At 63.4% G+C, this 57,487-nt stretch carries 49 protein-coding genes and 1 other annotated feature (2 of these 50 only partly in view); of the genes, 32 read left to right on the forward strand and 17 right to left on the reverse strand.

Annotated elements, in window-relative coordinates:
• The 3 genes in view from ABVK50_RS02180 to ABVK50_RS02190 are tightly spaced (at most 7 nt apart) and all read left to right on the forward strand, a layout consistent with a single transcriptional unit that may run on beyond the window.
• Positions 1 to 184 carry the final stretch of an efflux RND transporter periplasmic adaptor subunit gene (locus ABVK50_RS02180; RefSeq protein ID WP_353643001.1) on the forward strand. 821 nt of this gene lie to the left of the window's left edge, so the window shows 184 of its 1,005 coding nt (coding positions 822-1,005); the start codon falls outside the window, past its left edge; the stop codon is at positions 182 to 184.
• 7 nt (positions 185 to 191) lie between these two features.
• Complete coding sequence (locus tag ABVK50_RS02185; protein ID WP_353643000.1) at positions 192 to 1,433, forward strand: ABC transporter permease; 1,242 nt, start codon at positions 192 to 194, stop codon at positions 1,431 to 1,433.
• On the forward strand, positions 1,430 to 2,131 hold the full coding sequence (locus ABVK50_RS02190) for an ABC transporter ATP-binding protein (RefSeq protein WP_353642999.1): 702 nt from the start codon (positions 1,430 to 1,432) through the stop codon (positions 2,129 to 2,131). The genes ABVK50_RS02185 and ABVK50_RS02190 overlap by 4 nt, the downstream gene beginning before the upstream one ends.
• A gap of 98 nt (positions 2,132 to 2,229) precedes the next feature.
• Here the strand turns inward: ABVK50_RS02190 and ABVK50_RS02195 are convergent, their stop codons facing one another.
• On the reverse strand, positions 2,230 to 4,149 hold the full coding sequence (locus tag ABVK50_RS02195) for a tetratricopeptide repeat protein (protein WP_353642998.1): 1,920 nt from the start codon (positions 4,147 to 4,149) through the stop codon (positions 2,230 to 2,232).
• Positions 4,150 to 4,431: 282 nt separating this feature from the next.
• Here ABVK50_RS02195 and ABVK50_RS02200 point away from each other — a divergent pair, with 282 nt between their 5' ends.
• From ABVK50_RS02200 to ABVK50_RS02225, 6 genes are all read left to right on the forward strand, one after another.
• Entirely contained in the window at positions 4,432 to 5,826 is a 1,395-nt protein-coding gene (locus ABVK50_RS02200) for a cytochrome c (protein WP_353642997.1), read from the forward strand.
• Positions 5,827 to 5,828: 2 nt separating this feature from the next.
• Complete coding sequence (locus ABVK50_RS02205; protein ID WP_353642996.1) at positions 5,829 to 6,329, forward strand: (2Fe-2S)-binding protein; 501 nt, start codon at positions 5,829 to 5,831, stop codon at positions 6,327 to 6,329.
• Positions 6,326 to 8,569, forward strand: a complete 2,244-nt coding sequence (locus ABVK50_RS02210) for a molybdopterin cofactor-binding domain-containing protein (protein WP_353642995.1) — start codon at positions 6,326 to 6,328, stop codon at positions 8,567 to 8,569. The genes ABVK50_RS02205 and ABVK50_RS02210 overlap by 4 nt, the downstream gene beginning before the upstream one ends.
• 132 nt (positions 8,570 to 8,701) lie before the next feature.
• Positions 8,702 to 8,962, forward strand: coding sequence for a hypothetical protein (locus tag ABVK50_RS02215; RefSeq protein ID WP_353642994.1), 261 nt, complete (start codon positions 8,702 to 8,704; stop codon positions 8,960 to 8,962).
• 13 nt (positions 8,963 to 8,975) lie between these two features.
• Entirely contained in the window at positions 8,976 to 10,469 is a 1,494-nt protein-coding gene (locus ABVK50_RS02220; protein ID WP_353642993.1) for an efflux RND transporter periplasmic adaptor subunit, read from the forward strand.
• Positions 10,466 to 13,657, forward strand: coding sequence for an efflux RND transporter permease subunit (locus ABVK50_RS02225; RefSeq protein WP_353642992.1), 3,192 nt, complete (start codon positions 10,466 to 10,468; stop codon positions 13,655 to 13,657). The genes ABVK50_RS02220 and ABVK50_RS02225 overlap by 4 nt, the downstream gene beginning before the upstream one ends.
• Before the next feature lie 125 nt (positions 13,658 to 13,782).
• Here the strand turns inward: ABVK50_RS02225 and ABVK50_RS02230 are convergent, their stop codons facing one another.
• Together ABVK50_RS02230 and ABVK50_RS02235 are read right to left on the reverse strand one after the other, a co-directional pair.
• Positions 13,783 to 14,637 carry a universal stress protein gene (locus ABVK50_RS02230; protein WP_353642991.1) on the reverse strand — a complete coding sequence of 285 codons (855 nt, stop codon included), beginning with the start codon at positions 14,635 to 14,637 and terminating at the stop codon, positions 13,783 to 13,785.
• 10 nt (positions 14,638 to 14,647) lie between these two features.
• Entirely contained in the window at positions 14,648 to 16,132 is a 1,485-nt protein-coding gene (locus ABVK50_RS02235; RefSeq protein WP_353642990.1) for a SulP family inorganic anion transporter, read from the reverse strand.
• 69 nt (positions 16,133 to 16,201) lie between these two features.
• Positions 16,202 to 16,257: a sequence feature (sul1 is cis-regulatory element that is thought to sense ions involved in sulfur or methionine metabolism; They are found in Alphaproteobacteria), on the reverse strand.
• Positions 16,258 to 16,431: 174 nt separating this feature from the next.
• Here ABVK50_RS02235 and ABVK50_RS02240 point away from each other — a divergent pair.
• The 14 genes from ABVK50_RS02240 (at position 16,432) to ABVK50_RS02305 (ending at position 31,628) form a co-directional block, all read left to right on the forward strand.
• A complete protein-coding gene (locus ABVK50_RS02240; protein ID WP_353642989.1) occupies positions 16,432 to 17,679 on the forward strand; it encodes a Gfo/Idh/MocA family oxidoreductase in 1,248 nt (415 codons plus the stop codon).
• Between the two features lie 183 nt (positions 17,680 to 17,862).
• Complete coding sequence (locus ABVK50_RS02245) at positions 17,863 to 19,152, forward strand: ABC transporter substrate-binding protein (RefSeq protein ID WP_353642988.1); 1,290 nt, start codon at positions 17,863 to 17,865, stop codon at positions 19,150 to 19,152.
• A 68-nt stretch (positions 19,153 to 19,220) separates the two neighbouring features.
• Positions 19,221 to 20,126 carry a sugar ABC transporter permease gene (locus tag ABVK50_RS02250; RefSeq protein WP_353646046.1) on the forward strand — a complete coding sequence of 302 codons (906 nt, stop codon included), beginning with the start codon at positions 19,221 to 19,223 and terminating at the stop codon, positions 20,124 to 20,126.
• The gene (locus ABVK50_RS02255) at positions 20,127 to 20,978 is read left to right on the forward strand and encodes a carbohydrate ABC transporter permease (protein ID WP_353642987.1); all 852 of its coding nucleotides are present in this window, start codon (positions 20,127 to 20,129) and stop codon (positions 20,976 to 20,978) included. It abuts the gene before it with no gap.
• Positions 20,979 to 21,006: 28 nt separating this feature from the next.
• Entirely contained in the window at positions 21,007 to 22,047 is a 1,041-nt protein-coding gene (locus ABVK50_RS02260) for a Gfo/Idh/MocA family oxidoreductase (RefSeq protein WP_353646045.1), read from the forward strand.
• Positions 22,044 to 23,126, forward strand: a complete 1,083-nt coding sequence (locus ABVK50_RS02265; protein ID WP_353642986.1) for a Gfo/Idh/MocA family oxidoreductase — start codon at positions 22,044 to 22,046, stop codon at positions 23,124 to 23,126. The genes ABVK50_RS02260 and ABVK50_RS02265 overlap by 4 nt, the downstream gene beginning before the upstream one ends.
• On the forward strand, positions 23,126 to 24,277 hold the full coding sequence (gene ugpC, locus ABVK50_RS02270; RefSeq protein ID WP_353642985.1) for a sn-glycerol-3-phosphate ABC transporter ATP-binding protein UgpC: 1,152 nt from the start codon (positions 23,126 to 23,128) through the stop codon (positions 24,275 to 24,277). The genes ABVK50_RS02265 and ugpC (ABVK50_RS02270) overlap by 1 nt, the downstream gene beginning before the upstream one ends.
• Positions 24,278 to 24,406: 129 nt before the next feature.
• A complete protein-coding gene (locus ABVK50_RS02275) occupies positions 24,407 to 25,078 on the forward strand; it encodes a TetR/AcrR family transcriptional regulator (RefSeq protein WP_353646044.1) in 672 nt (223 codons plus the stop codon).
• Positions 25,079 to 25,213: 135 nt separating this feature from the next.
• Positions 25,214 to 26,365 (forward strand): Gfo/Idh/MocA family oxidoreductase, encoded by a 1,152-nt coding sequence (locus tag ABVK50_RS02280; protein ID WP_353642984.1) that lies wholly within the window; start codon positions 25,214 to 25,216, stop codon positions 26,363 to 26,365.
• Positions 26,365 to 27,531, forward strand: coding sequence for a dihydrodipicolinate synthase family protein (locus ABVK50_RS02285; RefSeq protein WP_353642983.1), 1,167 nt, complete (start codon positions 26,365 to 26,367; stop codon positions 27,529 to 27,531). The genes ABVK50_RS02280 and ABVK50_RS02285 overlap by 1 nt, the downstream gene beginning before the upstream one ends.
• 72 nt (positions 27,532 to 27,603) lie before the next feature.
• The gene (locus ABVK50_RS02290) at positions 27,604 to 28,680 is read left to right on the forward strand and encodes a tripartite tricarboxylate transporter substrate binding protein (RefSeq protein WP_353646996.1); all 1,077 of its coding nucleotides are present in this window, start codon (positions 27,604 to 27,606) and stop codon (positions 28,678 to 28,680) included.
• Entirely contained in the window at positions 28,680 to 29,198 is a 519-nt protein-coding gene (locus ABVK50_RS02295) for a tripartite tricarboxylate transporter TctB family protein (RefSeq protein ID WP_353642981.1), read from the forward strand. Before ABVK50_RS02290 ends, ABVK50_RS02295 begins: the two co-directional genes overlap by 1 nt.
• 18 nt (positions 29,199 to 29,216) lie before the next feature.
• Positions 29,217 to 30,728, forward strand: coding sequence for a tripartite tricarboxylate transporter permease (locus ABVK50_RS02300; protein ID WP_353642980.1), 1,512 nt, complete (start codon positions 29,217 to 29,219; stop codon positions 30,726 to 30,728).
• A 54-nt stretch (positions 30,729 to 30,782) separates the two neighbouring features.
• Positions 30,783 to 31,628, forward strand: coding sequence for a sugar phosphate isomerase/epimerase family protein (locus tag ABVK50_RS02305; RefSeq protein WP_353642979.1), 846 nt, complete (start codon positions 30,783 to 30,785; stop codon positions 31,626 to 31,628).
• A gap of 75 nt (positions 31,629 to 31,703) precedes the next feature.
• Here ABVK50_RS02305 and ABVK50_RS02310 read toward each other — a convergent pair whose 3' ends face one another.
• On the reverse strand, positions 31,704 to 32,735 hold the full coding sequence (locus ABVK50_RS02310) for a LacI family DNA-binding transcriptional regulator (protein WP_353642978.1): 1,032 nt from the start codon (positions 32,733 to 32,735) through the stop codon (positions 31,704 to 31,706).
• A gap of 157 nt (positions 32,736 to 32,892) precedes the next feature.
• On the opposite strand from ABVK50_RS02310, the gene ABVK50_RS02315 reads away from it, so the two are divergent.
• From ABVK50_RS02315 to ugpC (ABVK50_RS02340), 6 genes are all read left to right on the forward strand, one after another.
• A complete protein-coding gene (locus ABVK50_RS02315; protein WP_353642977.1) occupies positions 32,893 to 33,927 on the forward strand; it encodes a Gfo/Idh/MocA family oxidoreductase in 1,035 nt (344 codons plus the stop codon).
• 9 nt (positions 33,928 to 33,936) lie between these two features.
• Positions 33,937 to 34,839, forward strand: a complete 903-nt coding sequence (locus ABVK50_RS02320) for a sugar phosphate isomerase/epimerase (RefSeq protein WP_353642976.1) — start codon at positions 33,937 to 33,939, stop codon at positions 34,837 to 34,839.
• A 63-nt stretch (positions 34,840 to 34,902) separates the two neighbouring features.
• Positions 34,903 to 36,135, forward strand: coding sequence for a sugar ABC transporter substrate-binding protein (locus tag ABVK50_RS02325; protein ID WP_353642975.1), 1,233 nt, complete (start codon positions 34,903 to 34,905; stop codon positions 36,133 to 36,135).
• 111 nt (positions 36,136 to 36,246) lie between these two features.
• A complete protein-coding gene (locus ABVK50_RS02330; protein ID WP_353642974.1) occupies positions 36,247 to 37,149 on the forward strand; it encodes a sugar ABC transporter permease in 903 nt (300 codons plus the stop codon).
• A complete protein-coding gene (locus ABVK50_RS02335) occupies positions 37,146 to 37,973 on the forward strand; it encodes a carbohydrate ABC transporter permease (protein ID WP_353642973.1) in 828 nt (275 codons plus the stop codon). Before ABVK50_RS02330 ends, ABVK50_RS02335 begins: the two co-directional genes overlap by 4 nt.
• Positions 37,970 to 39,040 carry a sn-glycerol-3-phosphate ABC transporter ATP-binding protein UgpC gene (gene ugpC, locus ABVK50_RS02340; RefSeq protein ID WP_353642972.1) on the forward strand — a complete coding sequence of 357 codons (1,071 nt, stop codon included), beginning with the start codon at positions 37,970 to 37,972 and terminating at the stop codon, positions 39,038 to 39,040. The genes ABVK50_RS02335 and ugpC (ABVK50_RS02340) overlap by 4 nt, the downstream gene beginning before the upstream one ends.
• A gap of 42 nt (positions 39,041 to 39,082) precedes the next feature.
• On the opposite strand, the gene ABVK50_RS02345 is transcribed toward ugpC (ABVK50_RS02340), so the two are convergent.
• The 13 genes from ABVK50_RS02345 to ABVK50_RS02405 form a co-directional block, all read right to left on the reverse strand.
• A complete protein-coding gene (locus ABVK50_RS02345) occupies positions 39,083 to 39,952 on the reverse strand; it encodes an ATP-binding cassette domain-containing protein (protein ID WP_353642971.1) in 870 nt (289 codons plus the stop codon).
• Positions 39,949 to 41,013 (reverse strand): ABC transporter ATP-binding protein, encoded by a 1,065-nt coding sequence (locus ABVK50_RS02350; RefSeq protein WP_353642970.1) that lies wholly within the window; start codon positions 41,011 to 41,013, stop codon positions 39,949 to 39,951. Before ABVK50_RS02350 ends, ABVK50_RS02345 begins: the two co-directional genes overlap by 4 nt.
• Positions 41,010 to 41,873, reverse strand: a complete 864-nt coding sequence (locus ABVK50_RS02355) for an ABC transporter permease (RefSeq protein ID WP_353642969.1) — start codon at positions 41,871 to 41,873, stop codon at positions 41,010 to 41,012. The genes ABVK50_RS02350 and ABVK50_RS02355 overlap by 4 nt, the downstream gene beginning before the upstream one ends.
• A gap of 4 nt (positions 41,874 to 41,877) precedes the next feature.
• Complete coding sequence (locus tag ABVK50_RS02360; RefSeq protein ID WP_353642968.1) at positions 41,878 to 42,879, reverse strand: ABC transporter permease; 1,002 nt, start codon at positions 42,877 to 42,879, stop codon at positions 41,878 to 41,880.
• Positions 42,880 to 42,968: 89 nt separating this feature from the next.
• Positions 42,969 to 44,858 (reverse strand): ABC transporter substrate-binding protein, encoded by a 1,890-nt coding sequence (locus ABVK50_RS02365; RefSeq protein ID WP_353642967.1) that lies wholly within the window; start codon positions 44,856 to 44,858, stop codon positions 42,969 to 42,971.
• 202 nt (positions 44,859 to 45,060) lie between these two features.
• Positions 45,061 to 46,569: an alpha-N-arabinofuranosidase gene (locus ABVK50_RS02370; protein WP_353642966.1), complete on the reverse strand. Its 1,509-nt coding sequence runs from the start codon at positions 46,567 to 46,569 to the stop codon at positions 45,061 to 45,063.
• Between the two features lie 130 nt (positions 46,570 to 46,699).
• Entirely contained in the window at positions 46,700 to 47,677 is a 978-nt protein-coding gene (locus ABVK50_RS02375; RefSeq protein WP_353642965.1) for a helix-turn-helix domain-containing protein, read from the reverse strand.
• Between the two features lie 76 nt (positions 47,678 to 47,753).
• A complete protein-coding gene (locus tag ABVK50_RS02380) occupies positions 47,754 to 48,257 on the reverse strand; it encodes a sarcosine oxidase subunit gamma family protein (protein ID WP_353642964.1) in 504 nt (167 codons plus the stop codon).
• Positions 48,250 to 51,204 carry a sarcosine oxidase subunit alpha family protein gene (locus tag ABVK50_RS02385; RefSeq protein WP_353642963.1) on the reverse strand — a complete coding sequence of 985 codons (2,955 nt, stop codon included), beginning with the start codon at positions 51,202 to 51,204 and terminating at the stop codon, positions 48,250 to 48,252. Before ABVK50_RS02385 ends, ABVK50_RS02380 begins: the two co-directional genes overlap by 8 nt.
• Positions 51,201 to 51,467: a sarcosine oxidase subunit delta gene (locus ABVK50_RS02390; RefSeq protein WP_353642962.1), complete on the reverse strand. Its 267-nt coding sequence runs from the start codon at positions 51,465 to 51,467 to the stop codon at positions 51,201 to 51,203. The genes ABVK50_RS02385 and ABVK50_RS02390 overlap by 4 nt, the downstream gene beginning before the upstream one ends.
• A gap of 9 nt (positions 51,468 to 51,476) precedes the next feature.
• Positions 51,477 to 52,733, reverse strand: coding sequence for a sarcosine oxidase subunit beta family protein (locus tag ABVK50_RS02395; protein ID WP_353642961.1), 1,257 nt, complete (start codon positions 52,731 to 52,733; stop codon positions 51,477 to 51,479).
• Between the two features lie 8 nt (positions 52,734 to 52,741).
• On the reverse strand, positions 52,742 to 53,890 hold the full coding sequence (locus ABVK50_RS02400; RefSeq protein ID WP_353642960.1) for a Xaa-Pro peptidase family protein: 1,149 nt from the start codon (positions 53,888 to 53,890) through the stop codon (positions 52,742 to 52,744).
• A 69-nt stretch (positions 53,891 to 53,959) separates the two neighbouring features.
• Positions 53,960 to 55,141, reverse strand: coding sequence for a M24 family metallopeptidase (locus ABVK50_RS02405; protein ID WP_353642959.1), 1,182 nt, complete (start codon positions 55,139 to 55,141; stop codon positions 53,960 to 53,962).
• 221 nt (positions 55,142 to 55,362) lie between these two features.
• Here ABVK50_RS02405 and ehuB point away from each other — a divergent pair, with 221 nt between their 5' ends.
• The 3 genes in view from ehuB to ehuD are tightly spaced (at most 53 nt apart) and all read left to right on the forward strand, a layout consistent with a single transcriptional unit that may run on beyond the window.
• Positions 55,363 to 56,229, forward strand: coding sequence for an ectoine/hydroxyectoine ABC transporter substrate-binding protein EhuB (gene ehuB / locus ABVK50_RS02410; protein WP_353642958.1), 867 nt, complete (start codon positions 55,363 to 55,365; stop codon positions 56,227 to 56,229).
• Between the two features lie 53 nt (positions 56,230 to 56,282).
• A complete protein-coding gene (gene ehuC / locus ABVK50_RS02415) occupies positions 56,283 to 57,011 on the forward strand; it encodes an ectoine/hydroxyectoine ABC transporter permease subunit EhuC (protein WP_353642957.1) in 729 nt (242 codons plus the stop codon).
• Positions 57,008 to 57,487, forward strand: partial view of an ectoine/hydroxyectoine ABC transporter permease subunit EhuD gene (ehuD, locus tag ABVK50_RS02420; protein WP_353642956.1) — the 5' portion only. Its footprint extends 180 nt past the window's final position; the window shows 480 of its 660 coding nt (coding positions 1-480); it begins with the start codon at positions 57,008 to 57,010; its stop codon lies beyond the right edge, outside the window. Before ehuC ends, ehuD begins: the two co-directional genes overlap by 4 nt.

The raw sequence follows: 57,487 nt of genomic DNA on the forward strand, positions 1-57,487 counted from the left end.
CGAGGGAAACCGGGTGTTCGTTGTCGAAGGCGACAGGGCGCGGCTTCGCGAGATCGAGACCGGCATCCGCGGCATCCGCGGCGTTGAAGTGCTCTCGGGGCTTGACGAAAAGACGCGCATCATCTCGCCCTATCCGGAGGCGCTCGAGAACGGCGCGCGGGTTGCCGTCGAGGGCGGGGAGTGAGGCCGCCATGCGCCTCATCATAGATATCGCCATGACCCACATAGCCGGGCGAGGGCGGCAGACGCTGGTCGCGGTGATCGGGGTCGCCGTCGGCGTTGGCTTCTCCATCGCCATGGCGGCGCTGATGCAGGGCGGCCAGGACGATTTCGTCGAGCAGCTGGTCAACACCATGCCGCATGTGCAGGTGACCGACGAGCAGAGGACGGCGCGCCGCCAACCGGCCGAGGACGCATTCGACGCGGTGGCAATTTCGGGGCTGAGGCCGCGCGACGACCGGCGCGGCATCATAAATCCCACTGAAGCGCTCTCCTGGCTTGAAGGCTGGATACCCGGGCGGTTCGCGCCGAGCCTCAGAACGCAGGGCGTCATCCGCTACTCGAGCCGCGAGGTCGGCGCCGCGATCATCGGGGTCGATCCCGAAGCCGAGCCGGCCGTCTCGCCCATCGTGGGAGAGTTCGTGCAGGGCAGCTTCCCAGGGCTGACGGCTGGCGGCAACAACATCGTGGTAGGCGACACCATGGCGGAACGCCTGGGCGCGGGACTGGGCGACACCGTCACGGCGGTATCGTCGGAAGGGCTGAGCCGGAGCTTCAGGATCGTCGGGCTGTTCCACACCGGCACCACGGCGCGCGACGAGGGCGAGGCCTACGTGCTGCTGAAGAACGCGCAAATTCTCTCCGCCCGCCCGAACGCGATCAACGAGATCCGCATCAAGCTCAACGACCCGAATGCGGCGCCGGCGGTCGCGCGGCGCGTGGAAGCGGAAATCGGCTACAAGGCGGTGGCGTGGCAGGAGGCGAACGAATCGATTCTCGAAGCGCTCGTCGTGCGCAATGTCATCATGTACACGGTGGTTGCGGCGATCATGCTGGTCGCCGGCTTTGGCATCTACAACATCATCTCGACCATCACCCACGAGAAGGCGCGCGACATAGCCATCATGAAGTCGCTCGGCTTCGGCGAGGCCGACATGCGCCGGCTGTTCCTGCTCGAAGGCGTCGCGATAGGCGCCGGCGGTTCGATGCTCGGCTGGCTGCTCGGCTTTTCGCTGGTTTACGCGCTGTCGCTGGTACGCTTCGAGCTCGCCGCGACTGGCCAGGAGATGACGCGCCTGCCGATCGCCTGGAGCGTTCTCCATTATATCATCGCGTCCTCCTTCGCGCTGGGCTCGGCGGCGGTTGCCGGCTATCTGCCAGCGCGCCGCGCCGCCCGCCTCAATCCGGTCGACATCATCAGGGGAGCGACGTGACCACGCTCATCGAAGCCGAGAAGCTGACCCGTATCCTCGCCGAAGCCGTGCCGGTCACGCTGGTCGAGGACGTGTCGCTGACGATCGGCGAGAAGGAGTTCGTCGCCGTTACCGGCCCGTCCGGTTCCGGCAAGTCGTCGCTGCTCTATCTGCTCGGCCTGCTTGATCGACCGACCTCGGGCACGCTGAGGATCGGCGGCCGCGATGCCGGGCCGATGAGCGAGGCGCAGCGCGCCCGGACGCGGCTTGCGATGCTGGGCTTCGTTTTCCAGTTCCATTTCCTGTTGCCGGAGTTCTCGGCGCGCGAGAATGTCGAGATCCCGATGCGCAAGCTCGCTCGGCTGAGCAGGGCCGAGATGCGGGACAGGGCAGGCGAACTGCTGGAATCGCTGGGCCTCGCCGACCATGCGGACAAGCGACCCGATCAGCTCTCCGGCGGCCAGCGCCAACGCGTGGCCGTGGCTCGCGCGCTTGCCAACGACCCGCCCCTGGTGCTGGCCGACGAACCGACGGGCAGCCTGGACAGCAAGAGCTCCGAGCAGGTTTTCTCGATTCTCGAGGCGCTCGTGCGCGAGGGCGGCAAAACCGTCGTCGCGGTTACCCATGATCTCGACTTGGCGGCCCGCATGGACCGTCGCATTCATTTGGTCGATGGGATGATCGAGAATGGGGAGCAGCGGTCGGCTGCGGTTACTTAGCAGCTCGCGGGTAGATGTTCGAAACAAGCTCTACCGGGACGCTGTCACGTCACCGAGATCTTTCTCAAGCGACCCGCGCCGACGCCGATTGTGCGAGGCTACGCGGCCCGTTTCATTTCGCGATTCAGCCGCTCTGCTGTCTCTGGCGCTTCAGCCTGCGCCAACTCGGAAAGAAAGCGCTCCATGAGCGGCGAGTTGCCGAACCTGCGATAGTCCCGTTCGGCCGCAAGCGAAAACTTCGGATTGGCCGCGAGCAATCGCGCCATTGTTGTCTGCGCCTCGCCCAGTTCGCCTTGGTTGGCCTGGGCGGCGGCAAGGATCAGCAGACAGTTCGCGTCTGTCGGTGCGCGCAGGAGGCATTCTGCGAGGACCGTTTCGGCCTCGGTCACGCGCCCGGCTGCGTAAAGCGCTTGGCCATGGACGTACACATAATATTCAGGCGCCATCGGATGCAGACGTCGGGCGCGTTCCGCGTTGGCAACGGCATCGTCATAGTCGCCAAAACGCACCTGGGCCTTGGCCAATGCCATGAGGCTGTCCGGATCGTTTGGATTCAGTTCGACTGATTGCCGGGCTGCCCGCATGCTTTCTTCGTAGTCTCCTTTGGCAGACAGTCCGAAGCTGAGCACCTGGTATCCGATGGGCAGGTTCGGGCTGAGCCGTATCGATTGCCGCGCCTCGCTGAGCCCGATCTCGATGTCGGCCTCTGTCGCCCGGCCGCTTACGCCTTGGACGAAGTCCACGATATAAGTCATCCCCAGATAGGCGCGAGCGGCGGCATAGCCGGGATCGAGCTCAAGTGCCCGCTGATAGAGGGCGCGTGACGCCAGAAGATCGGCATCGTTAGATGACCCATGCTTGTACCGGTTGCGCGCTTGGAGAACCAGATCGTAGGCTTGCAGGTTTTCGGTCGGTCGATTCGCAGCCTCGGCCACTTCGGATTCGCGAACGTAGGAAACAAGGTGCGCCACAATCTCGGAAGTCAGGTCGGTCTGCACCGCAAAAACGTCCTCGACGCGCCGATCATAACTGCGTGACCAGAGATGAGCGCCGTTTCGGGTGTCGATAAGCTGCGCAACCACGCGGAGTTGATCGCCTTCTCGGCGCGCGCTCCCTTCGACAACATATGCGACGCCGAGTCTGGCGCCGACTTCGCGGATGTCGACGGCCTGTCCTCGAAAAGCAAATGACGAATTGCGAGCGATCACCTGAAGTTCGGCGTTTCGCGCAAGCTCCGTGATGATGTCTTCCGTGAGGCCGTCGGCGAAGTAGTTCTGACCGTCGTCGCCGCTCATATTGTCGAAGGGAAGCACCGCGACTGAAGGACGAGCGTCGGCTGTTTGAACGCCGGATATCCAAGCCAGGGACGGCCGAACGTAGCCTGTAATATCCGATAGCCACGCGTTTTCAGCCGTCGTCGCTGCAATGACCGCAACGGCGGCCAAACCGCCAGCACAAGCCAATATCGCTCGGCGCCCGGTTGGCACGATGCGCTGCACCCAGCCCACGGTTGCTCCCAGGCCCCGTTGCTTCGATCTGACGACATAGACGTCGATTGCGTCGGGAATGTTCTTCGCTTTCCGAAGACCTATCCGTTGGAAATATTGATCGCGATTCCTGTCGGCGCTACGCACGACTGCGGCGCTGACATAGATGCTGCCCGGCTCCGCCATGGCCTCGAGCCTTGCCGCGACATTGACCCCGTCGCCGAAAACGTCCCCGTCTTCTACTATGACATCGCCGAGATTGAGTCCGATCCGAAGCTTGAGGGGAAGTTTGGCAAAGCCGTCTTGAATGTCGACCGCGGCATCGAGCGCCTCGTTGACGCTGGGAAATGCCGCCAAAAAACCGTCGCCGGTATTTTTGAATATACGGCCTTTGTGCCGCTCGAAAACCGGTCGGATCACTTCGTCGAAGGCGCTGCGCAAACCCGCATAGGTTGCCGTCTCATCCTCGGCCATGAGGCGGCTGTATCCGACGATGTCACCGGCGACAATGGCAGCAAGCTTACGTTCCATGTCGTTACCTCGAACCCACCGCGCCAATGAGATAGCACGCGTAAACTGGTCTAGCCATTCACGTCAGTGTGTCCGAGGCGGGTTTGGCCAAACGGCCCACTCAACCCTAGAATGCCGTTGGGCGTGAAAACTGAATCAGCCAACCCTTGGGATAGCCGTGTCTTTCAGGCTCGGGAAACTCAACGGTGTAAGCGGCTGAGTGATCGGTACGCCTTCGGAACAAAATGACGGAGCGCCGCGTTCAATTCGACTCATGGACTGAATCGGGAGGAGGACGGCGACATGCGAGCCGTGCGGATACTCGCTGCAGTCGCGGTCGTGGCAGGTCTGGTGCTTCTCGGTTTGGCGGCATTTGCCTGGCGTTCGGAAATTCCAGCAGAAGAAATCTCCGAAAGCACCCAGTTCGATCCGGCCCTGATAGAAAAAGGCGCGCAACTGGCGGCGGTGGGTAATTGCATCGCCTGTCACACCGTCCCGGGAAGCAAGGCTTTTGCCGGCGGACTGGCCGTTCCGACGCCGTTCGGCACCATCTACTCGACCAACATAACGCCCGATCCGGAAACCGGGATCGGCCGCTGGAGCGAGGCGGCGTTTCAGCGCGCCATGCGCGAAGGCGTCGATCGTGAAGGCAGCCACCTCTATCCCGCCTTCCCCTATGACCACTTCACCCGCGTCACCGACGGGGACAACAGAGCACTCTATGCCTATCTGATGAGCAGAGAGCCGATCAGCGCCGTCGCGCCGCCGAACGAACTGTCGTTTCCGCTGAATATCCGGCCTTTACTCGCCGGGTGGAAGTTTCTCTATCTCGACGAAGGCCCATTCGCGGCGAACACACAGCAAAGCGAGGCGTGGAACCGTGGCGCCTATCTCGCGGAAGGGCTCGGGCATTGCGGCGCGTGCCATACGCCGCGCAACGATCTTGGCGCCGAAGACAGGGACCGGCATTTCGCCGGAGGCGAGGCCGAAGGCTGGCAGGCCTACGCCATCGACCAGTCTTCCCCGGCGCCGATCCCCTGGGACCGGGAGAGTCTGGCCTTCTACCTCAGAAACGGCTGGCACGAACTGCACGGGGTATCACGCGGCCCGATGGCGGAAGTGACGGGCAATCTCGGATTGCTGCCCGACAGCGACATCGATGCCATTGCCACCTATGTGAGCTCCGTCATGGGCGTACCGACGCCGGAGCGCCGCCGGCAGGCCGACGAGTTGCGTGAGGAGATCGTCGGCAGGTCGCCCGGCCTCGTCGTGGCGGCCGATAGCCAGGATAATCCGAGCGTCGGCGACGCCGCGGCCGATCCGGGCGCGGCCATCTACGCCGCCGCCTGCGCGTCCTGCCATGAGGGCAACCGTCCGCAGCCGTTCGGCGGCCTGAACTTCGCTCTCTCCACGGCGGTGAACGCGCCAAATCCGCAAAACATCGTGAATGTCACGCTGTTCGGACTGCCGCCGGCCGACGGCGAGGCAAGTTCGGTGATGCCGGCGTTTGCCGGCGTGCTCGGGGACGAAGAGGTAGCGCAACTGCTCGCTTACATGCGCGAACGCTTCTCTGATGAACCGGCCTGGGCAGGCCTCGCGGAACAGGTGCGCCGGACGCGGACGGGCGAGTACGAGGTCTCGATCAGACCGGCCGACGGAATTGAAAGAGCGCCGATCAATGTGGGCGCGGAGGACTGACGATGGCGATTTCACTCAAAGTCAATGGCGCCACACATCAGATCGATGCGGATCCGGCAACACCGCTTCTCTACGTGCTGCGCAACGATCTCGCGCTGAACGGCGCCAAGTTCGGTTGCGGCTTGGGGCAATGCGGCTCCTGCATGGTGATGGTCGAAGGCGAGGCTGTGCTTTCCTGCGTCACGCCCATCATGCTGCTGGAAGGCCGCGAGATCACGACGGTGGAAGGGCTGGGCACAATCGAGGAGCCAGGTCCGCTCCAGGCGGCCTTCATCGAGATGCAGGCGGCGCAATGCGGCTATTGCATTCCCGGCATGATGATGAGTGCGCAGGCGCTGCTGCAGAAAAATCCGGCGCCGAGCGACGAGGATATCCGCGACGCGCTAAGCACCAATCTCTGCCGTTGCGGCACGCATATGCGCATTCTCGCTGCAATACGTCGGGCCGGTGAGGTGATGCAGTCGGCCGGCATGAAAACGACGACGAACGGGAGGACGGGATGACCGATATCCTGGAAAAAGGCGGGGTCACCCGCCGCGGCGTTCTCACTGGCGCCGGAGCGCTTGTGGTCAGTTTCTCGCTGCTGTCGCGCTCGCTGGCGCAGGAGGCCGCACAGCCTACGGCGCCGGAATCGCCTGAACTGCCGGGGAGCCTCGACGAAAACCGCTTCCTCGATGCATGGATACGCATAGACGCCGATGGCGCGATCACCGTCTTCACCGGCAAGGTGGAACTTGGACAAGGCATCCGGACGGCGCTGCTTCAGGTAGCGGCAGAGGAACTGGACGTCGAGCCCGGAGATATCGAGCTGATCACGGCCGATACCGGCAGGACGCCGGACGAAGGCTTCACCGCCGGCAGCCAATCCATGCAGAACAGTGGGACGGCGATCCGTCATGCGGCGGCGCAGGTGCGCGAGATGCTGTTCACCGAAGCTGCCCAGCGTTTCGCAGTCGCCCCCGGCGAACTGAGGGCTGAAGGCAAGGCCGTCATCTCATCGGACGGCCGCTCTGTCGGTTACGGCGAGCTCGTGTCGGCGCAACTGCTGCATATCGAGGCGCGGCCGCAATCCAGTTTCAAACAGCCTGGAACATTCCGCGTGATGGGAAAGCCGATGCCGCGCGTGGACATCCCCGCCAAGGTGACCGGCGGCGTCGCCTATGTCCACGACCTGCGGCTGGAAGGCATGCTGCACGCCCGCGTCGTGCGCCCGCCAAGCCCTGGCGCACGCGTTGCGAACGTCGACGCAAGCGACGTCGAAAATATGCCTGGCGTGGTGTCCGTCATCCGCGACGGCGGCTTCCTGGCGGTGGTGGCGGAAGGAGAGTGGCAGGCAGTCGCCGCCATGCGGGCGCTTGCCGCCGCAGCCCGGTGGGAGGAGACAGCCACGCTGCCCGACCAGACCGACCTGCCGGCGGTCCTGGAAGGCCTTGAACGCGAGGTCGGCCTCGTGTCCGAAAGCGGCTCGCCCTCAATCGGCACGGGAAAGACATTCGAGGCGGTCTTCACCCGGCCCTATCAAATCCACGGGGCGATTGGACCGTCCTGCGCCGTGGCGCAGATGGAGGGAGAGAGGCTGACCGTCTGGTCGCATACCCAGGGGGTCTATCCCGATCGCGAGGCGATCGCCGAGATGCTCGGCATGCCGCTGGAGCAGGTTCGCGTCATCCATATGGAAGGCTCCGGCTGCTATGGCCACAACGGCGCGGACGATGCCGCCGCAGACGCCGCGCTGATCGCGCAGAAACTGCCGGGCCGGCCGGTCCGCGTTCAATGGATGCGTGAGCAGGAGCATGCCTGGGAGCCTTACGGCCCAGCAATGCTGATCAAGGTGCGCGCCTCGCTCGGCGGTGACGGGCGCATCTCCGGCTGGAACTACGACCTCTGGAGCAACACCCACTCCACCCGTCCGGGAGGCGCCGGGGCGCTGCTTGCAGCCCGTCACAAAGAGCAGCCGTTCACGCCGGAGACGCCAGAACTCAGGATCAGCCCTTCCGGCAATGGCGACCGCAACGCCAATCCGCCCTATATCCTCCCGAACAAGCGTGTGCTCTGGCATTTCCTGCCCGATATGCCGCTGCGCGTCTCGGCGCTGCGCGCGCTGGGCGCCTATGCCAATGTCTTTGCCGTTGAAAGCACCATGGACGAACTGGCGCTTGCCGCCGACGCCGAACCCGTGGAATTCCGGCTCCGACACCTCGACGATCCGCGTGCGCGTGCCGTGGTCGAGCTGGCGGCGGAGCGCTTCGGATGGTCGAACGCTGCTTTGCCGAGCGGTCACGGACGAGGCTTCGGCTTTGCGCGCTACAAGACCCTTGCCGCCTACCTCGCGGTCGCTGTCGAGGTTGAAGTGGCGAGGGAAACAGGTCGCGTTCGAGTCGTCCGCGCCGTTTCGGCGATCGATAGCGGCGAAGTGGTCAATCCCGACGGCATCCGCAACCAGACCGAGGGCGGGATCCTGCAATCGATCAGCTGGACGCTCTACGAAGCGGTAACCTTCGACGATACGAGGATCACCAGCGTCGACTGGTCGAGCTATCCCATTCTTCGCTTCGCGAGCGTGCCGGACAGCGTAGAGGTACATATCATCGATCGGCCAGGCGAACCGTTTCTGGGAACCGGTGAAGCGGCCCAGGGCCCTGTGGCGGCGGCGGTCGCCAATGCGATCCGGAATGCCACTGGCCAGCGTCTCTATAACCTGCCGTTCACGCGCGATCGCGTGAGAAACGCGATAGGCGCCTGACGGTCACGGCGGCGCTAAAGTACTGAAGCAGGGTTTGCTCCCGTTGCCAGCGCCGCTGTTGAATTCGGAAGCGTCGCGAGATCGAAACGTTGCCACTGAAATTCGCGGGGCGGAAACTTACACAATTCTTGCTTGCGGGGAACACTCGGCGGCGGTGAGGCGCCGGCGCTCGGAACATCCTCGTGGGCCGACGAGTTAGTGCAAGGTCACGGGACACTCGGCGGCGCCTGGATCACGGCATCGCCGCTCATGCTCGACCGCATGATGTATGCCGAAACGTCAGCCTACGTGGCGGCCAGCCTGCTCCTGATCGGACTGAGCCCGCAACCGGCAAGTGCAGAGATGAATGGCAACGGCTTGGATCGGCTGATCATTGAGGGTGGACACGGATAGAGGATTTCCGGCATTGAAAACCTCCTCATGGATAGCCATCGGCCTCTTCGCCGCGACTGCGGCGTGGCTCGCCAGCGGGTACATCATCGACCGCGGGGACGAGGACGAGGAGGAAAGGGCGGCAACGGCGCAGCCGACGCTGGTCGAAGTGCGATCGTCACAGGCAAGAACGGTTCCGCAGTACATCTTCGCGCAAGGCGGCGCGCAGCCGTTCCGCACGGCCGACGTCGTCGCGCAGGCGGCCGGCACCATCGATGCGGTCCTCGTCCAGGAAGGCGATCAGGTGCGCGCTGACACCGTCGTCGCACGCATCCGGCTCGACGCCAGATCAAGCCGCCGCGAGAGCGCGCAGGCGCAGGTCGAGACGCTCGAGGCGGACCTGGAAGGCATGCGCCAGCTTGCAAGGGAAGGCTTCGCGGCGGAGAGCCGGGTCCGCGAACTCGAAGCCCAGTTGGAGAGCGCCCGCGCCGAACTCGCCGGCGTTCGGGAGGAAGTCGAGGATACCGAGGTCAAGGCCCCGATACCCGGCATAGTGAGTGACGTTTTCCTGAACGCCGGCCAGTTCGCCCCGGCGGGCGGGCAGATCATCAGGATCGTAGACAACTCGCCGCTGCGCGTCACGCTGCACGTTTCTCAGCGTGACGTCGGGAAGGTCGACCACGGCAGCGTGGCGCTGGTGAGTTTCGCTACCGGCGGATTGGCCAAGGGCAGGGTCTGCTTCATCGCTCCGGCGGCGGATCCGGAGACCCGAACGTTTCGGGTGGAGGTCCGCGTACCCAACGAGAACCGGCGCATTCCCTCCCGGGTCAGCGCGGAACTGCGGATGACGACCGGCGAGGTGAGGGCCCATTTCATTTCGCCAGCGATTCTTGCTCTCAACGAAGCGGGGGAACTCGGCGTCAAATCCGTGGACGAGAGCCGGAAGGCCGCCTTCCACCCCGTCGAGATATTGCAAGCCGAGACCGACGGAGTCTGGATAGGCGGGCTGCCGGACCGGCTACGACTGATTTCCACGGGCCAGGGATTCGTCCGGCAGGGAGAAAGCGTTCGCGTAGCGAACGAGGAAGACGCCAGGCGGACAGCCGCCAGCGAAGCCCAGGGTCCGCAAGGCGCTCCGCTGCCGACCTCCACGGTACGTTCCGATCCGTTTGACGCGGCGGAAGAGCTTGCCGACCCCCCGCCGGCGGAAGAGCTCTGCGAAAGGAGCGGCGCCGACGCCGTCTCGGCCGGAGTTGCACCCTCTGCCGGACAGGCGGTAGGCGGCGCAGGCGGCCAAGCAGGCGCGCAGCCGGGCGTGACCGACGACGCGGGCGGTGTCCCGCCGGTTCAATCCGTATCGCCGCCTTCCACCGGTGTGACGCCGCCCACCATACCGTCTCCCCCGGTCGCCCAGCCACAAGCCCCCGCACCGGCTGCGCCGCAGGGCGGGGCAGCCGCGCCGGTGGGTCCTGATGCGTTCGGTGGCGAAGCCTCGGGCGGCGCGGCGCAGGGCGGCGCACCGCAATGAAGCGGCTGATCGAAAGCGCCTTTGGCCGCAACCGCCTGGTGACGATCCTGTTCGTGCTGATCCTGATCACTGGCGCATTCGCATATTCCCGCATTGCAAAGGAATCGGCGCCGGACGTGCCTATTCCGATCATCTACGTTTCGGTCGTCTACGAGGGTATTTCGCCGGAGGACGCGGAGCGGCTCCTGGTACGTCCGCTCGAACGAGAGTTGCAGTCGATCGAAGGCGTGGACGAGATGCGCGCCGTGGCCGCGCAAGGATTCGCGTCGGTGACGCTCGAATTCACGGCGGGATTCGATCCAGATCAGGCCGAGCTGGATGTGCGGCAGGCGGTCGAGACCGCCCAGGCGGAATTGCCGCTCGCGGCCGAGGAGCCGGTCGTTCAGGAGGTGAATGTCGCGCTTTTTCCGGTGCTCACCGTCATCCTGTCGGGACCGGTCGCCGAGCGCGCGCTCATCGATCTCGCCGAGGAGTTCAAGGACCGCATCGAGACGCTTCCGACCGTGCTGGAGGTCGATATAGGCGGCGCGCGTGAGCAGGCTCTCGAGGTTCTCGTCGACCCCAGCACGCTCGAAAGCTACGGCATTCCGTTCGAAGAATTGCTGGCGCGCGTCCAGCGCAACAACCAGCTCGTCGCCGCCGGTTCGATCGATACCGGCGCGGGCAAGCTCGCGCTCAAGGTTCCGGGCGTGATCGAGGATCCAGAGGACGTGCGTTCGATCCCGGTCAAGGTCGTGGGAGACACCGTCGTCAGGCTGGGGGACGTCGCCGCAGTACGGCGCGGCTTCAAGGACCCCAACGGGTTCGCCCGCATTGACGGACAGCCGGCCGTGGCGCTGGAGGTCAAGAAGCGGATCGGCGCCAACATCATCGAGACCGTCGAGGCCGTGAAGGCCCTGCTGGAACAGAGCGGGCCGCTGCTCCCGGACAGCGTCTCCGTGACGTTCCTGCAGGACCAGTCGCAGGAGGTGCGCGAGACGCTCGGCGACCTGCAGAACAATGTCATCGCCGCGGTCCTGCTCGTCATGATCGTGACGGTCGCCATGCTCGGCTGGCGCAATGCGCTGCTTGTGGGGTTGTCGATCCCGGCATCTTTTTTCGCCGGCATCATCGTCATTTGGTGGATGGGCTACACACTCAACATCATCGTGCTGTTCAGCCTCATCCTGGTGCTCGGGATGCTCGTGGATTCGGCGGTGGTGACGACGGAACTCGCCGACCGCTGGATGGCTGGCGGAAAGCCGCCGGCCCAGGCCTATAAGGACGCCGCCAAGCGCATGTCGGCGCCGATCCTCGCCTCGACGGCAATCATACTTTGCGTGTTCATTCCGCTGCTGTTCTGGGAAGGCGTCGTCGGCGAATTCATGAAGTTCCTGCCGATTACGGTCATCATCATCATGACCGCATCGCTCTCCATGGGCCTGATCTTCATTCCGGTTCTGGGCAGCCTGATCGGACGCCGAAATCCACGGGCGCAGAAGGAGGAGACCGCGCTGTCTGCGGCCGAATCCGGCGATCTGGAGGATTTGGACCGCGTCACGACGTTCTATGTTGGCGTCCTGAGGCGGTTGCTGCGCTGGCCGGCGACGACGCTCGTCGCGACCTTCGGGCTTCTTGCCGCTGTGATCGCGGCCTATCTGCTTTTCGGGCGAGGCGTCGAGTTCTTCCCCGAAATCGAGCCGCGCTTCGTGCAGGTCACCGTCAAGGCGCGCGACAACCTGTCCGTCTATGAGAAAGATCGCTTGGTGCGCGAAGTGGGCGATGCAATCCTCGGCGTCGGCGGCATCCGGCACATCTATTCGCGCACCATCGACCAAGGGGCGGGAGGGGCGGGAGGGCTACAGGCTGAGCAGATATCAGCCGACACGATCGGCATTCTGCAGCTCGACCTGCTCGAATGGGACCAGCGGCCCCGCGCCGCCCGGATCATTGAGGAAGTGCGTCGGCGGACTGCAGGTATCGCCGGCGTCAGCATCACCGCGAACGAACAGGAGACCGGCCCAACCCAGGGCAAGCCGATACAACTGCGCCTGTTCGGTCCGGACACGAGGACGCTCGAAAAGGCAGCCGGCCAGGCCCGCGCGCTGATGAGCGAGATCGGCGGCTTCGCCGACGTGGAAGACACCACCGACGTTCCCGGCGTCGAGTGGCGCGTCGCGGTCGACCGAGAAAGCGCGGCCCGGTTCGGCGTCGACATTGCGACGCTCGGCCAAGCCGTGCAACTTCTGACGCGGGGCCTGAAGCTTGCCGAATACCGTCCGGAGGACAGCGAGGAAGCGGTCGATATCGTGGTGCGGTTCCCCGCCCATGAACGCACGCTCGACGGGCTGTCGCGCCTGACAATCGCCACAGAACGCGGCCAGACGCCGATAACGAATTTCGTCACAATCGAACCGGCCGAAAAGACCGGAATCATCAGGCGGGTAGATTCCCGCCGCGTCGTCACGGTCGAGAGCGATGTAGCGGAGGACGCGCTGCCGGCGGAAAAGACGGAAGAGCTGCGGCAGGCGCTCGAACGGCAGGGACTACCGCCAGGCGTCGAGGCGCGCTTCGTTGGGCAGCAGGAAGATATCGACGAAGCATCGAACTTCCTCCTGCTCGCCTTCGTGTCCGCGGTGCTGCTGGTTTTCCTCGTGCTGGTGACGCAGCTCAACAACATTTATCAGGCGCTGGTGGTGATGAGCGCCATCGTCTTTTCCATTATCGGCGTGCTGATCGGGCTGTTGCTGACGGACCGGCCCTTCGGCATCGTCATGGGCGGGCTCGGCGTCATTTCGCTCGGCGGGATCGTGGTCAACAACAACATCGTCCTGATCGACACCTACAACGAGATGCGCAGAAAAGGCCGTGATTCCGAGGACGCAGCACTGCGCACGGGGGCGCAGCGTCTTCGGCCGGTCTTTCTCACTTCCATCAACGATGTACTGGGCCTGATGCCGCTGATACTCGGCCTCAACATCAACCTCATCGCCCGCGAGATAAAGTACGGCGCGCCATCGACCCAGTACTGGACGGAACTGTCGACCACGGTCGCGGGCGGGCTCGCCTTCTCTGCCTTCCTGACGCTGATGCTCACGCCGTGCATGCTGGTTCTCGGCGAACGGGTGCACGCAGCGATAACGCGCCGTTACAGCCGCTGGCGGGAGAAACGGGGCAGCTCGCGTCCAGAAGCGGCGGCCGGGGATTAGCGATTCAACGGGCCATGGTGCCGGGATATAATGCCGCGGTTGTCGTAAAGGCGATGTCGACTCGGACGGCTGCTTCAGAACGTACCGACGCCTGAACGCATCCGTCTCACGCTCGGTGACGCGCCTTAACGGAAAAGCATCACCGGCACCTTACATGATCGTATCATCTCGGTCGTCGTAGAGCCGATGACAAGGCTGCGGATGCGCGAATGCCCGTATGCCCCCATGACCAGGAGATCGATGCCTTCGGTCTCGACCGTCCGGGCAATGACGGCGTCCGATTGCCCTGGAACTATATCGGCTTTGGCGGAATATCCGCCGGCCTGAAGAATCGAATCGGCGTCCTGAAGCCGTTTTTGAGATTCTGGCGTATTTTGCCCGACCATCAGAAGCCGACAGGAAAGGCCTTCGAACAGCCGGCTTCTGGCGACGTAGTCAACCGCCTTCATGCTGCTCGCGCCGCCGTCGAAGGCGATCAGAAAGTTCTTGATGGGCCTGAACGCACGCGACGCGACAAAGACCGGCCTGCGGCTCGAACGGGCGATGCGTTCGAGATTCGAGCCCAGATGCAGTTTCGCGAAATCGGCGCCTTCGCCACGCTTGCCTATCACCACCATATCGGCATCGGCTTCGATCTCGGCGATCGTTTCGACGATATCGCCGAGCCGCAGCTTGGTGGCAACGTCGGTGACGCCGGAAGCCTCGATAGCCGCCTTGGCGTCCTCAAGAATTGCGCGGCCGCGCTTCTGGGCAAGCTTTGCCCGCTGCTCGTCGAGCGCGCTCAATTCGGCAAGAAGCGTGCTGCGGGCGCCGAGCGCTATGCTCCCGCTCAAATCCGTCGGCGCGCTCGCGGTTTCGCGACGGCCGAGGACATGGAGAATCTCTATGGGCGACCCCGTGCGTTTTGCGATCCAGGCCGCGTGATCGCAAACGCTCCGCGAATAGACGGACCCGTCCACCAGCGCGATCAGTTTCTGCATTGCTTCCTCCTCAATGTCCCATGAGACGTTCGAGCGCCCCTGGCTTGTCGTGGATGGCGAGCCTGTCCACGATCGTCTCGCTCGCCTCGTTCAGTCCTACAATATCGACCGCCGCCCCCTCCCTGCGGAATTTCAGCACGATCATGTCGAGCGCGGCGACGCTGGAGATGTCCCAGATATGCGCCCGGCTGACATCGATGGTGACCTTTTCAAGCGCTTCCTTGAAATCGAAGGCGGCGGTGAAATCGTCGGCGGACGCAAAGAAGACCTGGCCTTCGATGACGTAGGTTCGCGCCGTTCCATCCTGCGACAGCGTCGAAGTGACCCGGAAGATCTGCGCGATCTTCCAGGCAAAGAAAATGCCGGACAGAAGAACGCCGACGAGAACGCCGATCGCCAGATTGTGGGTGAAGACGACGCACACGACCGTTGCCAGCATGACGACGGACGAACTGCGCGGGTGGTGCTTGAGGTTCCTTACTGACGACCAGGAGAATGTCCCGATCGAGACCATGATCATGATGGCGACGAGCGCCGCCATCGGTATCTGCTTCACCCAGTCGCCGAGAACGACGATCATGAACAGCAGGAACATACCCGCGCAGAAAGTCGAAAGCCGTCCGCGCCCACCCGATTTCACGTTGATGATCGACTGGCCGATCATGGCGCAACCGGCCATGCCGCCGATGAATCCGGTCGCGGTGTTGGCGATGCCTTGACCGATGCATTCCTGGTTCTTGTCGCTCGGCGTATCGGTAAGATCGTCGACGATCGAGGCGGTCATCAGCGATTCCAGCAATCCGACCGCCGCCACCGCCGCCGAATAAGGCAGGATGATCGTCACGGTTTCAAGGTTCGGCGGAATCTGCGGGATAAGGAAGACAGGCAGCGTCGAAGGCAGTTCGCCCATGTCGCCCACGGTCCTCAGGTCGAAGCCGAAATACATGGCGACTGCGGTCAGCACGAGGATGCAGACCAACGGAGAGGGAACCGATTTGGTGAGGAGTGGAAACAGGTAGATGATGCCGAGGCCGGCCGCCACCATCACATAGGTCAGCCACGGCACGCCGATGAGTTCCGGCAACTGCGCCATGAAGATGAGGATCGCGAGCGCATTGAGGAAACCCGTCATCACTGAGCGCGACACAAAGCGCATGACGTAGCCGAGACGCAGCAGCCCGGCTGCGATCTGAATGATGCCGGCAAGCACGGTGGCGGCCAAGAGATATTGAAGCCCATGCTCCTTCACCAGGGTCACCATCAGCACCGCGGTTGCCGCCGTGGCCGCCGAAATCATCCCGGGACGGCCGCCGGTGATGGCGACGATCACCGCGATAGAGAAGGAAGCGTAAAGGCCGACCTTGGGGTCAACCCCCGCAATGATGGAAAAGGCGATTGCTTCAGGGATGAGCGCCAGGGCGACGACCAGACCTGCGAGGATGTCGCTGCGAATGTTGCCGAACCACTGATCGCGGTACACGGTAAGTGAATGCATGAAGAGTCCATTGAAACACAAAACCGCTCGGATCGGGCGATCCGTTCAAAAGCTTATAGTTGGCGGTTGCGTTGTCCGGCGGATCGGCGGCCGGAAGAGCCACCCGGATTCGCACCGGGTCCGATCGAATGACCCTCTATAGGGCGAGATCATCCCGCGTTGCAACATGACACGAGGGCGACTCTGCAATGACCGTTATGCTGATCCACAGTCATGGACCAAACGTCGCGTTTCAAACAACTCTGGGCTACGCTCGCGGTTGAAGCCGAAGCTCGGACCAATGGAGGCAATAAGATCAGATGAATGAAGGCGCGCGGAAGCGGCGCGTCGCCTTGGTCGGCACCGGCCATCGCGGCGCTGGCACGTGGGGCAGGGAACTGCTCGCCAATTGCGGCCAATGGGTCGAGTTTGTCGGTCTTTCGGACCGGAACTCCCTGCGGCTGGAGCGCGCCCGTGCGGCGATCGGCACGGCAGCGCCGGTTTTCACCGATCCTCACGCCATGCTTTCGGCGACCAAACCGGACATGCTGATCGTCTGCAGCCGCGACGACACCCATGCCGAGATGATTGTAGCGGCGCTCGAAGCAGGCGTGGACGTGCTGACCGAAAAGCCCATGACCACGACGGCGGAGATGTGCCGGGCCATTCTGGAGGCCGAGAGGCGCACGGGTCGACGCGTCGATGTGGGCTTCAACTATCGCTTCTCGCCAACCGCGAGGGCCATCAAGGAAGTCCTGCTGTCCGGCGCAATCGGCGAAGTCGTATCGGTCGATTTCCATTGGTATCTCGATGTCCAGCACGGCGCCGATTATTTCCGCCGCTGGCACGCCTTTCTCGCCCACTCCGGCAGCCTCTTCGTCCACAAGGCCACCCACCATTTCGACCTCCTGAACTGGTATCTGGCGTCCGACCCGCAGGAGGTCTTCGCCCGCGGTGCGCTTCGCTATTACGGGCGCGCCGGCCCGTTCCGCGGCCCCCGCTGCAAGATTTGCCCGCACGCCTCCATCTGCGACTTGCATATCGACATCGGCCGCGACCCCTGGCTCGACATGCTCTACGAAGACCCGTCGCGCGAGGACGGCTATTTCCGCGACGCCTGCGTTTTCCGCGAGGAGATCGACATCTTCGACACGATGAGTGCGGCTATCCTCTATGAAAGCGGCGTCCAGGTTTCGTACTCGCTCAACACTTTCATGCCGATCGAAGGCCATCATCTCGCCTTCAACGGCACGAAAGGCCGCGTCGAGGTCCGCCAGTATGAGCGCCAGGCATGGGAGACGCCCGACGAGGATGAGATTTTCGTGATGCGCAATTTCGGCCAAGCGGAGCGCATCCGCATTCCCCACCAGGCCGGTGGGCATTTCGGCGGGGACCTCGCGCTGCAAAAGATGCTGTTCGAACCGGGAGCGGCCGATCCGCTCGGGCAGCGGGCGGGCGGGCGGGCCGGCGCTATCTCGGTCCTCACCGGCATCGCCGCCGTCGAGAGCGCCCGCACCGGTCGCCCCGTGCCGGTGAAGCCGCTGCTGGAAGGCGGGGGCCAAGCCTGATCTTGCAGTGGAACCGGCGGACAGCTACGCCGGTCTCGGTAGTCGCCGCGGTCGCGCAATGCCGGACGGGCCATGTTGCAGCCAAGTAACCATTGAGTTACTATCGACCTATGCGGAGGCTCCGCTGTCAGGCGGCATCCGTGACCAAGGGCGACGGCCCGAACGCTCAGGGAGGAGCAGCACATGAACAACCGCATTTCTCGGCGGGACTTCGGCCGCCTCACGGCCGCCGGCGCATCGCTTGCAGTTCTCGGTGGAACGATGACTCCGGCGCAGGCCGAAACCCGGCTTCGCCTCATCTGGTGGGGCAATCCGGACCGCGACCGCCGCACCAACGAAGTCGTCGACCTCTACCAAAAGAAGAATGCCGACGTGACCATCGCTCCCGAAAATTATCAGTGGGGCGATTATTGGCAAAAGCTCGCCACACAGGCGGCGGGAGGCAGCCTGCCCGACGTCATCCAGATGGATTACCGGTTCATCTTCGAATATGCGCGGCGCGGCCAGCTCGCCGAACTCGATCCATTCATCGGCAATGGTCTGGATCTCGCCGATTTCGACAAGAACCAGCTCGAGTCCGGCAAGGTCGACGGCAAGCTCTACGGCATCTCAATGGGCGCCAATTCCATGGCGATCGTCTACAACAAGACCAAGCTCGACGAACTCGGCGTCACCCTGCCCGACCCGATCACGTGGACCTATGACGACCTGCTGGCGATAGGCAAGGACGTCAAGGACAAGCTTCCCAAGGATCTCTATTTCATCGCCAATCGCGGCATGGAGGAGCCTTGGTTCGAGACCTGGGTGCGCCAGCGTGGCAAGGCGCTCTACACCGATGACGGCCAGCTCGGCTTCGATCTGGAAGACCTGACGGAGTTCTGGGCGCTCTGGTACCAGATGCAGCAGGACGGGCTGACGCCGCCGCCGGACGTGCAGGCGCTCGACGTCGAATCGATCGAGACACAGATGATCGCCACCGGACATTCGGTCGTAGACTTCTGCCATTCGAACCAGTTGGTCGCCGTGCAGAAGCTGATGAAGGACAAGGCCGCCCTTACCATGCTTCCGAACCAGAAGGGCGGGCAGCCGGGGCAATACATGAAGCCGTCGATGCTGCTCTCCATGGCCGCGTCGTCGGCCGCCCAGGACCAGGCGGCGAAGCTCGTCAATTTCTTCATCACCGATCCCGAGGCCAACGACATCCTGCAGATCGAGCGCGGCGTTTCCGGCGACGCCAGCATACGCGAGCGCCTGGTCTCCAATCTTGGTGAGACGGAAACCGCGATCATCGACTATCTGAACGTGGTCGCCAAATCGGTAGGACCGCTGCCGCCGCCGCCGCCCAAGAATGCCGGCGAGGTCGACCGGGCCATGCGACCGGGTTGGGAAGCTGTAGCTTTCGGTCAGCTCAGCGTTGAGGAAGGCGCCAAGCGGTTCTACGAAAAAGCCAAGGACACGCTGGCGCGAAGCTGACCCGTCGGAGCAGCCCGGTGGCATCAACCGCAATCGGAGAAGGGCGACGCGCCGTCGCGCCGCCCGCGTTGCGCGATCGCATCGTCCGCTCGTTCCAGCGCAACGCCGCCGGATACCTGTTCCTGACGCCTTGGCTGATCGGCTTCTTCGGCCTGACGCTCGGTCCGACAATCGCGTCGCTCTATCTCTCCTTCACCGACTACGATCTCCTGACCGCGCCGCGCTGGGCCGGGCTGAAGAACTATTCCTATGCCCTCTTCAGCGACTCCCGTCTGCGGACGGCTCTATCCGTCACCTTCACCTACGTCGTGTGGTCGGTGCCGCTGAAGCTTGCCGCAGCCCTTGCGCTCGCTATGGCGCTCGACCGAAGCGTAAGGGGCGTTTCCTTCTACCGCGCCGTTTTTTACCTGCCCTCTCTGCTCGGCGCGTCGGTTGCGGTGGCCGTTCTGTGGCGGCAGATTTTCGGGCAGGCGGGCCTGGTCAACCAGCTTCTGGCGCTGACCGGATTCATCGGCCCGTCCTGGGTGACGCATCCGAATTACGCGCTGTCGACACTTGTGATGCTCGCCATCTGGCAGTTCGGTTCGCCGATGATCATTTTTCTCGCCGGCCTGCGGCAGATTCCGCAGGACCTTTATGAAGCTGCTTCCATGGACGGCGCCGGTCCGATGCGGCAGTTCTTCCGCATAACGCTGCCGCTGCTCGCGCCAGTCATTTTCTTCAATCTCGTGCTGCAAACGATCGAGGCATTCAAGGCCTTCACGCAGGCCTTCATCGTTTCGGGCGGCACCGGCGGGCCGATCGATTCGACGCTCTTCTACACGCTGTATCTCTACGAGGAAGCCTTCGCCAATTTCCGCATGGGCTATGCCTCGGCGCTCGCCTGGATACTGCTGGTCATCATCGGCATCTTCACCGCGCTGGCGTTCCTCAGCTCGCGCTACTGGGTCTATTACGAGGACGAGGGCCGCTAGATGGCGACGGGATCGAAAGCCCCCGCATTGCGCAGGTCGCTCCTGCGGCACGGCATATTGCTTATCGCAGCCTTCGGCATGCTGTATCCGCTGCTGTGGATGATCGCCAGTTCGTTCAAGCCGGAGGAGCTGATCTTCAGCGAGCCTGGGCTGATCCCCGGCGAATGGGACTGGGACAACTACGCCGAGGGCTGGAACGCACTCAGGGTCAGCTTCACGGAGTTCTACAAGAACTCCTTCATCATCGCGTCGCTGGCGGTGGTCGGCAACCTGTTCGCCTGCTCGTTGACCGCCTTCGCCTTCGCGCGGCTGAACTTCCGCCTGAAGTGGCTATGGTTTGCGCTGATGCTCGGCACGCTGATGCTGCCCTATCACGTCACCCTGGTGCCTCAATACATCCTGTTCCTGAGGCTCGGCTGGGTCGACACCTTCCTGCCGCTGGTGGTTCCGCGCTTCCTCGCCGTCGACGCCTTCTTCATCTTCCTGATGGTGCAGTTCTTCCGCGGCATTCCGCGCGAGATCGACGAGGCGGCAATCATGGATGGCTGCGGGCCATGGCGCATCTACTGGCGCATCATGCTGCCGCTTTCGACGCCGGTGCTTGCCACGGCGGCCATCTTCTCCTTCATCTGGACCTATGACGACTTCCTCGCGCCGCTGATCTATCTGAACGATATGCGCGACTATACGGTGCCGCTGGCGCTGCGCGCCTTCGTCGACGCCACCGGCGAATCCCGCTTCGGCCAGCTCTTCGCGATGTCGACTCTGTCGCTGGTGCCGGTCTTCTTCGTCTTTCTTGCCTTCCAGCGCCTCATCATCAGGGGCGTCGCGTTGGGCGCGCTGAAACGCTGAGCTGGCTATTGAACATGAAAGGATAGTGATGGGATCGCCTGGATTTGCATTCGCCGCAATCGGCCTGAATCATGGCCACATCTACGGCCAGACGGAGGTCATGATTGAAGCCGGCTGCCGGTTGAAGGCCTTTTTCGCGCCGGAGGACGATCTGGCCGCCGCTTATGCTGCGAAGTTCCCGGACGCCAGGCGCGTAGCCGACGAGCGCGCAATCCTCGACGACCCTGAAATCCTCCTGGTGATCGGGGCCGGGATCCTTGCGGACCGGGCGCCGATGGCGGTCAGGGCCATGCGCCACGGCAAGGACGTGATGCTGGACAAGCCGGGCGCGACGACGCTGGAGCAACTCGCCGAACTGCGCCGGACGCAAGCCGAGACCGGCCGAATCCTGTCCATTCTCTATTCCGAGCACTACACCCAGCCGGCTACGGTCGCTGCCGGCGAAATGGTCAGGGCCGGTGCTATCGGTCGCGTGCTGCAGACGATCGGTCTCGGTCCCCACCGCATCGGCAACTACCAGCGTCCCGACTGGTTCTGGAAACGCGAGCGCACAGGCGGCATTCTCACCGATATCGGCTCGCACCAGGTCGAGCAGTTCCTGTTCTTCACCGGCAGCGACCGGGCCGAAATCGTCGCCAGCCAGGTCGCCAATTTCGATCACCCTGACACACCCGAATTCGAGGATTTCGGCGACATAGTGCTGCGCTCCGACCACGCCGCCGGCTATATCCGCGTCGACTGGTTCACCGCCGGCGGCCTGCCCACCTGGGGCGACGGGCGGCTGTTCATTCTCGGCACCGAAGGGACGATTGAGCTCCGCAAATATATCGACATCGCCGGCAGGCCAGGCGGCGATCATCTGTTCCTCGTCGATCACACGGGCACGCGCCACATTGACTGCTCTCGGACAAAGATCACCTATGGCGAGCAGCTGCGTGACGATGTGCTGAACCGGACCGAGACGGCGATGCCGCAAGAACATTGCTTTCTCGCCACGGAACTCGCTCTGACGGCGCAGGCCAAAGCCGCCCGCATCGGCGGCAGCAGGCCTCCGGAGAAAACGGCATGAGCAGGCGTCTGAAGGTCGGCGTGGTCGGCTGCGGCGTCGGCGTCGGCCACATCAAGGGCTACCAGGAACTGCCAGACCTCTATTCGGTCGAGGCGCTCTGCGACATCGATGCGGGACGGGCGGCGACGATTGCCGGCGAGCATGGAGTGCGAGTGTCCGTTGGGAATTTCGATGCGTTCCTTGAACACGACCTGGACATCGTCGACATCTGCACTCCGTCGGCGCTGCACTTCGAGCAAGCCCGCAAGGCGCTGCTGGCCGGCCGTCACGTGGTGGTGGAGAAACCCTTCGCCAGTTCGCTCGCCGAAGCTGATGCGCTGGCCGAGATCGAGGGACAGAGCGGCAGAAGGGTCTGCCCGGTGTTCCAGTACCGCTTCTCCGACGGCATTGCGCAATTGCTCCACCTGCGCGAGCGGGGCTTCGTCGGCAAGGCCTATGCCGCGACCGTGGAGACGCACTGGCGACGCCTGCCGGCCTATTACGACAATCCATGGCGCGGCCGCTGGGCGACCGAGCTAGGCGGCTGCCTGGTCACGCACGCTATCCATAACCACGATATTCTGACGCATGTGCTTGGTCCGGCTCGTAGCGTCTTCGCCCGCACCTCGACGCGGGTGAATCCGATCGAGACAGAGGATTGCGCGGCTGCCGTGCTTGAGATGGCGGATGGCTCGCTTGCCACTTTGTCAGTCACGCTCGGCGCGGAGGAGGACATGTCGCGGCTGCGCTTTTGCTTCGATGGCCTGACGGCAGAGAGCAATCGCAGCCCGTACAATCCCGGCACTGCGCCGTGGCGCTTCATCGCTGCCGATCCAGAACGCCAGCGAGCCATCGATGCGGCGGTCGCGGAGGTCGAGCCTCAGCCCGAGCGCTATGCCGGCCAGTTCCTGCGGCTGCACCGCGCGCTCACCGAAGGTGGTGCACTGCCAGTCTCAATCGCGGATGCGCGGCCTTCGCTGGAACTCATTACCGCCGCCTATCACTCGGCGCGCACGGGCGAGGCGGTACGCCTGCCGATCGGACGGGATCATCCGCTTTATGCCGGCTGGCTCCCCCGGCCGGACAGGGAGGTGGCGTAATGGCAAGCCTGGAACTGCGCAACGTCGTCAAGCGGTTCGGCTCGGTGGAAGTCATCCACGGGGTCGACCTGACGATTGAGGATGGCGAGTTCGTGGTCTTTGTCGGCCCATCCGGCTGCGGGAAATCGACACTGCTCAGGATGATCGCGGGGCTGGAGGGGATATCCGCGGGCGAAGTCTACATCGATGGCCAACTGGTCAACGACATTGCCGCCGCCAAACGCGGCCTCGCCATGGTCTTCCAGTCCTACGCGCTCTATCCGCATATGACGGTGCGCAAGAACCTCTCCTTCGGCCTCGAGACCATGGGCGCCTCGCGCGAGGAGACGAAAAAGCGGGTGGCCGAGGCCGCCGAAATTCTCCAGATCGACGCGCTTCTCGACCGCAGGCCGGGACAGCTCTCCGGCGGGCAGCGCCAACGCGTCGCCATCGGCCGCGCCATCGTCCGTGAGCCGCGGATTTTCCTATTCGACGAGCCGCTCTCGAATCTCGACGCCGAACTTCGGGTGCAGATGCGGGTGGAGATCAATAAGCTGCACCGCAGGCTCGGGACGACGATGATCTTCGTCACCCACGACCAGGTCGAGGCGATGACGCTAGCCGACCGCATCGTCGTGCTGCGCGCCGGCGTGATCGAGCAGGTCGGCACGCCGCTCGACCTCTATAACCACCCCGCCAATCTGTTCGTGGCCGGCTTCATCGGATCGCCGCGCATGAATTTCCTTGCCGCGGAGATGATTGCCGGCGAGGGCGGCGAGACACGCATCCGGGGGCGGTCCGGCCTCGATCTGACCTTCCCGGCAGCGGGTGCTCGCCGGCCGGATCGAGAAAAGGTCACCTTCGGTGTCCGGCCGGAGCATCTCAGGATCATCGATCCGGCTGGCGCCATGCTCACCGGCGAGGTGCAGATCGCGGAGCATCTCGGCGGCGAGACCTTTCTCTACATCGCGCTGCTCTCGGGAGAAACAATTGTCGTCGAGATCAAGGGCCAGGCCGCCGTCCGGTCCGGCGAGCGGGTGGGTATAGAATTGGATGAGGCCGCCTGCCACGTCTTCGGCGGCGACGGGCTCGTGATCAGCCGCGACGCCGGTGAGATCCCTGGCGGGGCTCCCCGCATCGAACAGGCGCCGGCCGAGGCCGCGCGGATATGAACCCGGATACCGACCGGCTGAGCCGGCTCATTGACGAAACCCCAACTTTGCGGGCTCATGGTGGCGGGTAATCAGGCGGGGCGGGGCATGACGCAGACGGACGAAGCGGCGACCGCCGCCGGTACGGCCATACCAGCCGCTGATGAAAAGCTGGCAAAGAACAGACGCGGTTCAAGCACTGCAGGTGCTACGCGCGATCCGGAGCGCACTCGCGCAGCGATCCTCGATGCAGCCGTCCGCGAATTTGCGACCGAAGGTTTTGGCGGCGCCCGTGTCGATGCAATCGCGGCGCGGGCGAAGATCAACAAACGGATGCTCTATCACTATTTCGGCAACAAGGAGGACCTCTACCTCGCCGTACTGGAGGAGACCTACCGGGGCATCCGCGTTGCTGAACGCAAGCTGCACCTGGAGGATTTGCCGCCGGACGAAGGCATGCGGCGGCTGGTGACCTTCACTTGGGAGTATTTCCTGAAGAATCCGGAGTTCCTGTCGCTGCTCAATACCGAAAACATGATGCGGGCACGCCACCTGAAACGTTCGAAGCGCATCCAGGATCTTCATTCGCCGCTGATCGGGCTGATTGACAGACTGCTGGCGCGCGGAGCGCGCGAAGGGCTGTTCCGCTCCGGCGTCGATCCGGTCCAGCTTTACGTCACGATCGCCTCGCTCGGTTTCTTCTACCTGTCGAACCGCTGGACGTTGTCGACCATCTTCGGCCGCGATCTTAACGCGGATGCCGCCCTAAAGGAGCGCGGCGCTCATATCGTCGACGTCGTGCTCGGTTACCTGAAACCCTGATTGGAAAGGACCCCTTGACCAGGGTGGATTTCCGAGTCAATCTTGTAACCGGATAGTTACTTGAAGCCAGGCCGAACTGGCCGGGTGGTATCAGCAGGTGTTTCACGGACGCCTGGCGCGAGGGAGGCGCGAAGAATGGCTGAGCGGCGCATCGGCATCATCATGCACGGCATCACCGGCCGCATGGGTCTCAACCAGCATCTGATCCGCTCGATCGTGGCGATCCGCGCGCAAGGCGGCGTGGCGCTGGCGAACGGCGACCGCCTGATGCCCGATCCGATCCTGGTCGGACGCAATGCCGGCAGGGTCGAGGCGATCGCAAAAGCGCATGGCATCGAGCGCTGGACTACCGACCTTGCGGCCGCTTTCTCCAATCGCGCGGACGAGATATTCTTCGATGCCGCGACCACCCAGATGCGCGCCGAACTCATCGGCCGCGCCATAGATGCCGGCAAGCACGTCTATTGCGAAAAGCCGATCTCCGACAAACTGCATGTCGCCCTGGCGCTCGCCAGAAAGGCGAGGGCAGCCGGCATCAAGCACGGCGTCGTCCAGGACAAGCTGTTCCTGCCCGGCCTGAAGAAGCTCGCAATGCTGCGCCAATCCGGCTTCTTCGGCCGCATGCTCTCGGTGCGCGGCGAATTCGGCTACTGGGTGTTCGAAGGCGACTGGCAGCCGGCTCAGCGTCCTTCCTGGAATTACCGCAGGAAGGATGGCGGCGGCATCATCCTCGACATGCTGTGCCACTGGCGTTACGTGCTCGACAATCTGTTCGGCGAGGTGAAGTCCGTCTCCTGCCTCGGCGCGACGCACATTCCGACCCGCGTCGACGAACAGGGCCGCAAATACGACGCCGATGCCGATGACGCGGCCTACGCGACTTTCGAACTCGACGGGGGCGTCATCGCGCAGGTCAACTCCTCCTGGACTACGCGGGTGCGCCGCGACGACCTCGTCACCTTCCACGTCGACGGCACCCACGGCTCAGCGGTCGCCGGGCTGACGAAATGCTGGACCCAGCACCGGGTCAACACGCCCAAGCCGGTATGGAATCCCGACATCCCGCAGACCATCGACTTCTTCGACACTTGGGAGGAGGTGCCGGACAACTGGCCTTCCGGCAACGGCTTCAAGGAGCAATGGGAACTGTTCCTGCGCCACGTCGCCGAGGACGGTCCGTGGAAATACGACCTCGTCGAGGGCGCCAAGGGCGTACAACTCGCCGAACTCGGCCTGAAAAGCTGGAAGGAGCGGCGCTGGCTCGACATTCCGGCGCTGGACGTATGATGACCGAAATCCGGCTGCCCACCGCCGACCGGCGGATCGAGACCTACGCCATGACGGGCGAGCCGATCCGCATCGAACGCCGCGATGCGGCCTCCTTTCCGCGCATAGCGTTTGCCGCCGCCCATGTCGTTGACGATCCCCTTGCCGACAATGATCCCTGGCTGATGCCGGCTATCGATTGGGACAAGACGCTTCAGTTCCGCCATTACCTGTGGGATCTGGGGCTGGCGGTGGCGGAAGCGATGGATACCGCCCAGCGTGGCATGGGACTCGGCTGGCCGGAAGCGCGGGAACTGATCACCCGCTCGGTCACCGAGGCTAAAGCCCGGCCTGGCGCGGTGGTCGCCTGCGGCGCGGGCACCGACCATCTCGCTCCCGGCCGCGATGTCACGATCGACGATGTCATTCGCGCCTATGAGGATCAGGTCGAGGCGGTGGAGGCCGTCGGCGGACGCATCATCCTGATGGCGAGCCGGGCGCTCGCCGCGGCGGCGAAAGGCCCCGACGATTACGCGCGTGTCTATGACCGGGTACTCGCACAGGTGAAGGAGCCGGTCATCATCCACTGGCTCGGGGAGATGTTCGATCCGGCGCTTGAAGGCTATTGGGGTTCCGCCGACCATTGGGCGGCGATGGACATTTGTCTCGATGTGCTGGCTGCGCATGCGTCAAAGATCGACGGCATCAAGATCTCGCTCCTATCGAAGGAAAAGGAAATCGCCATGCGCCGGCGTCTGCCCGGCGGCGTGCGCATGTATACGGGCGACGACTTCAACTATGCCGAACTGATAGCCGGAGACGCGGAAGGCCATTCCGATGCCCTGCTCGGCATCTTCGACGCCATCGCGCCGGCAGCCTCCGCCAGTCTCGCCGCGCTCGGACGCGGCAGCCAGAACGAGTTCTTCGACATCCTCGAGCCGACTGTGCCGCTGTCGCGGCACATCTTCAAAGCGCCCACCCGCTTCTACAAGACCGGCGTTGTCTTTCTCGCCTACCTCAACGGTCTCCAGGATCATTTCGTCATGGTCGGCGGACAGGAGAGCGCCCGCTCACTGCTCCACCTAGCCGACCTCTTCCGTTTCGCCGATCACGCGCGTGTGCTCCATAATCCGGAGCGGGCGGCTGCGCGAATGGCCAAGGTACTGGCGGTGCACGGAATAACGTGAGGCGGCCAGGGCCGACCTGCGAACGGACAACGGTACCGCAGGCCGGTAGCCACTGTTAGGGAGGAAAAGGACATGTTCTACAAGCTGATACTGGCCGCAGCCATGGCTCTGATGCCGATGGCCGCCGCCCAGGCACAGGATTACCCTTGGAAACCGACGAAACCCGTGACGATCGTGGTGCCCTGGGGCGCCGGCGGCTCGACCGATCAGGTGGTTCGCCTGCTTGCCACCGAGCTCGAATCGGCACTGGGACAGACCGTGGTCGTCGTCAACCAGCCGGGCGCTTCCGGTTCGATCGGCACCAAGTCGGTGCTCGAAGCAGAGAAGGAGGGCTACACCTGGGCATCGGGCGCGGCCAAGGACGTCGGCACCTATGCCGTCACCGGCCTGCTCGACACCAGGCTCGACGACTGGCACTTCTATCTCGCCGTCATCAACTCCTCGGTGATCGGCGTCAACGCCGACACGCCCTACCAGACCCTCGAAGACCTGATTCAGGCCATGAAGGCCAATCCGGGCACCGTCACCGTTGCAACGGCCGGCATCAACTCTTCCGGAGGGGCCGCGCTTGGCGCGTTCTCGACCGGCGCCGGCGTCGAGGCTCGCCATGTCACCTATGACGGCGGCAATCCGGCCGTCATCGCCACCGCCGGAGGCGAGACCGAGGTGACCACCCAGCTTGCGGTCGAACAGGCGGAGATGATCCGCGCCGGGCGGATCCGTCCGCTCGCGGTTGTCGGCACCAAGCCGCTCAAGCTGGAGGGAGTCGACGAGATCCCGGCCATTACCACAATCCTCCCGGATTTCCCGGCATCGGACAACTATTTCGGCATCTTCGTACCGGCCGGAACGCCGAACGAGGTTCTGCAGACCCTCGATATGATCTGGGACGACAAGATAGCCAACTCCAAGGCCTTGCAGGATTATGCGACCAGCCGCGGCGCCATCGTTGCCGTGGTGCGAGGCGAGGAGGCAAAGGAAGCGGCCATGCCGGCGATAAAGGATTCGCCTGGGGCCTGTGGGAGCGCAATGAGGCTAAGGTCGATCCGGCCAGCGTTGGCATTCCGCCACGCTGAGCGTGTCGCTCGCGGGGCGCCCCGACGCCCCGCGGCTTCTCCTAGACTTTCCCAAGTCGACGATCCGGTGTGATGCAAGACAGACAATTGATACGCGCTGACCTCGTCACAGGCCTGATCCTGGTGGCGTTTGGCTTGGCGGTGCTCATGGAAGCGGTCGGTATGCCCCGCTTCGAGACACGGCGGATCAATCCCTGGACCGTCCCCGGACTTGTGCCCGGTTTTCTCGCTATCATTATTGCGGTGCTCGGCGCGGCACTTGCACTGCGCTCCACATTTTCGGCGGCTCTTCGTGCGCCCGCACCCGCACTTGACCCGCAGGAGGCGGCTGATGTTCGTGCTGCGCGCCGGCGTCTTCTCGCCTGCCTCGGGATCTGCCTGGCTTATGCAGCCGGCCTTGTCGGTCGCGTCCCTTTCTGGCTCGCGACCGGTTTTTTCGTCTTTGCTTTTGTCGCCGCGTTCGAATGGCAGCGAGACGATCCGCCACCGGCGCGGGCACGGAAGCTCGCCATTGCGGCCGTGCTTGCCGCCGCCGCCGCTATCCTTGTGCCACTCCTGTTCGAGCGGCTGTTCCTGGTGCGGCTGCCGTGAGCGAAGGGCGATCCCGCGATGCTTGACGGCCTCGTCCAACTCGGCAACGCGTTCACCGTCTTCGCGAATTTCACCACGCTGTTCAATGTGTTGTGGGCGACGCTTGCCGGCATACTGATCGGTTCGCTGCCGGGATTGACCGCAACCATGGGCGTGGCGCTTCTAACCACGCTGACCTACCAGCTGCCGCCCGCCCAAGCGATCCTGATCCTGATCTCCGTCTATGTCGGAGCGATCTATGGCGGTTCGCGCTCGGCGATCCTCCTCAACATCCCCGGCACGCCTGCCAATGCGGCAACCACGCTCGACGGCTTTCCGCTCGCACGTTCGGGCCGCGGCGGCGAGGCGATGGGCATCGCCACCACCGCATCCATGATGGGCACCTTCATCGGCGTGCTGTTTCTTGCAGCCATAGCGCCGCTGCTTGCCGAGTTCGCACTGCGCTTCGGTTCATACGAATATTTCTGGCTCGCCATCTTCGGCATCGTCATCGCCGGGCAGATGACTTCGTTCGACGATGCACTGAAGGGCTGGATCTCCGGCTTTCTCGGCCTGATGGTCGCCATGGTCGGGCAGGAAAGCATTCATGCCTACGATCGGCTCACCTTCGGCATCCCCGATCTGGCCGGCGGGCTGGCGCTCATCCCAGCGCTGGTTGGCGCCTTTGGTTTCGCCGAAGTCCTGACCGTGATGAAGAACCGGGCGCCGGAGCTGGCCGCCAGGTCCGTCGGTCGTGTACTGCCGAAGCTCTCTGAACTATGGCGCTACAAGCGCACCATCGGCCGCTCCGGTGTGATCGGCACGGTCGTCGGCATCATTCCCGGTGTCGGCGAGGATATCGGCGCCTGGATTTCTTACGCCGCCGCCCGCCGCGGATCGAAGGAGAAAGAGCAGTTCGGCAAGGGTTCGATCGAGGGCCTCATCGCTGCGGAGACCGGCAACAACACGGCAATCCCCGGCGCGCTGATCCCGGCGCTGACGCTTGCTGTTCCCGGCTCCGCGCCGGCGGCGGTGCTGCTCGCGGCGATGCTGATTCATGGCATCAGGCCTGGGCCGCTGATCATGATCGAGGCGCCCGACTTCGTGTTCCAGGTCGTCTGGATGGTCATGCTGGCGACGGTTGCCATCGGCGTCATCGGCCTTCTTCTGACCCGTCCTCTCCTGCAGGTCCTGCGCGTGCCGCGCGAGCGGCTGATGCCGGTGATCTTCGTGCTGTGCGTCATCGGGCCCTATGCCATCACGCAGCGGCTGTTCGACGTCTATGTCATGATCGGTTTCGGCATTCTCGGCTTCGTCTTGCGCGAGATGAAGTATCCGATGGCGCCGCTGGTGCTCGGCATCATTCTCGGCGAAATCCTCGACAAGAACCTGCGCCGGGCCCTGGTGCTCGCCGACGGCGACCTGACGCCCTTCTTCACCCGACCGATCAGCATGGTGCTCTGGATAGCGACGCTCTTGGTCATCCTGCTCGCGCTGCCGCCGGTGCGGCGCGGCGTCTCCCGCCTGCTGCGCTGGGAAACCGCGGCATGATGCGACATTGAGCCGGCCCTGGTCCGCCTCCTTCGAAATCAGGAAAGCAACGTCATGACCGAAATCGTGGAAGGCCTGTCAATCAATCTCGCGACAGTGCGTCAGCAATGGGGTTTCGCCGAGGCGGTGGAAGGTTGCCTTCGCCATGGCATCCGCGCCATTGCACCCTGGCGCGATCAGGTCGCCGCCGCCGGGCTGGATGAGGCGGCGCGCATCGTGCGGGAGGAGGGGCTGCAAGTGACCGGCCTGTGCCGTGGCGGCTTCTTCCCGGGGCCCGACGCCGAAGGGCGCAGGGCAGCAATCGACGATAATCGCCGCGCCGTCGAGGAAGCGGCGGCACTGCGCGCCGATTGCCTGGTGCTGGTGGTCGGCGGACTTCCTGCCGGCTCGCGCGACATCGCCGGCGCCCGCACTATGGTGGTGGAGGGCATCGCCGCGGTGCTGCCCGACGCGATCGCCGCCGGGGTGCCGCTCGCCATCGAACCGCTTCACCCAATGTACGCCGCCGACCGGGCATGCGTGAATACGCTTTCCCAGGCGCTCGACATTTGCGACGCGCTCGACCCGCAAAAGACCGGCGTGCTCGGCGTTGCGCTGGACGTCTATCACTGCTGGTGGGATCCCGACCTGAAGGCGCAGGCCTTGCGGGCCGGACCGAACCGGCTGATGGCCCACCATATCTGCGATTGGCTGGTGCCGACCCGCGATATGCTTACCGATCGCGGCATGATGGGCGACGGCGTCATCGACCTGCCCGCGATCCGCCGAATGGTGGAGGCCGCCGGCTTTTTCGGTCCCCAAGAGGTCGAAATCTTTTCGGCCGAAAACTGGTGGAAGAAACCCGGCGACGAGGTCCTGACGACCTGCGTGGAGCGGTTCCGCGAGGTCTGCGGAAATTAGTTGGGGAACGACGACGATACCCCAGCGCTGAGGCCCCGATCATGTTTCGCGGCATTTCGCGCCAGGTCAGTACGGCTATTGCGGAGAAAAGGCGTCGCTCTCGCCGGGAACGAAATCCAAGGGCCAAAGCCGGCGCGAAGCGCCTTGCGGATAGGATTCGGCATAAAGCGGCATGGTGGCCAGCAGAGTTTCGGCCAGCGAAATGCCCAGATCGCGCAAATTGAGGCTGAAGGACGTAAGTGACGGCGACAGGAAGCGAGCATGCGGACTGTGGCGTCCGATGACGGCAATGTCCCGTCCGGGTTTCACCCCGGCTTCCTCCAGTCCGCGGTAGAGACCGATGGCGATCGTCTCGTTGACGAGCACGACGGCAGTAGGCCGTTCCTTGCAGGCGAGGATCGCGCGAGCGATCTGGTAGCCGCCAGCTTCGCTAGGCATCGAACGGAAGATCAGGTCCTCCTCGAGAGCGAGCCCGTGGCTTGCCAATGCCTCCCGGCATCGATCGACAAAAACATAGCCAAGATTCATGTCGTCGTGGGGGCGAGTTACCGCGATCCGCCGATGCCCCCTGGCCACGAGGCGGTCAATCGAGGCCTGGGCCATTCCTTCGAAATCGAGATCGAGCCAGGGTTGGCCGACGTCGGTCAGGCTGCGGCCGAGGGAGATGAACGGGATCTTGCGCTTTGCCAGGAAATCGAAGCGCGGGTCTATCCGCCTCGTCGAGGACAGGATGAGACCGTCGGCGAACCCGCGCGCGACGATGCGCCTGAGATAATCATTCGGATCTTCTTGCGACGAGCAGAGCAGGGCGACCAGATCAAGCTTATGGCGGGCAAAAACCGTCTGCACGCCGTCGAACACGTTCATGAAGAACGTGTCACCTTGCCCGGTGATCTCGCTGCCCGTCTGCATCATGAAGCCGATCACGCCCGTTGCCCCTTTGCGCAGGGCACGTCCCGACTGGTTGGGGACATATCCGAGCTCCTCCGCCGCCTCCAGCACCCGCTTGCGCGTTTCGGCATTGACGTCCGGCTTGCCGTTCAGGGCCCGCGACACGGTCCCGATCGACACATTAAGATGCTTGGCAAGCAGGTGGATGCCCTTCATTTTCCTACGTCTTTCTCCCGTCACCTGATTCCAGCGATTCACCCATTGACATAGTTATGAGCGTCAAACTACTATCGTAAACGTTTACGAAAGCCAAATCAGCTGTTCGTAATCGTTTCCGGCGGCAATCTTCATTCGCCGGTGAGGGAGGAGCATCGTGCCGATGAAAGCGGTGGTTTGTGGCTGCGGAGCTATGGCCAAGGGCTGGCTGAGAGCGCTTGCCGAAACTCCCGCCCTGAAGGACGCTGTCGAGATCGTCGGGTTGATCGATCTCGATCTTTCGGTTGCCAAGGCGCTTGCCGAAGAATTTTCCCTCCCAGATGCAGTCATCGGAAGCGATCTGAACGCGGTGCTTGAAGCGACGCGGCCCGATCTCGTTTTCGATATCGTCGTGCCGGCGGCGCGGCACCGCGTCGTTACCACTGCGCTTGGATTTGGTTGCCATGTGCTCAGCGAGAAGCCGATGGCGGCTTCGGTGGAGGAAGCAGAAGATCTGATTGCCCTTGCACACCGGGCGGGGCGCATCCATGCGATCGTGCAGAACAGGCGCTTCATCTCCGGCGTTCGTCGCATGCGGCGGGTCGTCGAGAGCGGCGCTCTCGGCGAACTCACCGGCATCCACTGCGATTTCTTCATCGGGCCGCACTTTGGCGGTTTCCGTGAGCAGATGGACAACGTGCTGCTGCTGGACATGGCGATCCACACATTCGATGCGGCGCGTTTCGTGTCCGGAAAGACACCGCTGGCGGTCTATTGCCATGAAAGCAATCCACGCGGTTCCTGGTATCGCCATGGCGCGGCCGCCAACGCGATTTTCGAATTTTCCGACAATGTCGCGTTCACCTATCGCGGCTCCTGGTGCGCGGAGGGCGCGCGCACGAGTTGGGAAAGCGCGTGGCGTGTCATCGGCACCAAAGGGACCTTGCTCTGGGACGGCGTCGACAAGATCGACGCCCATGTCGTGTCCGGCGAGACGGGGTTCCTGCGCGAGGTGAGCCAGATCGAAGTGCCCGCGCCTTCACGCGAGGCGGATACCCACGGCCACGCCAGCGTCATTCAAGGTTTTTTGAACGCGATCCGCACCGGCGTCGCGCCGGAAACGGACGGCAGCGACAACATCAAGAGCCTTGCCATGGTTTTCGGCGCCATCGAAAGCGCCCGCCGGCGCGAACGCGTAATGATCGCGGCCTGAGGAGCATCAATGACCGACCTGACAAAATCGATCCGCATCGGCACCATGGTAAGCGCCAACAAGGGCGATGCGGCCAAGCGCATCGGCGAAATCGCCGATCTGGGTTTCGAAAGCTTCGAACCGTTTTTCTGGCAAACGACCAACGGCCAGGATCTCGCCGACCTCGGCAAACGCTGCGTGGACGCGATTGGCGATCGCGACATCACCATCTCCACCCTCGGCATGTTCGGCAACCCGCTCGAGGAAACCGAGATCGATCTGCAGACGCTGCAGGGCTGGAAGGATTGCATCGACAACGCCCACCATTTTGGGGCGAGCTGTGTAGCCGGCTTCACAGGACGCATCCGCAACAAGCCGCTGACGGACAGCCTTCCCCGCTACAAGGAAATCTGGAGCGAACTCGTCAAGCGCGCCGCCGACAAGGGCGTGAAGATCGCCTTCGAGAACTGCGCCATGGACGGCAATTGGGCGAGCGGCGACTGGAACATCGCACACAATCCGGACGCCTGGGAGCTGATCTTCAACGAGACGCCCGACAGCAATATCGGCCTCGAATGGGAGCCGTGCCATCAGATGGTCTATCTCATCGAGCCGCTGCCCCAGATCCGCAAATGGGCGAACAAGATTTTCCACGTCCACGGGAAAGATGCGACCATCCGGTGGGATGTGATCAGGGAGCACGGCATCTTCGGCAAGGAGAAGTTCGTCTTCATGCGCACGCCGGGCTTCGGCGACAGCAACTGGACCGACATCATTTCGGAGCTTCGCCTGGCGGGCTGGAGCGGCTCGATCGATATCGAGGGCTGGCACGATCCCGTCTACCGCGACGGGCTCGAAATGACAGGCCAGGTCTTTGCCCTCAATCACCTCAAGAATGCCAGGGGAGGCGCGTTCGTCGCTGATCCGGGATGACGTGCATGGTGACCGGCATGGAGGAGTTTACCGGTCACGAAAAACAACGAAACGGAGGAGAAGATGAGTTTCCGCAAATATGCGTTTATCGGCGCGCTGGCTCTCGCAACCAGCCCGTTTTTCGGCCTCAACGCGCAGGCCGAGGACGTCACCTTGACGCTCTGGTCTCTCGACCGCGACATCCAGCCCGCTCCCAACCTGATCAAGGAATTCAACGCCCAGAACAACGGCATCAAGATCGAATACCGCCAGATCCAGTTCGATGACGTCGTTACCGAGGCAATGCGGGCCTATGCCTCCGGCCAGGCCCCCGACATCATTACCGTCGACAACCCCGAACATGCGTTGTTCTCGTCGCGCGGCGCATTCCTCGACCTCACCGACATGATCGCCAAATCGTCCGTCGTGAAGCCGGAGAACTATTTTCCAGGGCCGCTTGCCTCGACCATGTGGGATGGCAAGAATTTCGGCATTCCCAAGGCGACCAACACGATCGCGCTCTACTACAACAAGGACATGTTCAAGGCGAAGGGCCTCGACCCCGCCAAGCCGCCGCAGACCTGGGACGAGCTCATCGAGGCAGCGCGCAAGCTGACCGATCCGGCCGCGAACGTCTACGGGCTGGCTTTCTCCGCCAAAGGCAATGAGGAGGGCACATTCCAGTTTCTGCCTTGGGCCCAGATGGGCGGCGGCAGCTACGACAATATCAATGCCGAAGGCGCAGTGAAGGCGCTGGAAACCTGGAAGACGATCATCGACGAAAAGCTGGCTTCGCCCGATACGCTGACGCGCAGCCAATGGGATTCCACCGGCACCTTCAATTCCGGAAACGCCGCAATGGTGATCTCGGGCCCATGGGAACTCGACCGGATGGTGCAGGAGGCAAAATTCGATTGGGGCGTGACACTCCTGCCGATCCCGCACCCGGGTGCGGAACGTTCCTCGGCCATGGGCGACTTCAACTGGGCGATCTTTGCCACCACCAAACACCCCGAGGAGGCATTCAAGGCGCTGGAGTTCTTCGTCTCGCAGGACGACAAGCTGTTCCAGAATTTTGGCCAACTGCCTGCGCGATCGGACATCTCGATCCCGAAGACCGGCGAACCCTTGAAGGATGCGGCGCTTGCGGTCTTCCAGGAGCAGATGAAATACGCCAAGCCGCGCGGCCCGCATCCGGCATGGCCAAAGATTTCCAAGGCCATTCAAGACGCCATCCAGGCGGCGCTCACGGGCCAGATGAGCGCCAAGGACGCACTCGACCAGGCGGCCGAGAAGATCAAGGGTGTCCTGGGATAGTTGCAGGTGTTGCTGGAAGACCGCCAAAGCGGTGACCACAGTTCCTCCCGGCAGGGCCGTTTCCTTGCTTTCCTAGCGGGAAGCGGCCCTCGTCGGAGTAGCGGAGGATCGATGAAAAGGCTCTTTTCGAGCATGCGGGACGGCCTGGGCTTCGATATTGCCCTTGTCGCCTTCCCGCTCGGGTTCCTGCTCCTGATGTCGGGCCTGCCGCTCGTCTACAATGTGGTGATGAGCTTTCAGGAGGTCGACATGTTCAGCCTCGGCACTTTCTCGCGTCCTTTCGTGGGACTGAGAAACTACACAGATCTCTTTGCCCAGCCTGAAACGTATCCCATCCTGCTCAACACGCTGATTTTCGTCGTCGGCTCGATCGCCGGTCAGTTTCTGATCGGGTTCGGACTGGCGCTCTTTTTCTGGGTCAATTTCCCGGGCGCCTCATGGCTGCGAGGTTTGTTCCTTGTTTCCTGGGTCATGCCGGGTCTGGTCGTCGGCGCCATCTGGGGCTGGATCCTGTCCGGTGATTTCGGCGTCCTGAACTTCATCCTGCGCGAAACCGGGCTGATTGACGCGAATATCTTCTGGCGCTCGGACCCGGATTATTCGCTCTATGCGGTAATCCTGGCCAATATCTGGCTCGGCACGTCTTTCAACATGATCCTGTTGTCGGTCGGGCTTTCGGGCATTCCGGGCGACCTCTACGAAGCCGCCGAACTGGATGGCGCCAACGCCTGGCAGCGCTTCTGGACCATCACGCTGCCGACGATGCGATCGACAATCGGAGCCATCGTCGCGCTTGGACTCATTTTCACGCTGCAGCAGTTCGACCTTTTCGCCGCGATCACATCCGGCGGGCCGAACAACGCATCGAACGTGACGCAGTACTGGGCGTGGGAGCTGTCGTTCCGCCAGTACGACTTCGGCAAGGGAGCCACAGTTTCGGTCGTCATGATCGTCTTCGTCATGATTGCAGCGCTGGTTTACGTCCGCTCCACGCGTCATGAGGTGCGCGGATGAACGGGACCACACGTGACCGTCTGATGCTCGCGATCGCCATCGTCATGGCCGCGATCTACCTGTTCCCGCTCTACTGGATGTACGTCACTACGTTGAAGAGCGGCTCGGAAGTGTTCGCGACGCCGCCCAGTTTCTGGCCGGCCTCCCCGCAATGGAGCACCTACGCCTTCGTCTGGGAAAGCCGGAACATGGGGCGGTATCTGTGGAACTCGCTGGTCATTGCGGTCGGCTCGGTCGCGCTGATTTCCGTCCTGGGCGTCGGCTGCGCGTATGTGCTGGCGCGCTACCGCAATGCCTGGGTGGATGTAGGGCTTTTCCTGATCCTCATGCTGCAGGTTCTTCCGGCGTCATTGATGATCACGCCGATCTTTGTCGGATTTTCGCAGCTCGGAATGCTGGAATATCCGCGCCTGGCGGTCATCATCGCGATTGCGGCAAAGAGCATGCCTTTCTTCGTCGTGCTTGTGCGCGCGACCTTTATGGGCGTTCCGCAGGAACTCGAGGAAGCCGCGCTTGTCGATGGCAATTCCCGGATCGGTGCTTTTTTCAGCATCGTTCTGCCACTTGCGCGAAACGGCATCCTCGTTAGCGCCCTCCTCATCTTCATGCAGGCCTTCGGAGAATTCGTTTATTCGAAGTCGATCATTCAGGCCGCCGAGCTTCAGCCGGCAAGCGTCGGGCTGAACTCTTTCATGGGGCCGAACACCAATGAGTGGAACAACATCATGGCCTACGCCACGATGTATGTGACGCCCATCCTGGCCATCTTCGTTCTTCTGCAGCGACGCATCGTGTCCGGCCTCACCTCTGGAGCCCTCAAATGACGATTCAGATCGAATTGCGCGGCGTCAACAAACATTACGGCTCCTTCCATGCGCTGAAGGATATCGATCTCTCGATAGCCGAAGGCACTTTCGTCGCGCTCGTCGGGCCGTCGGGTTGCGGCAAGTCGACCCTGCTCCGGTCGCTGGCCGGGCTTGAAAAGATTTCGACCGGCGACCTGAAGATCGCAGGCCAGCAGATGAACGGCGTGCCGCCCCGCAAGCGGGACGTTGCGATGGTCTTCCAGTCCTATGCGCTTTATCCGCATATGACGGTGGAGGAGAACCTCACCTACAGCCTACGTATCCGGGGTGTCGCCAGAGCGCAGGCCAAAAAGGCTGCGGCAGAGGTGGCGGCGACCACCGGTCTGTCTCATCTTTTGGGTCGGTATCCGAGGGAGCTTTCCGGCGGCCAGCGCCAGCGCGTCGCAATGAGCCGCGCCATCATCCGCCATCCGAAGGCTTTTCTCTTCGACGAGCCGCTCTCCAACCTGGATGCAGCCCTGCGAGTTCACATGCGGAAGGAAATTCGTGCGCTCCACGATCGTCTGCATGCTACTTCCGTCTACGTCACACACGATCAGATCGAGGCGATGACGATGGCCGACCACGTCGTGGTCATGCGCGACGGCATAATCGAGCAGCAGGGCAAGCCGCTCGATCTTTACGACATGCCGGTCAACAAATTCGTTGCCGGGTTCATCGGATCGCCGGCCATGAACTTCATTCCGGCGACGGTCGGCGATGACGGCAAGACCCTAAGATTGGACCTCGGTACCGTCAGAGGGACATTGGCCGTTAGCCGACCGCTGCAGCCGGGGCGCAAGGTAACGGTAGGCATTCGCCCCGAACATATCGGCATCGCCGAACCAGGGCAGGGCAGCTTTGACGTTCCTGTCGCGATCGTCGAATCCACGGGTTTCACGACCTTCATCACGGCCGCAACGACGCCGGAACTGGTCGTGGTGGAAACGGGACGCGGGCCTGTCCGCCCCGGTGACATGGTCGGACTGCAGATATCGTCAGATCAGCTGCATCTCTTCGATGAAGTGACTGGCGTCAGGGTGTGAACGCCGAACGCGACCTGAGCCGAGAGAAACCTTTGCCGGTGCTCAGACAGTCCGGACATCAACAGGCACGGTGTTGGGATCGGAGGCGTGCATAGTGGCTTGCGGATCGATTCCGACGTTGTCGGGTGAAAGTACCGCGCTTTTCAGGAGTTTCGAATACGGGTGCCGCGGATCGTCGAGCACGGCCCGGGCGTCGCCGCCCTCCACCACGCGGCCCTTCTGCATGATGATGATGCGGTCGCTTATGTGATAGGCGGTGGCGAGGTCGTGGGTGATGTAGACGATCGACACGCCGAGTTCGTCGCGGAGCGCCTTGAACAGCTCTACGATGGACATTCTGAGCGACGCGTCGACCATCGATACGGGCTCGTCGGCGACGAGTAGCGCGGGACCGGAGATCAGCGCGCGGGCGATCGCGGTGCGCTGCAACTGGCCGCCGGACAATTCGTGCGGAAAGCGCCCGCGCACCTCCGTCAGCGACAGGCCGACCTTGCGCAGCGCCTCGTCGCACACGCCGTCCACGTCCCTGCGACGGACGCCCGCCAGCCGTTGGGCCGTGGCGTAGAGATAACGGTCGACGCGCTTCAGCGGATTGAAGGCCTCGTACGGGTTTTGAAAGATCGGCTGCACCTGGCGCATGAAATCGAGCCGCGCGCGTTGGCCGCGAATAGTCGCGAGCGCCTTGCCGCGGAAGCGGATCGCGCCTGCGCTCGCCGGAACCATGTTCAGGATCATGCGGGCGAGGGTCGTCTTGCCGCTGCCCGACTCGCCGATGATGGCGAAGATTTCCGGGCGAGAGGCATCAAGCGCGAAACTGACCTCGTCGACCGCATTGAAGGTTTTGCGCGCAAGCAGCCCGCCCGACGCGTAGCTCTTCGTCACCCCTTCGAGGCTCAGCAATTCGCCCGTCATTGAACGAGCCCGGTCCGTTGTTTCGCTGTTGCTTCGAACACGCCATCCCGCTGGGCAGCGGGACTGACGGCGTGGCAGGCGACGCGATGGCGAGGATCGATCGCGATCAGCTCGGGATGCATCTCGCGGCAGATGTCCATGGCGAGCGGGCAGCGCGGATGGAACCGGCAGCCGCTCGGCGGCTCGGCCAGACTGGGCGGCGCGCCGGTGAGCGCTCGCTTGGCCGACAAGTCGCCGATCCGTGGCAGGCTGGCGATGAGGTGCTGCGTATAAGGGTGCTTCGGGCTCCTGAAAATCTCGGCCGTCGGCGCCTCCTCCACCAGGCGCCCGGCATACATGATGCCGAGGCGGTCGGAGATGTTGGCATGGACGGCCATGTCGTGAGTGACGAAGATCATTGACGAGCCGATCTCCCGTTGCGCCTCGCGGATCAGCTCGAGAACGCTTTTCTGCACGACCACATCGAGCGCCGTCGTCGGTTCGTCGGCGATGATGAAATCGGGCCGGCAGACGGTTGCAAGCGCGATCGCGATGCGCTGGCGCATGCCGCCCGAGAGTTCATGGGGATAGGCGTCGAGCACGCCCGGCGTGAGCTGGAGACGTTCCAGATGCGCGATGATGGCCCCGAAGAATTGCCGCTTCGGCAGGTCCATATGGGGAAGCGCGAAATCGTTGAAGGACTCCCGCACACGCCGGACCGGATTGAGCACGTTCATTGAGCCTTGCGGGATATAGGAGAGATGGCGCCAGCGGATGGCCGACAGCGCCGCACGGTCGAGCCTATAAATGTCGCGGTTGAGGAAGCTGTAGCGGATCGAGCCGCCAACGACCGTGAGCGGCGGCCGGATCGCTGCAGCGATGGTCTTGATGAAGGTGGTCTTGCCGGAACTCGATTCGCCGGCGAGGCCATAGATCTCGTTCCTCCCGACCCGCAGCGAAATGTCATCGACGGCGCGTACCTCGCGCTGCGTGCCGAAATACTTCATGACGTAATAGGCGCGCAGATTTTTGACGTCGAGCATGATGTCCGCCGACCCGTTCGCGTGCGGCCGCGCATTCATGCCTGGCCTCCCATGCGCGTGAGGCGGCTTCTGGGATCGATATATTCATTCATAGAAACGGAGAGCAGGTAGAGCCCCAGGAAGGTCATGATGACCAGGACGACGGGGAAAAGGATCCACCACCAGACGCCAGCGACCATCGCTGTGTGCTGGTTGGCCCAGTAGATCATCGTGCCGATCGTCGGTGTCTCGATGTTGGTGAAGCCGATCACCGAAAGCGTCACCTCCAGGCCGATCGACCAGTTCATGTTGTTGAGTGTGGTCGAGAAGACGATGGGGAGAACATAGGGCAGATGCTCCTCAACGAGGATCTGCCGGGTGCTCATGCCGGAAAAGACGCTCATCGCGGTGAACTCGCGCGTCCTGAGGCTGAGCGCCACAGAGCGGATGAGCCGCGCGTCGTAGGGCCAGCCGAGCGAGGCCATGGCGATGGCAAGCATCGGCCACGACATGTTGTCGCGCATCATGAAGAAGAACAGCACCAGGATAGGAAACAGCGGGATCACGACGAAGGTGTCGTTGATCGTCATCAGGATGCGATCGGTGATGCCGCCGGCGTAGCCGGCGACCAGCCCGATCAGCAGCGACAGGACGCGGCTCATCAGGGCGACGGAAATGCCGAAGAGCAGCGAGTTGCGGATGGCCACCGTAAGCTGCCAGAACACGTCCTGCCCACGCGAATTGGTGCCGAACGGATAGGCCCAAGACGGCGGCACGTCCGGCGCGACGACATAAATGTCCATCGGCGAATAGGGCGAGAAGAACGAGGCGGCCGCGAAAGCGAAAACGATCAGGATCAGGATCGCGCCGAGCGCGAATTCGAGGTTGTAGCGGAAGAGGTCGCGGACTGTCCTCAGCATCAGGTCAGCTCCGCGCCACGCGGGGATCGAGCAGCGGGTAGATGATGTCGATGACCAGGATCGCTGTCGCCACCGCGATGATTGAAACCGATGTAATGCCGAGCACCAGGCTGTAGTCGCCCGAATTCACGGCCCGGACCAGCAGCGTGCCCACGCCGGGGTAGCCGAACACGAATTCGGTGATGATCGCGCCGTTGAAGATGGCGCCGAGCGACAGCGCGAGCCCGGTCAACTGGGGAGAAAGCGCGTTGCGCATGACATAGGAGAACAGGATGCGGCGGCGATCGACGCCGCCGAGTTCCGCATAAGTGACGTAGTCCTCTGTCACGATGTTGGAGACGAGCGAGCGCATGCCGATGAACCACGCGCCCAGCCCTACCAGCACAAGCGACAGCACCGGCAGGATGGAATGCCTGACGATGCTTGCGGCGAAGGCAAAGCCCTGCCGGTCGATGTTCATCTCGGCGCCGCCGCTGATCGGAAGGACCGGCCAGAGGTAGCCGAAGACGACGAGGAGGATGAAGGCGACGATGTAGTAGGGGATCGGCTGCAGGCTCATGGCCAGGATGCCCAGGGCCTTGAGCAGGCTGTTCTTGCGATAGTAGCCGGCGAGGCCGCCGAGAAAATTGCCGACAATCCAGGCGATGAGCGTCGAGGAGACGAGCAGTCCCAAAGTCCATGGCAACGCCTGCCAGATCAGCGTTGAGACCGGCGTCGGGAACGCCGATAGCGACGGCCCGAAATCGCCCGTCGCCATGCGCCTCCAGAAAGAGACGTACTGCTCCCAGGGCGAACCCTCCAGACCATAGAGTTCGCGCAGCGTCTTGCGCATCACCTCGACCATCTCGGGGCTGGATTGGCCGAACATGGTGACGGAACTGATCGCCTGCTCGACGGGATCGACCGGCGTGAGGTGGGTGATGAGATAGGCGATGTTGATGCCGATGAAGACGACCAGAAGGAATTGTGCGAAGCGTCTGACGAGATAGAGCGCGTAGGTTCTCATCGCTTCGACCGTGCCGCGGCTTGCATCATTTCATTTTACACCTGTTCGGGAGCGAGGCGGGGGAGTGCCGCCTCGCTCCCTGTCCGCCGCTACTGGGCCTTGGCGGGCTTCAGCCTGACGAACATGTATTTGGTGTTCGCCCAGTTCGACACCGGGTTGGTGTAGGGATCATCGGCGCTCGGATATCCCGTCCAATAGGTCGTATCCATCATCGTGAACACATTGTACGACATCAGCGGGATGATCGGCATCTCCCTGACCGCGAGCTTGATATATTCCTGACCGAGCTCCTGTACCTTCGGATCGTCGAAGTCGATCGTGCGGATCTCCTCGATGATCTTGTCGAGTTCCGGATGCGTCCAGCGCTGGCGGTTGCGCGGCGGCTGGCGCTCGCCCCTCGGCTTCAGGAATTCCGAGTGCCAGCTGTCGAGGAAGAAGGACAGGTCGGGGTGGCCGCCCCAGGTCTCCACGCTCCAGGCGATCGCGGCCTCGAAGTCGCCGGATTCGACGCGCGGGAAGAAGTCCGACGGGTAGGCCTGCGTCTTGGCGTCGATGCCGAACTGGCGCCATTGCTGCACGATCATCGTGCCGGCGCGGGTCATGACCGGCCGCTGGTCGCCTTCGACCAGAAGCGTGATCGAGAAGGGCGTGCCGTCCGGCTTCAGCCATTGATCGCCCTGCTTGGTGAAGCCGGCGCGTTCCAGAAGCTCAGTAGCGGCCTCCGGGTTGGGCTTCCACCAGCCGCGGCCGATGGCCTTCGCGATCTCCTTGGGATCGGTCGGGATCTGCTCGCCCATCGACGGCCTCAGCATATCGGCGATCTGCTGGCCGACCGTCGGGTCGTAAGGCTTGTATTTCTGCTTGCCCGTGTCGATCTCGAAATCCGTAAGCCACTGCTCGAGCGGATCGAAATAATACTCGCCGTAGAGGCCCGTCGGCGGAACACCGATCGCAGAGATCGTAGCCGCGCCGCGGTAGGAGGCCATCGACACCGCCTTGATGTCGATCAGCAGCGCCAGCGCCCAGCGCACGTCGGCGTTCTGGAACGGCTCGACCTGATGGTTGAACATGACCGCCGGCAGCGTCGGATCGGGATGGGCGTAGGGGAAGCCCTTGAACCAGCCCTGCGAAGTCGGCGACTGCTTGATCAGTGTGAACACACCCTCGGGCGACGTGTCGTGGATGATGTCGAGCTGGTGATTGAGCTGCAGGATGACGCGCTTGTCCGGCGGGCCCGGGTCGATATAGGCGGCATATTTCGGGCCCGGCTCGCCATGGCGGGCAAGCGACGTGCGCTGCCAATCCTCGCGCTTCTCCCAGATGTACCATTTGCCGTTCGGATCGAAACTGTGAAGCTTGTAGGGACCGATCGTGACTGGCGGGTTGAAGTCGAACTTGGTCGGGTCTTCCACCTTTTCAAACACATGCTTCGGCATAATCCAGGCCGCGTTCCAGCGCACCGTGAACGTGGCGTGGAAGCGCGAGTTGGGCCGCTTGAGCTTGAAGACCACGGTGTGCTTGTCCGGCGCCGTGACGGTGTCGACGCTCGCCAGGAAAACCGGCCCCCAGATCATGCTGGGATTCTTCATCTGCGTCTGGACCGTGAAGACTACATCGTCTGCAGTGAACTCCACGCCGTCGCTCCAATGGATGCCGTCTCGGAGCTTGACCGTCATCTCGGTGAAATCGGCGTTGTATTGCGGCTTATCGGCGGCGAGCGAATTGTCCCACACGCCGTCGATGCCGGCATCCGGATCGATGTACCAGAGCGTATCCATGCCGAGCTGCTGCAGCCCGTTGGAGTTGCCGCCGCGCGCCACCATCCAGATGTTGAACCAGGGCGGGTTGGTGATCGTGCCCTGCGGATTCTCGATGATGATGGTCTCTTCGCGCGGCAGGTTCGAAATACCTTGAGCAAGAGCGGATTGTGCAATCAACCACGCGCTCGCGAAGAACGCCAAGACTCGCATGATGCGCATCGTCATTCCTCCCTGTGCCAATCGCACCGGTGATGCGATGGCTTATTGTCGTTGGGGTAGGAAGCTAACCCGGCGATAAAATCTGGTCAATAGAACCTGATACATATCGCAATATCTGATACAAAATCGATTTGCGACCCCGGATTGTTGCTCCTGCCGGCCATGCGGGAGCGCCGAAAACACTCCGCATGGCAAAGGGAAATCACACCGACAGCCGGATGAGATTGTAGGAACGCGGCTTGAGGCGGCTCAAAAGGCGGCCTTCCTCGACCACCGAGCCGTTCTGCAATCGCGGCTTCACGACGTCCGGTGCGTCGGCGCTGTTCACCGCCTTCAGGTCCGGATGATGTATGAGGATGTGCTCTATCAGCCGAGCCGATGCAAAGCCGGCAAGGTCGACTGTGAGTTCGGTTTCCTCGTCCGGGTGTTTGTTGACGACAAATAGCGCGACTGTGCCGCCCGCCTGGTCATGCACCGCCGCGACATCGATATACGGCACGTCGTCGGCCGCCTTGGCGTCGTAACGCAGCGCGTCGACCGCGACGGCCAGGCTTTCGCCGCGCCCATGCCGTGAGGCGAGCAGGTAGGGATAGTAGATCGTATGCCGGAAGGCGCGCCCGCCGCGCTCGGTGGTGATCGGGGCGATGGCGTTGACGAGTTGCGCGATGCAGGCGATCCGGACGCGGTCGGCGCGGCGGATGAAGGTGTTGAGGATGCAGCCGACGACGAGCACGTCCTCGAAATTATAGACCTCCTCGAGCAGCGCCGGCGCCGCCGGCCAGTCCCAATTTTTGAAATTGTCGTTGTCTTGGCGGCGGCAGTGATACCAGACGTTCCACTCGTCGAAGGAGATATGGATGTCCTTCTTCGACCTCTTCTTGGCCTTCACATAGTCGATCACGCCGCTCACGGTCTGGATGTATCGGTCGAGAATCGCCGGCTTGGCGAGGAAATTGAGGTAATCGTCCTCGTAATTCTCGAAATACATGTGCAGCGACAGGTAATCGACATTGTCGTAGCACTCGTCGAGGACATCAGCCTCCCATTGCGGATAGGTCGGCATGAACGAGTGCGAGCTGCCGCAGGCGACGAGCTGCAACGTCGGGTCGAACGCCTTCATCGCCTTCGCTGTCTCGTTGGCGATGCGACCGTATTCGTAGGCGGTCTTGTGCCCGACCTGCCACGGCCCGTCCATCTCGTTGCCGAGGCACCACAGGCGCACGTCATATGGTTCGCGCCGGCCGTTCTTGATGCGCAGGTCACTCCAGCGGCTGCCGCCCGGGTGGTTGCAGTATTCGAGCAGTCCGCGCGCTTCGTCCAGACCGCGCGAGCCGAGATTGACGGCAAGCATCAGCTCCGTGCCCGCCGCCTCGCACCACGCCGCGAACTCGTCGATGCCGACCTCGTTGGTCTCCTTCGTCCGCCAGGCATAGTCGAGCGTAACCGGGCGGCTCTCCTTCGGCCCGATCCCGTCCTCCCAATTATAGGCTGAGACGAAATTGCCGCCGGGATAGCGCGTGACCGGGACGTTCAGCTCGCGCACCATCTCGATCACGTCATGGCGGAACCCGTGTTCGTCGGCGGACGGATGGCCGGGTTCGTAGATGCCGGTGTAGATCGCCCGCCCGAGATGCTCCAGAAACGCGCCGTAGACGCGGTCGTCGATCCGGCCGATGCGAAAATCCTTGTGGACGACAGCTTTCGCCTTCATCGCGTTCCCCTGACTGTATCAAATATTCGGATATGTACCCGCAATATCTGATCCTGAACAGGGTGGGTAAGTCAACCCGTCTCAACCGGGTGCGCAGACAAGCGTGGATCGAGCAGCCGGCGCCGTTCGGTCAACTCGCGGGGGCGTTGGCGCGTTCGGAGTCCCGCCGAATATGCAGGCGCAGGATGATATCCTGATCGTGATTGCCGAAACCCTTGCCGAAGATGTTCACGCCCCCCGGATGCTCGGCGTGCTCGTCGATGCCGACCCGCAAGCGTATCGAATGGTGCTCGGCAAGATGAAGCTGGTCGAGCGTCACATCCGAGGTCTTCTCGCCGTCGAGATAGCTCCCATCGGCCGTGATCTTCCATGTCTTCAGGTGACCATATTGCGAACCTTCGAGCTTCCACCAGCGCGGCGTGTAGATGCCGCGCTTGTCGCCGAAGTCGCCGGGCGAGGTCCAGGTGCCGACCAGCACGTCGTTCACCCAGACGCTGACGTCGGAAGGCCAGTTGGCGTTCGTGCCGGGCACTTCGGACGACAGTTCCATGCTGAACTCGAGCGCCTCGATCTCGGCCTGCAGGATTTTTGCGTTATTCGGAAACTTGTATTCGACATGGCCGCGTTCGAACCAGATCAGCCCCGCCTTCATCCGGTCCGGGTCGAGAAAGAAGTCGGGCACGTCGAGGAGACCGATAACGGCCTCGCTCGAGCACAGGCCGCAGGGCGGCGATACGCTGCAATTGGTGTAGAGGCCGAGCGGCATCGAGAGTTCGATCACATTCGACCTGGTCTTGAGATCGTAGTCGTCGAAGCGCAGCACGATCTCATCGAAGCGCGCCGCGCAGATCTTTTGCTGGCCCTTGGTCGCCTTCACCGTTTCCGTGCGGATGAGGTCGCAGCTTTCCAGCACCTGGACGTTCGTCGCGACCGTCGACTGCGGTAGTGACAGCGCGTCGCTGATCTCGTTGACGTTGAGCGGTCCGCGCGAATGGAGAAGCTTGAGAATATTTATGCGCACAGGGGACGAAAGCCCCTTCAGAACCTCCAGTCCATCCGTGGCGTTGATCGTCAGGAAGTTGCGGTTGTTCTTGAGCGGAAGGTCCATGGCGCATCCAAAGCGCATTGCAGCGCAACTGTATCAGAATTTCGGATGCATACCAGAATCTTCCAATCCTTCAAGCTCAACTCTCCCCGGCGCTGTCGCCGAGCCAGTCCGCGATGCTTCGGGAAAAGCTTCGCGGGACGAGGAGCTCACATTCGGCTTCGCCCGTACGGAGGAAAAGAACCGGAACGCCATGGAGCGATGTCTGGATCGCTCTGCCGGGTGCGGCGGCCGGCGACTGCCAGTCGACGGCTATACATTTGGCAAGAACGTCGGGCAGGCTAGGACCAGACAGCCGAAGCCGTGTGCGACCTTCGCCTAGGTCGACCACCGAACCAAGATCCGGATCCACTGCAACGGGTTCCCCGCCGGGAGCGTCATAGAGCAGCCAGAATCGGCGCGGAGCGACCTTGATCGCCCGCAGGTTTTGATGGCGGACCGTTTCGCCGACCGTACCCGGGAGTGCTATCCCCAACGTCCCCGACAGAACAGCTTCGAGTTGTTGCGATCTGCCGTCCCACGCCTCGAACTGGACGATCGAGGAGTCCGCAACCGACAGAATAAAAGCAGGGACTTCAGTCACGGAGACGCATTCCTTCCGGATCGAGGAACGCGGGCGAGACGATGCGCGCCCGCACCAGTTCACTCTTCATGGGATAGGCAGCAAGCACCTCGGTTCCTTCGACCGCGGCACTCCCCGCCAATAGCCCCAGGCCCACATACTTTCCCAAGGTAGGACTGTAGGTCACCGAGGTAACCCGGCCGTGGCCGTGGCCGGCTACCGTTTCCCCCGGCTTGAACAGGATTGCGCCGCCGCGCAGGCGCTTGCCGTCCTCGATGCATTCCAGCCCGACCAGACGCTGACGGTCGGCGGCCTCGAATGCGGGACGTCGGCGCATCACGGCGCCGACAAAGCCGGTGCGCTTTCCGGCCATTCTACCCAGCCCGAGATCGTCGAGCGTGGTCCGCCCGTCGATTTCAGGGCCGGCGACGTGGCCCTTTTCGACGCGCAGCGCGCCCAGCGCTTCGACGCCGTAAGGCTTGACGCCGAACGGCTCTCCCACATCAAGCAGGCGGGTCCATAGCTGTTCGCCGGCGCTCGCGCCGACATAGATCTCGTAGGCGCGCTCGCCGGAATAGGAGAGACGGAGAATCCGCAGCGGCTTTCCTTCCCAGCCGCCCTCCAGCAGGCCCATATGCGGCAGCGCGTCCTTCGACACATCGAGGCCGGGAAAGGCGGCCGCGAGAATTTCGCGGCTCTTCGGACCGGCAACCGACATGGCCGCCCACTCATCGCTGACGGAGGTGACCGAGACGCGCAGATCCGGCCAGGCGGTGTCGAGCAGGAATTCGAGCCTGGACAGGACGTCGGCCGCCTTGGCGGTCGACGTGGTCATGAAGAACCGGTGTTCCGATAGCCGCGTCGTGGTGCCGTCGTCGTGGACGATGCCGTCGTCGCGCAGCATCACGCCATAGCGCGCGCGGCCGACCGGCAGCTTCGCGAAGCCATTGGCGTAGACGCGGTCGAGGAAAACCGCCGCGTCCGGACCCTGAACGTCGATCTTGCCGAGCGTCGAGATGTCCATCAGCCCCGCCGCTTCGCGCACCATCCCCATTTCGGCGACATAGGCTTCGTTCACGTCCCGGCCGGAATTGCGGTAGAACCAGGGCCGCATCCACAGCCCGACCTCCAGCATCTCCGCGCTGTTGGCCTTGTGCCAATCATGCATCGGCGTGCGGCGGAACGGCTTGAAATGATGGCCGACCGCGCGACCGGCCAGCGCGCCAATGGCGACCGGCGTGAAGGGCGGGCGGAAGGTTGTGGCGCCGGTCTCGGCAATCGTTGCGCCGCGCAGCAAGGCCATCGCGGCAAGCCCCGGGAAATTGCTGGTCTTGCCCTGATCGGTTCCCATGCCGAGCGTGGTGTAGCGTTTCAGGTGTTCGACGGATTCGTATCCCTCGCGATGGGCGAGGGCGATGTCGCCGCTGGTCACGTCCATCTGGAAATCGACGAAGGCCTTGCCGCGTCGAGGAGGGAGGACATCGCGGAACGGCGTGGAAACCATATCGCGAAGGTCGAGCCTCGCGGGCGAGCGCGTCGGCCCGGACCTGCCGCAGAAGGATGCAGCTTCGATGCCGGCGCGGTGGCCGACCTCGACCGCCGCCGCCGTGGAGTACTGCCCCGCAATCGCGCCCGCCACGAATTGGCCAGCCGGCAGCGCGCCCGGAATGAAGCCGTCGATGTCGTCGCTGTAGGCGGGCTTGGCGCCGAGATGCGAGGTCAGGTGCGTCGTAGGCGACCACCCGCCAGACATGCAGACAAGGTCGCATGGGACATCGGTTTGCATTTTCGGCTCGGCCAGCCTGACCGCCTTGACCCGATGGGCGCCACGAATGCCGGCTATGTGCGTGCCGGTTCGCACCGTCACGCCGAGCCGCGCAGCCTCGGCGAGAAGGTATGCTGGGGGCGCCTCGCGCAAATCCGCTGCTGTCACCTCCGCACCCGCTACGGCAAGGTCGAACGCCGTGCGCCAGGCGCTGTCGTTGGCGGTTGCCACGACCACGCGTTTCCCGGTCAGGACGGCGAAGCGGTTGAGGAAGGCGCGGGCGGCGGAGGCGAGCATGACGCCCGGACGGTCGTTGTCGGGGAACACCAGGGGCCGCTCGATTGCGCCGGTGGCAAAGATGATCGACCGTGCGCGCAGCATGGTGAAGACCTGACGCGGTTCGCCGGATTCGGCCGCACCGGGGTCGCCGCACCGCTGAACGAGGCCGAGAACGCCGCCGTCATAGACGCCGAAGGCGGTGGTGCGCTCCATCAAAGAGACCATGTCGAACGCGCGCAACTCGGTCTCGACAGTCCTCAGCCATGAGGCCGCGCCGCCGTCGGGCCGCTCCGAAAGCAGCTGACCGCCGTACAAGAAATCCTGCTCGATAAGTGCGACACGCGCGCCGGCGTGCGCGGCCGCGCGGGCCGCCGACAGGCCCGCCGGGCCTCCGCCGATGACGGCTACGTCGCAGAAGGCGCGGCGGACCTCATAGCGGTTGGGATCGGGATCAAGGCCAGCGCGGCCGAGGCCTGCGGCCCTGCGGATGAGATGCTCGTAGAACATCCAGGCGCGCCGCGTCGGGCCCATGAAGGTCTTGTAGTAGAAGCCAGCCGTAAGGAACGGCGAAAACAGTCCGTTGACGCTCTGGATGTCGAAGGCGAGAGACGGCCAGCGATTCTGGCTCTCGGCGGTCATGCCGTCGGCCAGTTCCAGCATGGTGGCAGGCAGGTTGGGTTCGCGTCGGCCGCCGCTTCCGAGCGTGACCAGCGCATTCGGCTCCTCGGGGCCGGCCGAGAGAATGCCGCGCGGCCGGTGGTATTTGAAGCTACGGCCAACCACGGCGACATCGTTCGCAAGCAGCGCCGACGCAAGCGTGTCGCCGCTGAAGCCGTGCAGCATTTTCCCGTCGAAGCTGAACTGGACGGGCCGCGAACGATCGATACGGCCGCCGACCGGGAGGCGCTTGGCTGGAAGGTTCATGCGGGCGATTTCCTGGCGAAACTTACGGAAGCGATGGCGTGGCTCCGCGTATCGCGCTCGACCACCAGCCATTGTCTGCAGCCCATTACATGTTGCCAGAATTCGCGGTGCAGGCCCGCCGGGTTCTTCCGCACATAGACGTAGCGGTACCAGGCTTCCGGGTCGGGATCGTCATGGACCGGTCGAATCACTGACGCGTCGCCGCCATAGCGGAACTCGTCGTGATCGCGCGGGCCGCAGCAAGGGCATTCGATGCGCAGCATGGTTTGTCTCTATTGCAGCCAGGCGGACGGGCCGGCGCCGGCCTCATCCAGCGTGTGGCCGGTGCGGAAGCGGTCGAGTCCGTAGGCGGCGATCAGCGGATGCGGCTCTCCGGTCGCGAGCGTGTGCGCAAAACACCAGCCGGAGGCAGGCGTCGCCTTGAAGCCGCCGTAGCACCAGCCGCCGTTCAGGTAGAGGCCTTCAACCGGGGTAGGGCAGATGATCGGGCTGGCGTCGGGCGTCATATCCATGACGCCGCCCCAATGGCGCAACAGTCGGACGCGCGAGATGCAGGGCATCAGCGCAATCGCGGCCTCCGCCGCCTCGCGCACGACGCCGAGATTGCCGCGCTGGGCATAGGAATTGTAGCCGTCGAGATTGCCGCCGAACACCAGTCCTCCCTTGTCGGATTGGCTGACGTAGAAATGGTCGGCGCCGTAGGCGACGACATGGTCGACCAGCGGCTTCAGCGGTTCGGTGACGAAGGCCTGCAGCACATGGCTCTCGATCGGCAGTTCCAGGCCGGCTTTCGCACCGAGCACGGAAGTGTGGCCGGCGACCGCTAGCCCGACCTTGCCGGCGCCGATCCGGCCCGTCGTGGTCTCGACGCCAACGATTTTCTCGCCGTCGCGGACGAAGCCGGTCACCTCGCAATTCTGGATAATGTCGACCCCGTGGGCGTCAGCCGCGCGGGCATAGCCCCAGGCGACGGCGTCGTGGCGCGCGGTGCCGGCACGGCCCTGGAATATCGCGCCGTGGATGGGAAAGCGCGCCGTGTCGGAAAAGTCGAGATAGGGCGTTAGCCGGCGAACGTCGTCGCGGTCGAGAATGTCGGCGTCGATGCCGTTCAGCCGCATGATATTGGCGCGGTGGCTGAAGCTGTCGAGCTGGTCGGCCGAGTGCGCGGTCACCAACTGGCCGCGCTGCGAGAACATCACATTGAAATTGAGCGCCTGGGACATGCCTTCCCAGAGTTTCATCGAGAATTCGTAGAACTGGGTGTTGCCGTCGAGCAGGTAGTTGGAGCGGATGACGGTGGTGTTGCGGCCGACATTGCCGCCGCCGACATAGCCCTTCTCCAGCACGGCCACGTTGCGTATGCCGTGGTTCTCGGCGAGGTGGAAAGCGGTGGCGAGGCCATGCCCGCCGCCGCCGATTACAACAACATCATAAGCAGGCTTCGGCTCCGCCGCCCGCCAGGCGCGCTGCCAGTACCGTTGGCCGGACAGCGCGTTGCGAAGAATGGAAAAGGCTGAATAGCGCGCCATTCTGCGGCCTAGCGGATGATCGGGCCGACAGGCGTGCGGGTCAGCACTTCGGCCCCCGTGTCGGTCAAGAGCACGCAATTCGAAATGAAATCGTCGCCGCGGCCCGTGCCCATCAGCCATGACAGTATATGGAAGCTCATGCCGGTCTCGATCTCGAGATCGGAATCGTGCCGCAATCCGGTGACCGAATTGCCACCGGTCCAGGACGGCGGCTGGCCGATGCCGACGAGATAGCCGCAATGGTGGCGGCGGTAGTGCGAAAGGCCGGCTTCGTCGACCACGCCTTGCCAGGCTGCGTAGACCTCGCGCGCCCTGACGCCCGGCCGCAGCGCCTTCACCACGGCGTCGAAGGCCTTGGCGGTCAAATCGGCGATGGCCGCGTCTTCGTCGCTGATGTAGCCGATGCGGACGAGCCGACCGAGCGGCGCGTGGTACCTCGAGAGGCAGCCGGACAGTTCGACGAAGACCGGCTCGCCCTTGCGGTAAATCCCGTCGCCCCAAGTCGTGTGTTCCTCGCCGAGCCGCGCGGCCGGGCGGATGAACGGGCCGAAGCCCGGCGCATGGCCGCCTGCGCGAACCATCGCAGCCACGCATTGGGCGGCGACCTCCTGCTCGGATGCGCCGTCGGAAATGGCCTCAATCGCGGCTCCCGCAGCCGCATCCGTCACCTTCGCGGCGCGGCGCATCAGTGTCTGCTCCTCGGCGCTCTTCACCAGCCGCATGCGGTCGACAAGTCCGGAAACGTCGCTCCACTCGGCTTCGGCCTGTGCCTGCAGTTTGACGGCAAGGCCGTGGCTGAGCCCGGAAGTCCAGTATTCCAGGCCGATGCGCTTGCCCGTCAGGCCCAGTTCGGCGATCACGCGCGCGGCGAGGTCGGCCGCCGTTTCGCTGTCGGAGTGCCCGCGAAACTCAGCCGCCTTCACTTGTTTTTCGATCGTTACCTTCTCCATCGAGCGGGTGATCAGGACGGGCTTCTTATCGACAGGGACGATCAGCAGATGCGGGGCGAAATAACCCCAGTGGTCGAGACCGGTGAGATAGAAGACGCTTTCGGGCGAGGCGAAGACGGCGGCGTCGAGCCTGCGCCGCGCCAGCTCCGTCCGGACTCTCGAGAGGCGGCCGTGGATCTCGGCCTCGGAAAAGGGATTGCGGTCCATAAGACTTCTCGTACTTGTTGCCGATGTCGAAGTTTTTTCGCAGGTGGTGTGACCGTCTTGGCCGGGCGGTCAGTCGATCACGATGAGTTCGCGCGCCACGTCGCACAGGCGTTCGCCGCCTCGTTCCGTGACGACGAAGGATTCGGAAATGGCGACGCCGAAATCGTTGAGCCAGACGCCGGCCATGAAATGGAAGCACATGCCGGGCTGCAGCTCGGACTTGTCGCCTGGCCTCAGGCTCGCGGTGCGTTCGCCCCAGTCCGGCGGATAGGCGAGCCCCACCGGATAGCCGACGCGGCTCTCCTTCTTCAACCCGTTCCTTCGCAGAACGGCCTGCCATGCAGCCTCGACCTGCTCGCACGTGTTGCCCGGCCGCGCCAGTTCAAGGCCGGCATCGACGCCTTCCACGATGGTCTTGGCCATGTCGGTGAGCCGGGACGGCGGGTTGCCGAAATGGACCGTCCTCGTCAGAGCGGCGTGATAGCGACGCCGCACGCCGGCGATTTCCAGTATGGCGAGGCCGCTGTCCGGCAGCGGCTCGTCCGACCAGGTCAAATGCGGCGTGCTCGTGCCTTCGCCGACCGGCATCAGCGGGCAGATAGCGGCGTAGTCGCCGCCGGCGCCAGGCAAGCCCATGATCTGGGCGTGGTAGATCTCGGCGACGACGTGGTTCTGCGGCACGCCGGGCCGCATCTTGCCGATGGCGCGGTTCATGGCATGGCTGCAGATAACGCCGGCCTCGCGGATCAGAGCCAGCTCGGCGTCGGATTTGATCAGCCGCGCCCAGTTCACCAAATCATGGTTGTTGGCGAAGCGTGCCTCGGGCAGCCCCCGAACGAGATGGGCATGGCAGCGTGCGGTGTAATAGTGCGCGTCCATCTCCACGCCGATGTGTGCTTTACCCCAGCCGCGCGTCCGGATCAGGTCGGCCAATTCGTCATAGGGATGCTCGACCGGCTGCTGCACCAGACGCTCCGAGAAGGGGACGATGTTGCGCTCGGGCAGACCGGTGGTCATGCGCGCGCTTTTCGCGTCCTGCGCCCGGCCGAACCAGATAGGCCGATCCTCTTCGAGATGCACCAGAACGCATTGCGGGACATAGAACGACCATCCGTCATAACCGGTGAGCCAGCACATGTTGGCGGGATCCTGGCAGACGATGAGGTCGAAGCCGGCCTCGACCATGCGCGCCTTCACGTCGGCGAGGCGCCGCGCATATTCCGCTTCCGTGAACCTTCCGAAGCCCCCCAAGACCACCCTCCGCGCATGTCGCCTCTGCCGGGCGCGCGATCGCCGCCGCGCCAGTAGAAACGCCTAAAATGTGCACAACATCACGGCCAAATGCCGTAAACACAGGATCAATACAAGGCGTATTGCGATCTGTCCAGAGAAGTTGTATACGTCTTGTCGCTCGGTGACGATGCGGAAGAAGGTCGGGCCGGGTGGCATCAAATCATCAAAAAGGGGAACGCATGTTCAAGTCACCGATATCCCGCCGCACGGTCGTCAAAGCGGCTGCCGTTCTCGCGCTCGCCGCAACCTCGCTGGCTTCGCTGCCGGCTCAGGCCCAATCAACACTCGAACGCGCCAAGGCGGACGGCTATATCCGCGTCGGCTTCGCCAACGAGGCGCCGTTCGGCTTCGCGACCCCTGACGGCAAGCTGACCGGCGAGGCGCCCGAAGTTGCCAAGGCCGTGCTCGCCAAAATGGGTATTGAGCAGGTCGACGGCGTGCTGACCGAATTCGGCTCGCTCATCCCGGGCCTCAAGGCCGGCCGCTTCGACATCATCGCCGCCGGCATGTTCATCAATCCGAAGCGCTGCGCAGAGATCAATTTTTCCGAGCCGTCCTATGGCATCGGCCAGGCAATGCTGGTCAAGGAGGGCAATCCCAAGGAAATCAAGGATTACTCCTCATTCAAGGATAACCCCGACCTGAAGCTCGCCGTGATGGCGGGTGCAGTCGAGGGTGGTTATGCGAAGGACGCAGGCGTTGCCCAGGAACAGCTCGTGGTGCTTCCCGACCAGTCCAGCCTCGTTGCGGCGGTCCAGTCCGGCCGCGCCGACGGCGCGGCTCTGACCGCGCTTTCCATCGCCGACATGGCCAAGAAGGCCGACGGCGTCGAATCGACCACGCCGTTCGGCGAAGTGGCCGGAAAATCGGTGAAGGGTCATGGCGGCTTCGGCTTCCGCAAGGAAGACACCGATCTCCTGGAGGCCTTCAACACCGAACTCAAGACGTTTCTCGGCTCGCCGGAGCATATTGCGCTGGTCGAGCCTCTGGGTTTCGGCAAGGACTACCTGCCGAACAAGACGACCGCGGAGCTTTGCGCGGAATAGTTCCCAACCGCTGGGCGGCGCGAAAGCGCCGCCCTTTTTCTTCGGAGGGGCGGATGGGGATCAAGACACTCGTAGCCATGCTGGCGGCTTCGCTGGCGGTCATCGGCCTGCTGGCCACACAGGAAGAGTACAGTCTGTTCCTGCCCGGGCTGCTTCAAGGCGCGGTGCTGACGGTTGAGATAGCCATCCTCGGCTGCCTGCTCGCTATCGTCATGGGCGTGATCGCGGCGATCGCACGCATGTACGGCCCGGCGCCGCTGCGCTGGCTGGCGACAATTTATGTAGAGATCTTCCGCGGCACGTCGGCACTCGTCCAGCTGTTCTGGCTGTTTTTCGTCCTGCCGCAATTCGGCGTCACGATGGATGCATTCGTGGTCGCCGTGCTGGCGCTCGGCCTGAACGTCGGCGCCTATGGATCGGAGGTCGTGCGCGGCGCGATCCTGGCGGTGGCGCGCGGCCAATGGGAGGCGGGTACGGCCCTCAACATGACGCGCCCGCAGATGCTGCGCAGGATCATCCTGCCGCAGGCCTTCGTCGCGATGATACCGCCCTGGGGCAATCTTTTCATCGAACTTCTGAAATCGACGGCGCTGGTCTCGCTCATCACGCTTTCCGATCTCGCCTTCAAGGCGCAGCAGATGAACCAGAACACGTTCAAGACCATTCCCATTTTCACGCTTGTCATACTGATGTATCTCGTCATGTCGCTCGTGCTGACCATCGGCATGCGGCTCCTGGAGCGGCGGGCATCGCTGGGCCTGGCCCGGGGGAGGGCGGCATGATCTGGGATTGGACCTTCGCCTTCGAAATCATGCCGGTGCTCGCCGGCGCGGCGGTCGTCACCATCCAGGCGACGCTGCTCGGCTTCGCCATTGCCGCGTTGCTCGGCCTGGTGCTGGCGGTGGTGCGCATCGCTGTGCCTTGGACAGGCTGGACGATTTCCGTGCTCGTCGAGCTGATCCGCTCGACGCCGCTGCTCATCCAGATATTCTTCCTGTATTTCGTATTCCCGAAATTCGGGGTCGTGCTCGACGCCTTCACCGCCGGCGTGCTCGCCATCGGCATCCACTACGCCGCTTATTGCTCTGAGGTCTACCGCGCCGGCTTCGACAACATCCCTCGCGGCCAGTGGGAAGCCTCGATCGCGCTCAACCTGTCGTCGTGGACGACTTTCCGCGACATCATCATCCCCCAGGCCATTCCGCCGATCGTGCCGGCGCTCGGCAATTATCTGGTCGCGCTGTTCAAGGAGACGCCG

This window comes from Mesorhizobium sp. WSM2240 (assembly GCF_040438645.1).
Lineage (GTDB): Bacteria > Pseudomonadota > Alphaproteobacteria > Rhizobiales > Rhizobiaceae > Allomesorhizobium.

Coding starts and splice junctions, on each gene's coding strand:
- ABVK50_RS02345 (WP_353642971.1), bottom strand. CDS start 39,952: ATGACGGGCGAATTGCTGAGCCTCGAAGGGGTGACGAAGAGCTACGCG.
- ABVK50_RS02195 (WP_353642998.1), bottom strand. CDS start 4,149: ATGGAACGTAAGCTTGCTGCCATTGTCGCCGGTGACATCGTCGGATAC.
- ABVK50_RS02210 (WP_353642995.1), top strand. CDS start 6,326: ATGACCGATATCCTGGAAAAAGGCGGGGTCACCCGCCGCGGCGTTCTC.
- ABVK50_RS02235 (WP_353642990.1), bottom strand. CDS start 16,132: ATGCATTCACTTACCGTGTACCGCGATCAGTGGTTCGGCAACATTCGC.
- ehuB (WP_353642958.1), top strand. CDS start 55,363: ATGTTCAAGTCACCGATATCCCGCCGCACGGTCGTCAAAGCGGCTGCC.
- ehuC (WP_353642957.1), top strand. CDS start 56,283: ATGGGGATCAAGACACTCGTAGCCATGCTGGCGGCTTCGCTGGCGGTC.
- ABVK50_RS02285 (WP_353642983.1), top strand. CDS start 26,365: ATGACCGAAATCCGGCTGCCCACCGCCGACCGGCGGATCGAGACCTAC.
- ABVK50_RS02330 (WP_353642974.1), top strand. CDS start 36,247: ATGAAAAGGCTCTTTTCGAGCATGCGGGACGGCCTGGGCTTCGATATT.
- ABVK50_RS02255 (WP_353642987.1), top strand. CDS start 20,127: ATGGCGACGGGATCGAAAGCCCCCGCATTGCGCAGGTCGCTCCTGCGG.
- ABVK50_RS02375 (WP_353642965.1), bottom strand. CDS start 47,677: ATGGACCTTCCGCTCAAGAACAACCGCAACTTCCTGACGATCAACGCC.
- ABVK50_RS02280 (WP_353642984.1), top strand. CDS start 25,214: ATGGCTGAGCGGCGCATCGGCATCATCATGCACGGCATCACCGGCCGC.
- ABVK50_RS02205 (WP_353642996.1), top strand. CDS start 5,829: ATGGCGATTTCACTCAAAGTCAATGGCGCCACACATCAGATCGATGCG.
- ABVK50_RS02360 (WP_353642968.1), bottom strand. CDS start 42,879: ATGAGAACCTACGCGCTCTATCTCGTCAGACGCTTCGCACAATTCCTT.
- ABVK50_RS02305 (WP_353642979.1), top strand. CDS start 30,783: ATGACCGAAATCGTGGAAGGCCTGTCAATCAATCTCGCGACAGTGCGT.
- ABVK50_RS02310 (WP_353642978.1), bottom strand. CDS start 32,735: ATGAAGGGCATCCACCTGCTTGCCAAGCATCTTAATGTGTCGATCGGG.
- ABVK50_RS02390 (WP_353642962.1), bottom strand. CDS start 51,467: ATGCTGCGCATCGAATGCCCTTGCTGCGGCCCGCGCGATCACGACGAG.
- ABVK50_RS02290 (WP_353646996.1), top strand. CDS start 27,604: ATGTTCTACAAGCTGATACTGGCCGCAGCCATGGCTCTGATGCCGATG.
- ABVK50_RS02265 (WP_353642986.1), top strand. CDS start 22,044: ATGAGCAGGCGTCTGAAGGTCGGCGTGGTCGGCTGCGGCGTCGGCGTC.
- ABVK50_RS02370 (WP_353642966.1), bottom strand. CDS start 46,569: ATGAAGGCGAAAGCTGTCGTCCACAAGGATTTTCGCATCGGCCGGATC.
- ABVK50_RS02320 (WP_353642976.1), top strand. CDS start 33,937: ATGACCGACCTGACAAAATCGATCCGCATCGGCACCATGGTAAGCGCC.
- ABVK50_RS02260 (WP_353646045.1), top strand. CDS start 21,007: ATGGGATCGCCTGGATTTGCATTCGCCGCAATCGGCCTGAATCATGGC.
- ABVK50_RS02225 (WP_353642992.1), top strand. CDS start 10,466: ATGAAGCGGCTGATCGAAAGCGCCTTTGGCCGCAACCGCCTGGTGACG.
- ABVK50_RS02295 (WP_353642981.1), top strand. CDS start 28,680: ATGCAAGACAGACAATTGATACGCGCTGACCTCGTCACAGGCCTGATC.
- ABVK50_RS02300 (WP_353642980.1), top strand. CDS start 29,217: ATGCTTGACGGCCTCGTCCAACTCGGCAACGCGTTCACCGTCTTCGCG.
- ABVK50_RS02350 (WP_353642970.1), bottom strand. CDS start 41,013: ATGAATGCGCGGCCGCACGCGAACGGGTCGGCGGACATCATGCTCGAC.
- ugpC (WP_353642985.1), top strand. CDS start 23,126: ATGGCAAGCCTGGAACTGCGCAACGTCGTCAAGCGGTTCGGCTCGGTG.
- ABVK50_RS02395 (WP_353642961.1), bottom strand. CDS start 52,733: ATGGCGCGCTATTCAGCCTTTTCCATTCTTCGCAACGCGCTGTCCGGC.
- ABVK50_RS02335 (WP_353642973.1), top strand. CDS start 37,146: ATGAACGGGACCACACGTGACCGTCTGATGCTCGCGATCGCCATCGTC.
- ABVK50_RS02200 (WP_353642997.1), top strand. CDS start 4,432: ATGCGAGCCGTGCGGATACTCGCTGCAGTCGCGGTCGTGGCAGGTCTG.
- ABVK50_RS02230 (WP_353642991.1), bottom strand. CDS start 14,637: ATGCAGAAACTGATCGCGCTGGTGGACGGGTCCGTCTATTCGCGGAGC.
- ABVK50_RS02240 (WP_353642989.1), top strand. CDS start 16,432: ATGAATGAAGGCGCGCGGAAGCGGCGCGTCGCCTTGGTCGGCACCGGC.
- ABVK50_RS02365 (WP_353642967.1), bottom strand. CDS start 44,858: ATGCGCATCATGCGAGTCTTGGCGTTCTTCGCGAGCGCGTGGTTGATT.
- ABVK50_RS02400 (WP_353642960.1), bottom strand. CDS start 53,890: ATGGACCGCAATCCCTTTTCCGAGGCCGAGATCCACGGCCGCCTCTCG.
- ugpC (WP_353642972.1), top strand. CDS start 37,970: ATGACGATTCAGATCGAATTGCGCGGCGTCAACAAACATTACGGCTCC.
- ABVK50_RS02245 (WP_353642988.1), top strand. CDS start 17,863: ATGAACAACCGCATTTCTCGGCGGGACTTCGGCCGCCTCACGGCCGCC.
- ABVK50_RS02385 (WP_353642963.1), bottom strand. CDS start 51,204: ATGAACCTTCCAGCCAAGCGCCTCCCGGTCGGCGGCCGTATCGATCGT.
- ABVK50_RS02325 (WP_353642975.1), top strand. CDS start 34,903: ATGAGTTTCCGCAAATATGCGTTTATCGGCGCGCTGGCTCTCGCAACC.
- ABVK50_RS02185 (WP_353643000.1), top strand. CDS start 192: ATGCGCCTCATCATAGATATCGCCATGACCCACATAGCCGGGCGAGGG.
- ABVK50_RS02355 (WP_353642969.1), bottom strand. CDS start 41,873: ATGCTGAGGACAGTCCGCGACCTCTTCCGCTACAACCTCGAATTCGCG.